The organism is Gilliamella sp. B2911 (genome assembly GCF_026536965.1).
Classification (GTDB): Bacteria; Pseudomonadota; Gammaproteobacteria; order Enterobacterales; family Orbaceae; genus Gilliamella; species Gilliamella apicola_E.
The window spans coordinates 173,015-230,685 of record NZ_JAFNNA010000003.1 but is presented as its reverse complement, the minus strand read 5'-3'; the positions used below and the strand labels follow the sequence as shown (position 1 = coordinate 230,685).

The 57,671-nt window shown below is 36.4% G+C and carries 49 protein-coding genes and 1 pseudogene (2 of these 50 running past the window's edge); 34 read left to right on the top strand and 16 right to left on the bottom strand.

Annotation, left to right across the window (positions count from 1 at the left end; all coding sequences use genetic code 11):
- Together ftsH and folP are read left to right on the top strand one after the other, a co-directional pair.
- Positions 1-23, top strand: a pseudogene (gene ftsH / locus J3U27_RS04705) (ATP-dependent zinc metalloprotease FtsH); its annotated part reaches 1,831 nt to the left of the window's first position; the annotation flags it as partial.
- Between the two features lie 192 nt (positions 24-215).
- A complete protein-coding gene (gene folP, locus J3U27_RS04700) occupies positions 216-1,052 on the top strand; it encodes a dihydropteroate synthase (protein WP_267331113.1) in 837 nt (278 codons plus the stop codon).
- A 132-nt stretch (positions 1,053-1,184) separates the two neighbouring features.
- Here the strand turns inward: folP and ubiA are convergent, their stop codons facing one another.
- From ubiA to J3U27_RS04675, 5 genes are all read right to left on the bottom strand, one after another.
- Complete coding sequence (gene ubiA / locus J3U27_RS04695) at positions 1,185-2,015, bottom strand: 4-hydroxybenzoate octaprenyltransferase (RefSeq protein WP_065733716.1); 831 nt, start codon at positions 2,013-2,015, stop codon at positions 1,185-1,187.
- 180 nt (positions 2,016-2,195) lie between these two features.
- Positions 2,196-2,771, bottom strand: a complete 576-nt coding sequence (locus J3U27_RS04690; protein WP_065733715.1) for a TorD/DmsD family molecular chaperone — start codon at positions 2,769-2,771, stop codon at positions 2,196-2,198.
- A gap of 35 nt (positions 2,772-2,806) precedes the next feature.
- On the bottom strand, positions 2,807-3,646 hold the full coding sequence (locus J3U27_RS04685) for a dimethyl sulfoxide reductase anchor subunit family protein (RefSeq protein ID WP_267331112.1): 840 nt from the start codon (positions 3,644-3,646) through the stop codon (positions 2,807-2,809).
- A 1-nt stretch (position 3,647) separates the two neighbouring features.
- Positions 3,648-4,262 carry a DMSO/selenate family reductase complex B subunit gene (locus J3U27_RS04680; protein ID WP_267343381.1) on the bottom strand — a complete coding sequence of 205 codons (615 nt, stop codon included), beginning with the start codon at positions 4,260-4,262 and terminating at the stop codon, positions 3,648-3,650.
- A 21-nt stretch (positions 4,263-4,283) separates the two neighbouring features.
- Positions 4,284-6,734 carry a DMSO/selenate family reductase complex A subunit gene (locus J3U27_RS04675; protein ID WP_267331110.1) on the bottom strand — a complete coding sequence of 817 codons (2,451 nt, stop codon included), beginning with the start codon at positions 6,732-6,734 and terminating at the stop codon, positions 4,284-4,286.
- A 223-nt stretch (positions 6,735-6,957) separates the two neighbouring features.
- On the opposite strand from J3U27_RS04675, the gene parE reads away from it, so the two are divergent.
- The 11 genes from parE to J3U27_RS04620 all read left to right on the top strand — a co-directional run bounded on the left by parE (position 6,958) and on the right by J3U27_RS04620 (position 24,742).
- The gene (gene parE / locus J3U27_RS04670) at positions 6,958-8,847 is read left to right on the top strand and encodes a DNA topoisomerase IV subunit B (RefSeq protein WP_065733711.1); all 1,890 of its coding nucleotides are present in this window, start codon (positions 6,958-6,960) and stop codon (positions 8,845-8,847) included.
- A gap of 27 nt (positions 8,848-8,874) precedes the next feature.
- Positions 8,875-11,103: a DNA topoisomerase IV subunit A gene (gene parC, locus J3U27_RS04665; protein WP_220225393.1), complete on the top strand. Its 2,229-nt coding sequence runs from the start codon at positions 8,875-8,877 to the stop codon at positions 11,101-11,103.
- A gap of 1 nt (position 11,104) precedes the next feature.
- A complete protein-coding gene (gene djlA / locus J3U27_RS04660) occupies positions 11,105-11,944 on the top strand; it encodes a co-chaperone DjlA (protein ID WP_220225394.1) in 840 nt (279 codons plus the stop codon).
- Between the two features lie 14 nt (positions 11,945-11,958).
- Entirely contained in the window at positions 11,959-13,404 is a 1,446-nt protein-coding gene (locus J3U27_RS04655) for a TrkH family potassium uptake protein (protein WP_065733732.1), read from the top strand.
- A gap of 143 nt (positions 13,405-13,547) precedes the next feature.
- Positions 13,548-15,122 carry a TerC family protein gene (locus tag J3U27_RS04650; protein ID WP_065562799.1) on the top strand — a complete coding sequence of 525 codons (1,575 nt, stop codon included), beginning with the start codon at positions 13,548-13,550 and terminating at the stop codon, positions 15,120-15,122.
- A gap of 276 nt (positions 15,123-15,398) precedes the next feature.
- Positions 15,399-16,709, top strand: coding sequence for an NCS2 family permease (locus J3U27_RS04645; RefSeq protein ID WP_065562798.1), 1,311 nt, complete (start codon positions 15,399-15,401; stop codon positions 16,707-16,709).
- 443 nt (positions 16,710-17,152) lie between these two features.
- On the top strand, positions 17,153-18,595 hold the full coding sequence (gene xylE / locus J3U27_RS04640; RefSeq protein ID WP_065562797.1) for a D-xylose transporter XylE: 1,443 nt from the start codon (positions 17,153-17,155) through the stop codon (positions 18,593-18,595).
- Between the two features lie 39 nt (positions 18,596-18,634).
- Positions 18,635-19,954 carry a xylose isomerase gene (gene xylA, locus J3U27_RS04635; protein ID WP_267331109.1) on the top strand — a complete coding sequence of 440 codons (1,320 nt, stop codon included), beginning with the start codon at positions 18,635-18,637 and terminating at the stop codon, positions 19,952-19,954.
- A gap of 70 nt (positions 19,955-20,024) precedes the next feature.
- On the top strand, positions 20,025-21,482 hold the full coding sequence (gene xylB / locus J3U27_RS04630) for a xylulokinase (protein ID WP_267331108.1): 1,458 nt from the start codon (positions 20,025-20,027) through the stop codon (positions 21,480-21,482).
- A gap of 359 nt (positions 21,483-21,841) precedes the next feature.
- Positions 21,842-23,488 carry a family 43 glycosylhydrolase gene (locus J3U27_RS04625; protein WP_267376943.1) on the top strand — a complete coding sequence of 549 codons (1,647 nt, stop codon included), beginning with the start codon at positions 21,842-21,844 and terminating at the stop codon, positions 23,486-23,488.
- A gap of 18 nt (positions 23,489-23,506) precedes the next feature.
- Entirely contained in the window at positions 23,507-24,742 is a 1,236-nt protein-coding gene (locus tag J3U27_RS04620) for an MFS transporter (RefSeq protein WP_218058422.1), read from the top strand.
- Between the two features lie 69 nt (positions 24,743-24,811).
- On the opposite strand, the gene J3U27_RS04615 is transcribed toward J3U27_RS04620, so the two are convergent.
- Positions 24,812-25,999, bottom strand: a complete 1,188-nt coding sequence (locus J3U27_RS04615) for a XylR family transcriptional regulator (protein WP_416379963.1) — start codon at positions 25,997-25,999, stop codon at positions 24,812-24,814.
- Between the two features lie 428 nt (positions 26,000-26,427).
- Between J3U27_RS04615 and rpsL the strand changes: the two genes are divergently transcribed.
- The 12 genes from rpsL to ispC all read left to right on the top strand — a co-directional run bounded on the left by rpsL (position 26,428) and on the right by ispC (position 38,629).
- Positions 26,428-26,802 carry a 30S ribosomal protein S12 gene (gene rpsL / locus J3U27_RS04610; protein ID WP_034883792.1) on the top strand — a complete coding sequence of 125 codons (375 nt, stop codon included), beginning with the start codon at positions 26,428-26,430 and terminating at the stop codon, positions 26,800-26,802.
- 100 nt (positions 26,803-26,902) lie between these two features.
- Positions 26,903-27,373 carry a 30S ribosomal protein S7 gene (gene rpsG, locus J3U27_RS04605; protein WP_034883788.1) on the top strand — a complete coding sequence of 157 codons (471 nt, stop codon included), beginning with the start codon at positions 26,903-26,905 and terminating at the stop codon, positions 27,371-27,373.
- Between the two features lie 109 nt (positions 27,374-27,482).
- The gene (gene fusA, locus J3U27_RS04600; RefSeq protein WP_065562791.1) at positions 27,483-29,588 is read left to right on the top strand and encodes an elongation factor G; all 2,106 of its coding nucleotides are present in this window, start codon (positions 27,483-27,485) and stop codon (positions 29,586-29,588) included.
- 68 nt (positions 29,589-29,656) lie between these two features.
- On the top strand, positions 29,657-30,841 hold the full coding sequence (gene tuf / locus J3U27_RS04595) for an elongation factor Tu (protein WP_065733704.1): 1,185 nt from the start codon (positions 29,657-29,659) through the stop codon (positions 30,839-30,841).
- Between the two features lie 337 nt (positions 30,842-31,178).
- Positions 31,179-31,514 carry a zinc ribbon domain-containing protein YjdM gene (locus tag J3U27_RS04590; protein WP_065733703.1) on the top strand — a complete coding sequence of 112 codons (336 nt, stop codon included), beginning with the start codon at positions 31,179-31,181 and terminating at the stop codon, positions 31,512-31,514.
- Positions 31,515-32,348: 834 nt separating this feature from the next.
- The gene (gene rpsB, locus J3U27_RS04585) at positions 32,349-33,086 is read left to right on the top strand and encodes a 30S ribosomal protein S2 (protein WP_034882419.1); all 738 of its coding nucleotides are present in this window, start codon (positions 32,349-32,351) and stop codon (positions 33,084-33,086) included.
- 84 nt (positions 33,087-33,170) lie between these two features.
- A complete protein-coding gene (gene tsf, locus J3U27_RS04580) occupies positions 33,171-34,031 on the top strand; it encodes a translation elongation factor Ts (protein WP_267330774.1) in 861 nt (286 codons plus the stop codon).
- Positions 34,032-34,145: 114 nt separating this feature from the next.
- Positions 34,146-34,880: a UMP kinase gene (pyrH, locus tag J3U27_RS04575; protein ID WP_065562695.1), complete on the top strand. Its 735-nt coding sequence runs from the start codon at positions 34,146-34,148 to the stop codon at positions 34,878-34,880.
- 27 nt (positions 34,881-34,907) lie between these two features.
- Complete coding sequence (frr, locus tag J3U27_RS04570) at positions 34,908-35,465, top strand: ribosome recycling factor (RefSeq protein WP_065562696.1); 558 nt, start codon at positions 34,908-34,910, stop codon at positions 35,463-35,465.
- A 495-nt stretch (positions 35,466-35,960) separates the two neighbouring features.
- Positions 35,961-36,626: a deoxyribose-phosphate aldolase gene (deoC, locus tag J3U27_RS04565; RefSeq protein WP_267341059.1), complete on the top strand. Its 666-nt coding sequence runs from the start codon at positions 35,961-35,963 to the stop codon at positions 36,624-36,626.
- A gap of 54 nt (positions 36,627-36,680) precedes the next feature.
- Positions 36,681-37,442, top strand: a complete 762-nt coding sequence (gene deoR, locus J3U27_RS04560) for a DNA-binding transcriptional repressor DeoR (protein ID WP_267376942.1) — start codon at positions 36,681-36,683, stop codon at positions 37,440-37,442.
- Positions 37,443-37,444: 2 nt separating this feature from the next.
- Positions 37,445-38,629, top strand: coding sequence for a 1-deoxy-D-xylulose-5-phosphate reductoisomerase (ispC, locus tag J3U27_RS04555; RefSeq protein ID WP_267376941.1), 1,185 nt, complete (start codon positions 37,445-37,447; stop codon positions 38,627-38,629).
- A gap of 6 nt (positions 38,630-38,635) precedes the next feature.
- Here ispC and J3U27_RS04550 read toward each other — a convergent pair whose 3' ends face one another.
- Complete coding sequence (locus tag J3U27_RS04550) at positions 38,636-39,187, bottom strand: sugar O-acetyltransferase (RefSeq protein WP_267342338.1); 552 nt, start codon at positions 39,185-39,187, stop codon at positions 38,636-38,638.
- A gap of 4 nt (positions 39,188-39,191) precedes the next feature.
- Positions 39,192-40,151, bottom strand: a complete 960-nt coding sequence (locus J3U27_RS04545; RefSeq protein ID WP_267376940.1) for an aminoimidazole riboside kinase — start codon at positions 40,149-40,151, stop codon at positions 39,192-39,194.
- A gap of 273 nt (positions 40,152-40,424) precedes the next feature.
- Here J3U27_RS04545 and J3U27_RS04540 point away from each other — a divergent pair, with 273 nt between their 5' ends.
- Positions 40,425-41,894 (top strand): glycoside hydrolase family 32 protein, encoded by a 1,470-nt coding sequence (locus tag J3U27_RS04540; protein ID WP_267376939.1) that lies wholly within the window; start codon positions 40,425-40,427, stop codon positions 41,892-41,894.
- Between the two features lie 36 nt (positions 41,895-41,930).
- On the opposite strand, the gene J3U27_RS04535 is transcribed toward J3U27_RS04540, so the two are convergent.
- Positions 41,931-42,935 (bottom strand): LacI family DNA-binding transcriptional regulator, encoded by a 1,005-nt coding sequence (locus J3U27_RS04535; protein ID WP_065733694.1) that lies wholly within the window; start codon positions 42,933-42,935, stop codon positions 41,931-41,933.
- Between the two features lie 195 nt (positions 42,936-43,130).
- Here J3U27_RS04535 and J3U27_RS04530 point away from each other — a divergent pair, with 195 nt between their 5' ends.
- Together J3U27_RS04530 and cysE are read left to right on the top strand one after the other, a co-directional pair.
- Positions 43,131-44,372 (top strand): oligosaccharide MFS transporter, encoded by a 1,242-nt coding sequence (locus tag J3U27_RS04530; RefSeq protein WP_218059968.1) that lies wholly within the window; start codon positions 43,131-43,133, stop codon positions 44,370-44,372.
- A 173-nt stretch (positions 44,373-44,545) separates the two neighbouring features.
- Positions 44,546-45,307 carry a serine O-acetyltransferase gene (gene cysE, locus J3U27_RS04525; protein ID WP_065562771.1) on the top strand — a complete coding sequence of 254 codons (762 nt, stop codon included), beginning with the start codon at positions 44,546-44,548 and terminating at the stop codon, positions 45,305-45,307.
- 57 nt (positions 45,308-45,364) lie between these two features.
- Here cysE and J3U27_RS04520 read toward each other — a convergent pair whose 3' ends face one another.
- From J3U27_RS04520 to J3U27_RS04495, 6 genes are all read right to left on the bottom strand, one after another.
- Positions 45,365-46,201, bottom strand: coding sequence for a mechanosensitive ion channel domain-containing protein (locus J3U27_RS04520; RefSeq protein WP_065562705.1), 837 nt, complete (start codon positions 46,199-46,201; stop codon positions 45,365-45,367).
- 60 nt (positions 46,202-46,261) lie between these two features.
- Positions 46,262-46,849, bottom strand: a complete 588-nt coding sequence (slmA, locus tag J3U27_RS04515) for a nucleoid occlusion factor SlmA (RefSeq protein ID WP_267376938.1) — start codon at positions 46,847-46,849, stop codon at positions 46,262-46,264.
- Positions 46,850-46,851: 2 nt separating this feature from the next.
- Positions 46,852-47,310, bottom strand: coding sequence for a dUTP diphosphatase (gene dut / locus J3U27_RS04510; RefSeq protein ID WP_065733692.1), 459 nt, complete (start codon positions 47,308-47,310; stop codon positions 46,852-46,854).
- Positions 47,294-48,520, bottom strand: a complete 1,227-nt coding sequence (coaBC, locus tag J3U27_RS04505) for a bifunctional phosphopantothenoylcysteine decarboxylase/phosphopantothenate--cysteine ligase CoaBC (RefSeq protein ID WP_267376937.1) — start codon at positions 48,518-48,520, stop codon at positions 47,294-47,296. The genes dut and coaBC overlap by 17 nt, the downstream gene beginning before the upstream one ends.
- Positions 48,521-48,572: 52 nt before the next feature.
- Positions 48,573-50,234 (bottom strand): DNA repair protein RecN, encoded by a 1,662-nt coding sequence (gene recN, locus J3U27_RS04500; protein WP_267376936.1) that lies wholly within the window; start codon positions 50,232-50,234, stop codon positions 48,573-48,575.
- Positions 50,235-50,350: 116 nt separating this feature from the next.
- Positions 50,351-50,815, bottom strand: coding sequence for an AraC family transcriptional regulator (locus J3U27_RS04495; protein WP_065733690.1), 465 nt, complete (start codon positions 50,813-50,815; stop codon positions 50,351-50,353).
- Positions 50,816-50,998: 183 nt separating this feature from the next.
- Between J3U27_RS04495 and J3U27_RS04490 the strand changes: the two genes are divergently transcribed.
- The 3 genes from J3U27_RS04490 (at position 50,999) to metF (ending at position 54,982) form a co-directional block, all read left to right on the top strand.
- Positions 50,999-51,550 (top strand): YagU family protein, encoded by a 552-nt coding sequence (locus J3U27_RS04490; protein WP_267376935.1) that lies wholly within the window; start codon positions 50,999-51,001, stop codon positions 51,548-51,550.
- Positions 51,551-51,734: 184 nt separating this feature from the next.
- Positions 51,735-54,008 carry a 5-methyltetrahydropteroyltriglutamate--homocysteine S-methyltransferase gene (metE, locus tag J3U27_RS04485; protein WP_267376934.1) on the top strand — a complete coding sequence of 758 codons (2,274 nt, stop codon included), beginning with the start codon at positions 51,735-51,737 and terminating at the stop codon, positions 54,006-54,008.
- A gap of 98 nt (positions 54,009-54,106) precedes the next feature.
- A complete protein-coding gene (gene metF, locus J3U27_RS04480; RefSeq protein ID WP_267330788.1) occupies positions 54,107-54,982 on the top strand; it encodes a methylenetetrahydrofolate reductase [NAD(P)H] in 876 nt (291 codons plus the stop codon).
- 157 nt (positions 54,983-55,139) lie between these two features.
- Here metF and J3U27_RS04475 read toward each other — a convergent pair whose 3' ends face one another.
- Positions 55,140-55,718 carry an AAA family ATPase gene (locus tag J3U27_RS04475; RefSeq protein WP_267376933.1) on the bottom strand — a complete coding sequence of 193 codons (579 nt, stop codon included), beginning with the start codon at positions 55,716-55,718 and terminating at the stop codon, positions 55,140-55,142.
- Positions 55,719-55,900: 182 nt separating this feature from the next.
- Between J3U27_RS04475 and J3U27_RS04470 the strand changes: the two genes are divergently transcribed.
- The 3 genes from J3U27_RS04470 to J3U27_RS04460 all read left to right on the top strand — a co-directional run.
- A complete protein-coding gene (locus J3U27_RS04470) occupies positions 55,901-56,707 on the top strand; it encodes an IclR family transcriptional regulator (RefSeq protein WP_065733685.1) in 807 nt (268 codons plus the stop codon).
- A gap of 22 nt (positions 56,708-56,729) precedes the next feature.
- Positions 56,730-57,377, top strand: a complete 648-nt coding sequence (gene eda, locus J3U27_RS04465) for a bifunctional 4-hydroxy-2-oxoglutarate aldolase/2-dehydro-3-deoxy-phosphogluconate aldolase (RefSeq protein WP_065733684.1) — start codon at positions 56,730-56,732, stop codon at positions 57,375-57,377.
- Between the two features lie 80 nt (positions 57,378-57,457).
- Positions 57,458-57,671, top strand: the 5' end (the start) of a protein-coding gene (locus J3U27_RS04460) for an MFS transporter (protein WP_065733683.1). It continues 1,037 nt past the right edge of the window; the window shows 214 of its 1,251 coding nt (coding positions 1-214); it begins with the start codon at positions 57,458-57,460; its stop codon lies off the right edge, out of view.

Genomic DNA, 57,671 nt, shown 5'->3' with positions numbered 1-57,671 from the left:
AAGTTCCGAATGAAGGTACACCACCTGAATCTGATGATTAATCTGTTTTAATTTTTATAACGCGCTACGGCGCGTTTTTTATCGGATAATTTAAATAAATCTAAAATAAAAGTGATTTTCAAAACAGGTAATAAACTTGAATGATTTTGCTATCGTTTAGCTTATAACAAAGCTTAGCGATAACAAAAAGCAGATGACTCAAATAAGGCATAATCATGGAAATTCGTTTCAACAATCAAATTATGGATCTCTCTTTTCCACAGGTAATGGGTATCGTAAACATGACGCCAGATTCTTTTTCTGATGGCGGTAATTATAACAATCTTGATGATGCCATGCGTCGAGTTGATAATATGATACAAGCAGGCGCAACATTTATTGATATAGGGGGCGAATCAACTCGTCCTGGTGCAGCCTTTGTCTCAGTTGAAGAAGAATTAGATAGAGTTGTGCCTTTAGTTGAAAAAGTGGCTTGCTATTTTGATGTTTGGATTTCGGTTGATACCTCTAAGCCTCAAGTTATGACTGAATCAGCAAAAGCAGGAGCACATTTAATTAATGATATCCGAGCATTAACAGAATCTGGAGCAGTCGAAGCCGCAGCTCAAACAGGATTACCGGTTTGCATTATGCATATGCAAGGCGATCCCCAAACTATGCAAAATGCTCCGCATTATCAACAAGACATCTATCAAGAAGTTGATCAATTTTTTGCTCATCATATCAATCGTTGCATAAACGCAGGAATTGAACGAGAAAAAATTATTCTTGATCCGGGTTTTGGGTTTGGTAAAACATTGGCACACAATTATCGATTACTAGCAACACTTGAAAAATTTCATCACTTTCATTTACCGCTATTAGTTGGCATGTCTCGCAAATCCATGATTGGACAAGTATTAAATGTTTCGCCTAAAGAACGTATGTTAGGTAGCGTTTCTTGTGCAGTAATTGCAGCCATGAAAGGTGCGCAGATTATTCGAGTTCATGACGTAAAAGAAACCTTTGATGCACTGCGAATTGTGCAAGCCACTTTAGCTGAACAGGAATAAACGGGGTTTAACTTTAACAAAATAAGCCATTATTTTATTAAAAAGGGAATTTTTAGACAAATACTATAAAAATCCCTTTTTGTTTTATGCTTGAGAATTTTCAATTTTTGGCATCACTGTTTCAAATAATTTTTAAACAATAAAAATACTTAGAAACATCATAAAACCAACATAATTATTATTTTGAAAAGCTTTAAAGCATCGAGTTCTATCACGATCATTGATTAACCATTGTTGATAAATAAACAGTAACGACACAACCAATAATCCACAATAATAAATAAAAGATAAATGATTATTGAGACCAATAATTATCAAGCAAATCAATGTTATTATCTGTAGAATGCCTATCCACAATTTATCATAGTAACCAAACAAAACAGCCGTCGATTTAATGCCAATTTTGATATCATCATTTCGATCAACCATGGCATATTCGGTATCATAAGCAACTGTCCAACAAATATTTGCCAAACACAATAACCAACAGGTTAACGGAAACTGTTCAATTGTGGCCGCATAGACCATTGGAATGCTCCAACTAAATGCAATTCCCAACACTATTTGTGGAAAATAAGTATAACGTTTCATAAACGGATAAATCATCGCAGTTAACAATGCAAAGCCAGCAATCAACCACGACAAAGCGTTTAAAAATAATAATAGACAAGCGGCCATTAATAATAATATCAATAATGTCCATTTAGCATTCTTTGCTGTTAATTCACCCTGCACTAACGGACGGCTTTGAGTTCGCTCTACATGCGCATCAAAATGGCGATCAGCATAATCATTCACAACACAACCGGCGGATCGCATAACAATGACACCTAGCGTAAATATCAAAACCAGTTTTTCAGTTGGATAGGGATCAGCAAGCCATATTGCTGACAAAGTCGGCCAAAGTAGCAGTAAAATGCCGATTGGTTTATCTAACCGCATCAGTTTTATATAAGCTAACATATATCTATCCTCAATTATAATGGGCGGATTATACCTGATCTTGTTAAAGCTGCAATGCGGATAAATACCGTTTTTATTTGATGCTGCTACATGTGTAATCAATCAAGTCAATTTACCTAATATCGTGTCATATCCAAAACGGTTAATCTAACTAAATTGATTAATTGTGGTAATAAAGCGTTACAACAAAAGTAAATACTGCTCTGCCATCACGGCTAATGCCCGATAAAATTGGCTAACTTGATTATGTTTTAATTGATCTAGATAAGCTGATGACCAAGTCATTAAGTGTTCATCAATCAGTTGATTCGCCGCTTGCGTTTTTTGTTTTTCCAGCAATATCGCATAAGCCATTAACATTAAACCAAATTGATCTTCCGGCTCATTCATACCGGTATTAAGCGTTAAACCATGCTGCTGTAAAAATTGACGATAGCGCTCTTGCGATTCCCCCATTAATAGTTTTTCTTGATCCAAATAGACAGATCCCCAAGGCGGGGCCGGCATTTTGCCTTGCCCTTCAAACAATAACGAGAATTGATAATCCAGATCGGCATGGCTGATTTGCGTTGCCAATATCTGGCATTGCTGGCTAATGAGCTCTGGATTTTGCCAATCCGCCAGTTGGTCAATATGCAATAGAGCCTCAAGCAACGGTTCAACGGTTTGACTATTAGGCGGATAATAAAAAAAAGCACCCAGTACTTTTGCTAGGGTAGCACAAGTGAGATTATCGAATCTTTTCTCTTTATTCATTGACATTACTTGTTGTCGGTCAGTTATATTGTTAATTATAGCGGTATCATCCATAAATTATAAAAGGCAATACGGCCACAAACTTCAGCAATAAACACACAAGCAAAAGCAGTAAGATAAATTATTGCATGATGTTTGGCGCGGTAAATGTTAAAAGCAACCAATAGTAGTGCCACTATGATTAAAATGCACTCAGCAATCATCCAACTTGCTTGCGCACAAGCCAGCTCCGGGCTTATGGTCGTCATTAAATTATAATAGGGAATTTTTAATAATATAATCAATACACTACCAATGAGAAAAGCTGCGTTGCCTAAACGATATAACCCAAGCATTGCGCTAGCAATTCCACCCAACGCCAGCATCGCTGTATACATTTGAATTGCAGTATAGTTGGTATCCCATGTTTTCACTGTTGGTAGCATGTAAGTTAAAACAATCGTCCACACAAAAACTAAACTCAGTAGGATTAAGATGATGGCTATCAGCTGGTTGATATAGGGAAAGCGATTAATCTTTAAACAAAGCGGTTTAATCAATTTCAGTTTTTGGCTATCCGGATTGAGAGAAAAGTAGTGGATTAATACTGAGGCGAATGTAACGCCAAATACCACACCAAAAGTGAAAATCTCATTACTCATCGGCGAACGTCCAATCCCATAGATCACATTTAACGCCCGCAAAGGATGCCCTAAATGGAATGAGGCAAGCAGCATACCAATAGCCATAAAAACCAGCGCTAACAGATTAATTTTTTGACGAATAATGGGATTAGCTTGTGAACAATTCATTAAGCAAGATAAGCTGCTTAACAGCACCATTCCGGCAGATAATTGCCCAAATACCGTAAAAAAAACCAATGGTAATTCATGCATATTATACCTCCTCCGGATTGAGCACTTTTCCTTGTGTATCGCCTGAGCTTCTAGCCAAAGCATGTGGTTTGATAACAATATTCGGTTTAGTCAACTCTGCATTAGGCAAAGGGGCAATATTACGTTCATCACCATGACGCTCACGTAATTTCCCTATCTCGTCAAAATCTAAAGCACGTTGCGGACAAGATTCGACGCACACAGGCTTTAAGCCTTCGGCTACACGCTCATAACAACCATCGCATTTTGACATAACCCGCTTTTGATGATCAAACTGTGGCGCACCATATGGACAGCGCATTTCGCAATAGCGGCAACCAATACACACATCTTGATTAACAACCACTAAGCCGTCTTGTTGGCGTTTATGCATCGCACCAGTTGGACAACCTTGCACGCAAGTTGGTTGCTCACAATGATTACATGAGATTGACAAATAATAAGTAAAAGTATCATTTTGCCAAATCCCATCCACTTGTTGCCACGATCCACCACCATACTCATAAACTCGGCGAAAATGCACGCCCAGCGCATTATCTTTTTCGTCTTTACAGCTCAACTGACAGGTTTTACACCCGGTACATTTGGAAGAATCAATAAAGAATCCATATTGCATTTTAATCATCTCCCTTTTTAATTATGATGCCGCTGGCATAGTTGATAATGGTTTGATTTCAACCAAATTAGTATGCTGCGAATTTGACTTCGCTAACACTGACGGGCGCAATGAGGTTAAACGATTAATACAACCACCAATATCCACACCAGCAGCATTAGTTTTTGCCCATAGCCCTTGAGGTATAGCGATCACGCCCGGTAATATACGAGGCGTTACTTTAGCCGGAATATAAAGCCGACCACGATCATTAAATACTTCAACTAATTGCCCATGCTTAATTTGTCTTTGTTCAGCATCAATTGGGTTAATCCAAACGCTACTGGCAACAGCTTCTCGTAGTTGGGGAAGATTACTATAAGAGGAGTGACAATGCCCTTTAATATGAAATCCAATCATTTGCAGCGGATATTTATCGCGTTTTTGTTGATCTTCGCTCCCTTCAATAGCAGGCAAATAAGCAGGAATTGGGTAGAGTTTATCGTCCGGCTCAATCTCCCATTCACCCGCTATTTTTGCCAGCGCTTCTGAATAAATTTCAATTTTGCCAGACGGGGTATTTAATGGCTGATTAATCGGATCATCCCGGAATGCTTTTAAGGCAATTTGCGCATCGCTATCCGCTAACTTACGATCGACAATACCCTTACCGTCAGTGTCAGCAAAAGGCGGTAAATCAGGATTTTGCTTGCGCATTCTTTCATAGCTATACGCTATCCACTCATCTTGCGTTCGCCCTTCAGTAAATTTATCTTTAACGCCCATTTTTTCTGATAACTCAGTTAACACATCATAAGACGATCGATTTTCCCAAAGTGGCTTAATAGCCCGTTGCATACGAATAACATAATGGTAAGCACCGGATGCATAAGAATTATTAATTAAATCGTTACTTTCCACAGATGACACATCCGGTAATAACAGATCGGCATACCGTGCTGATGCGGTCATGTGAGTATCCCACACTAAGATAAATTCGCATTTAGATTCATCTTGTAAAATTTGGTGCGTTCGATTGAGATCGGCATGCTGATTACCAATTACATTACTGGCGTAACTCCAGATAAACTTGATACCGACATCCAATTTATCTTTACCAAGTATATAAGCATTCTTTGCGGTCATGCTTTGCGGTGATTCGATTGCTTTAGTCCATAAAAAAAATGGAATACTGGTTTTAATCGGATTTAATAAATTCAGCCCCGGAACCGGATAAGTCACGCTTCCGCCCCAAGTACCAATATTGGTGCCCGGTTTACCAAATTGACCAGTGATAATAGGCAATATCATAATTGCTCTTGTAGTATGCTCACCATTTTGCCAACGTTGTGCTCCCCAGCCTTGCGAAATCCATGCTGCTTTAGCGTTAACAATATCCAAGGCAAGTTTACGAATTTGTTTAGCGGGGATACCGGTTTTTTTTGCTGCCCACTCCGGCGTTTTCGGTGTTCTATCATCACCTAAACCTAAAATATAAGATTTATAATCACTAAAAGGGGGTGCGCTATCCGGCAATGAGTCAGCATTCCAACCCACACAATATTGATTAAGCATTGCCTCATCAATTTTATCTTCTTCCAGTAAAGCATAGCCAATTGCAGCAACTAACGCCGCATCGGTACCGGGAATAATCGGGATCCACTCGGCATTATAGCCAACCACACTTTCGCTACGCCTAGGATCGATAATAATCACTCTGGCTTTACTTTGCGCTAAAGCATGAAACAGTTCCGTTACTTGCCCACCGCCTGACATTCGCGTTTCAGCAACATTATGTCCAAACATAACAACCAAATCTGAATGTTTAATTTGATCAATAAGCGACTCTTTAGCATTGCCATAAATATAAGGCTTAATAGCAGTTATCTGTCCACTTGAGTAATCGCCATGATAATTTAGATAACCACCGATAGTACTTAAAAACCGTCTACAAGCACTGCGTCCGGCGATATTTGCGCCGGTGGTACCTGTTCCATATTGACAATAAATAGCTTCATTGCCATAACGATTAATGGTGTATTTAAGTTTATCTGCCAATAAAGTTATTGCTTCATCCCAGCTAATACGTTTAAATTTACCTTCACCACGCTTACCTATTCGCACCATAGGGTATTTTAAACGCTCCGGATCGTAAGTTCGCCAGCGTACTGCTCGCCCCCGCAAACATGGGCGAATTTGATGTTGACCGAAGATAGGATCATTAATACCGTCTTCGGATGAGATTTTAGTAATAATATCGTTTTTAACATGGACTTTTAGTGGGCAGCGACTACCGCAATTCACTAAACAGGCGCTGTAGAAAATCTTTTCATCATTAGTGGGATTAGGTATCAATGCTTTATCGTGATTTGTTTCAGATGTTGCATAAGCAAAAGGTAATTGCAAATTATTTGCTAGTGCTGCCACACCACCAATTGCTAGTGATTTTTGCAAAAAATCACGCCGAGTTATTTTGTTTTCTGACTTGCTCATCCTATTCCCTTATTTTTTATTTGGGATGTATTTATCATAATACTATAGATAAGATTATAAAACAGAAAAAAGGCTAAAATCGAAATTAACTTAAAATAAATTAATAAAATAAGAATTATTATCAATTAAAAATTTAATTTGATTTTCATTATCAATTTAATTTCATGCATCTTAAAGAAAGATTGGTATAATATGCCCATTTATTCGAATAAATAGAAAACTTATGTCACAATCCACTTATAATGCTGTTGATATTGAAGTCCTAAAAGGACTCGATCCTGTCCGCCATCGACCAGGCATGTATACTGATACTGCTCGCCCAAATCATTTGGGACAAGAGGTTATTGATAATAGTGTAGATGAAGCTATTGCAGGACATGCCCGCCAAGTTAAAGTTACACTCTATGAAGATAATTCACTTGAGGTTATTGATGACGGGCGAGGTATGCCGGTTGATATTCATCCTGAAGAAGGTGTACCAGCTATTGAACTTTTACTTTGCCGTTTACATGCTGGAGGTAAGTTTTCCAACAAAAATTATCAATTTTCAGGCGGTTTGCATGGTGTTGGTATCTCCGTTGTTAATGCATTATCAAAGCGTGTAGAAGTTACTGTAAATCGTGATGGGCAAGTTTATCAAATCGCTTTTGAAAATGGTGATAAAGTTGAGGATTTACATGTAATAGGTACATGTGGTCGTCGAAATACCGGTACAAAAGTACGTTTTTGGCCTGATGAAAAGTATTTTGATTCACCACGATTTTCTGTACCCCGCTTAACTCATTTACTTAAAGCAAAAGCGGTACTCTGCCCAGGGTTAGAAATCATTTTCAAAGATAAAATTAACAATACTGAACAACGCTGGTGTTATCAGGACGGTCTAAAAGATTATTTAATGGAATCTGTTAGTGGTTACACACTATTACCTGAAGAGCCATTTACTGGTAGTCATACCGGCGAAACAGAAGCAGTCGAATGGGCCTTACTCTGGTTACCAGAAGGTGGGGAACTTTTAACTGAAAGTTACGTTAACTTGATTCCAACTGTACAAGGTGGTACTCATGTTAATGGTTTACGTCAAGGTTTACTTGATGCTATGCGCGAATTTTGCGAGTTCCGTAATTTGCTTCCTCGAGGCCTAAAGCTGACCGCCGATGATATTTGGGAACGCTGCGCATATGTGTTATCCGTAAAAATGCAGGAACCTCAATTTGCTGGTCAAACCAAAGAACGCCTTTCATCAAGACAAAGCGCTGCATTCGTTTCGGCAATTGTTAAAGATGCATTCAGTCTTTGGTTAAATCAAAATGTGCAAATTGCAGAATTATTGGCTGAAATGGTCATTTCAAGTGCGCAAAAACGCCTACGAGCATCTAAAAAAGTTATTCGTAAAAAGCTCACAAGTGGTCCTGCTTTACCTGGTAAATTGGCCGATTGTTCTTCACAGGATTTAAGTCGTACTGAACTATTTTTGGTAGAAGGTGATTCTGCAGGTGGTTCAGCCAAACAGGCACGAGATAGAGAATATCAAGCCATAATGCCATTAAAAGGTAAAATTTTAAATACTTGGGAAGTATCATCAGACGAGGTATTAGGCTCACAAGAAATCCACGATATCTCGGTTGCCATAGGTATTGACCCTGATAGTGATGATTTAAGTCAATTGCGCTACGGTAAAATCTGTATTTTAGCTGATGCAGACTCAGATGGATTACATATTGCCACTTTGCTTTGTGCGTTATTTGTTCGTCATTTTCGGGCGATGGTTGAACATGGGCATATCTTTGTTGCTATGCCTCCGCTTTATCGTATTGATTTAGGTAAAGAAGTGCATTATGCCCTTGATGAAGAAGAAAAAGAAGGGATTTTAGATCAGCTTAAACGTAAAAAGGGTAAACCGAATGTACAACGTTTTAAAGGTTTAGGCGAAATGAATCCATTACAACTCCGTGAAACAACGATGGATCCTAATACTCGTAGATTAGTTCAGTTATCACTAGATAATGCAGAGGAAACCATGGCATTAATGGATATGCTGCTGGCTAAGAAACGAGCAGAAGATCGCCGAGAATGGTTACAAGAAAAAGGTGACCAAGTTGAACTTGATGTCTAATATACAGAATAATTTAGAGGAACAATAATGAGTGAGATAACTCATGACGGAGTAGAAGTTCAGTCGCTACGTACTTTTACAGAGAGCGCATATTTAAACTACTCAATGTATGTCATTATGGATCGTGCACTGCCGTTTATTGGTGACGGTTTAAAACCTGTGCAACGCCGTATTGTTTATGCCATGTCAGAATTAGGGCTTAATGCTCAGGCTAAATTTAAAAAATCAGCTCGTACTGTAGGTGACGTGTTAGGTAAATACCATCCTCATGGCGATAGTGCCTGTTATGAAGCAATGGTGTTAATGGCACAACCATTCTCTTACCGTTACCCATTAGTAGATGGTCAAGGAAACTGGGGAGCTCCAGATGATCCTAAATCATTTGCGGCTATGCGTTATACCGAATCTCGTCTATCAAAATATGCAGAATTATTATTAGGCGAATTAGGGCAAGGCACTGTTGACTATACGCCAAATTTCGATGGTACCTTACAAGAACCTAAAATGTTGCCAGCTAGATTACCCAATATTTTATTGAATGGTACAACCGGCATTGCTGTTGGTATGGCAACTGATATTCCACCACATAATATTCGTGAAGTAGCAAATGCTGCTATTATGTTAGCAGATAACCCAAAAGCAACACTTAGTGAAGTGATGGCTCACATACAAGGCCCTGACTTTCCAACAGAAGCCGAGATTATTACTGCGCCAGAAGATATTGCTAAAATTTATCAAACTGGACGAGGATCAATCCGCATGCGTGCAGTTTGGAAAAAAGAAGAGGGTGATATTGTTATTACTGATCTTCCTCATCAAGTTTCAGGTGCTAAAATCTTAGAGCAAATTGCTTCGCAAATGCGGGCGAAAAAATTACCATTAATTGAAGATTTACGCGATGAGTCAGACCATGAAAATCCAACCCGTTTAGTAATTGTCCCAAGATCTAATAGAGTGGATTTAGAGCAAGTTATGAATCATCTATTTGCTACCACGGATCTTGAAAAAAGCTATCGCGTCAATATGAATATGATTGGACTTGATAATCGTCCATCAGTTAAAGGATTAGTTGAAATATTAACTGAATGGTTAGAATATCGACGTTTGACGGTAACACGTCGATTAAATTATCGTTTAGATAAAATCCTAAAAAGATTACATATTTTAGATGGCTTATTAATTGCGTTTCTAAATATTGATGAAGTTATTGAAATAATTCGTCATGAAGATGAACCAAAAGAAGAATTAATTAAGCGATTTGCCTTAAGTGAAATACAAGCAGAAGCTATTTTAGAGTTAAAACTTCGTCATTTAGCTAAATTGGAAGAGATGCGTATTAAAGGCGAACAAGCTGATCTTGCTAAAGAACGGGATCAACTACAAGCTCTACTTGCTTCACCAAGAAAACTCAGTAATTTAATCAAAAAAGAATTGCAAGAAGACGCTGAAAAGTATGGCGATGAACGCCGTTCGCCAATCGTTGAGCGAAGTGAAGCTAAAGCGATCACTGAACAAGAATTAACACCTTCTGAACCCGTCACAATTGTATTATCTGAAATGGGATGGGTAAGAGCGGCTAAAGGTCATGACATTGACCCCGTCGGATTAAGTTATAAAGCAGGCGATAGCTTTAAAGCTGCTGCAAAAGGTAAAAGTAACCAGCCAGTTGTCTTTATCGATTCAACTGGGCGAAGTTATGCTATTGAGCCAAATACTTTACCATCAGCTCGAGGACAAGGCGAGCCAATTACCGGTAAATTAGCATTACCAGCAGGTGCAACTATTGAACATGTTTTAATGTCAAACGATGAAGAACAAAAATTCTTACTTGCTTCTAGTGCCGGATACGGTTTTATTTGTCAATTTAGCGATTTAATTGCGCGTAATCGTAACGGTAAAGCAGTAATTAATTTATCTAATAATTCAAATGTACTTGCACCGATTGAGATAGTATCAGAGGAAAGCTTGCTTTTATCAATTAGTCAAGCGGGTAGAATGCTTATCTTCCCGGTGAAAGATTTACCAGAGTTATCTAAAGGTAAAGGAAATAAAATTATCTCATTATCTGCCAGCGATGATAGCCTAGCTTATATGATGCTGATAACGCCTGAAACCTCACTGACGTTGTATGTTGGTAAACGCAAACTTACGCTTTCTTCTACTGATTTACAAAAATTTAGAGCAGAGCGTGCTCGTAAAGGAACATCACTACCGCGTGGATTACAAAAAATCGATCGAATTGAGGTAAACGAATAATATGTCTTTTATCTGGTCCATTATTCTCGGGTTAATACTGAGCTCAGTTTTCAAATCCGGATGGGGATTTATACTTGGTCTATTAATAGGTCCAATGTTGTATCAAGCATTTGGCAATAGATTAAATGAAAAAAGGACACAATCAAACCCAACTTTGTACTTAATTGTTGCTTTTGAAGTATTGGGGCATCTGAGTAAAGCTAAAGGTGTTGTTACCCAAGATGATATTAATCTTGCTCGGCAATTTATGGATCGGCTACAACTTGATGCAGCCGGTCGCCAATTAGCCCAAGAGTCATTTAATCGTGGTAAAGCAAGTGATTACCCACTTCGATCGCGTTTACGAGAACTCTACTTTCAATATCGTTTTAGAAGAAATGTTTTAAATATATTTTGTGAACAATTAATTCAAGCGGCTTTAGTTGATGGTAATTTAGATGAAAAAGAGTCACAAATTTTGTTTATTGTTGCTGAAGAATTCCATATTCCTCGCCAACAAATGGTTATATATATTCAGATGATGATGGGAAGCTTTCATTTCCGTCAAGAATATTATAATAATCAACAAAATAGTCAATATCAACAAAGCAATAATTATGGCAATTATCAAAACAGTTCTCACCAATCAGATTTGCAAAATGCTTATAGAATTTTAGGGATAGATTCATCTGCTGATATTCCTGAAATCAAAAAAGCTTATCGCAGGTTAATGAATGAACATCATCCAGATAAATTAGCATCAAAAGGCTTACCAAAAGAGATGTTAGAGGCAACCAAAAAGCGAGCACAAGAAATTCAAGCTGCTTACGATCTTATAAAAGCATCTCGTGGATTCAAATAGAGATTATTACTATGATGCATTGGCGCTCAATTATAAGAATTATCGGTTTATTAATATCATTATTGTCGATATTTATGTTAATACCGGCACTAGTCGCATTAATATACCGTGATGGTGCTGGCGCAATTTTTGTCCGTTCTTTCTTCGCTGCATTAATTTTAGGAGTATTGTTGTGGTTCCCTAATCGAAATCAGCGTCATGAGTTGAGTACTCGGGAAGGTTTTTTCATTGTTGTATTATTCTGGGTAGTTTTAGGTACTATTGGTGCATTTCCATTTCTTTTTGATAATCATATCAATCTTAATTTAACCACTGCTTTTTTTGAGTCTTTTTCTGGGTTAACAACAACAGGCGCTACAACTATTGTTAATTTAGATCATTTACCTAAGGCCCTTTTATTTTATCGTCAATTGCTACAATGGCTTGGGGGAATGGGAATTATCGTACTTGCAGTTGCTATTTTACCATTATTAGGTGTTGGTGGAATGCAGCTCTATCGAGCTGAAATCCCAGGTCCTCAAAAAGATAGTAAAATGCGTCCCCGCATTGCTGAAACGGCAAAAACATTGTGGTCTATTTATATTTTACTTACCACGTTATGCGCAATAAGTTTGTGGTTTGCTGGAATGAATATCTTCGATGCTATTTCGCATAGTTTTTCGACGATATCGATGGGAGGATTCTCAACTCATGACAGCAATTTAGCTTATTTTAATAGTCCAGCAATTAACTATATTGTTACTATTTTCCTAATTTTATCTGGTTGTAATTTTGCACTCCATTTTGCCGCATTAAATGGTATTTCACTTAAAGTTTATTGGCGCGATCAAGAGTTCAGAACGTTTATCTTTATCCTTCTTATTTTAATTGTTATTTGTGCCTTTGTTATCTATTTTTATCAACCACAACGAAATCTTGGTATTGATAAAATTGTGTTACAAGTCGTATCGGTTTCTGCAACAGTCGGTTTTACCGTCGATGATATTAATACTTGGCCATCCTCATTACCAATCTTTTTATTATGTGCTTCATTTATTGGGGGCTGTGCTGGTTCTACTGGAGGAGGGTTAAAAGTTGTTCGCGTTCTACTATTATTTATGCAAGGTTCACGTGAATTAAAACGTCTTATACACCCGAATGCAATATATACCTTAAAATTGAATAATCGAGTTGTACCGGAACGAATTATTGAGGCAGTATGGGGATTCTTTTCTGCCTATGCATTAGTTTTTTTAATTAGTCTATTTATCATTATGGCGTCTGGAATTGATGCAACTGACTCATTTTATATTGTTGCCTCATCATTGAACAATTTGGGGGTTGGTCTTGGCAGTGTGAGTGATAATTTTGCGCATGTAAGTGATATGGTTAAATGGGTAATGGTTGTGGACATGTTATTTGGACGACTTGAAATATTTACCTTATTGGTTTTATTTACACCAACCTTCTGGCGAAGCTAATTTTCACTTAACAATTTAGTGTTAAACCTGGATTTTTTAGAAAAATGGCTAAAAATATAAATATTTTATTGATTATTTAGTCAATTGCAGACAGAATTACTAAGCAGCATGTGCTGTGTTCATTAGAGGTAATCACCTGACATATGGAATGGATCATGGATCCTACAATTTGGATTGGTTTATCCACTCTAGTTGTACTTGAAATCGTCCTTGGCATTGATAACATTGTTTTTATTGCCATTCTTGCCGAGAAACTTCCGCCACAAGAACGAGATAAAGCACGCATTACTGGTCTTGCTTTTGCATTAATTACACGAATATTGTTATTAATGTTTACTGGTTGGTTAGTTACACTCACTACCCCTCTATTTTCTATATCCGGAATCAGTTTCAATGCTAGGCAATTGATAATGTTGCTTGGTGGTATATTTTTGCTTTTCAAAGCCACAATGGAACTCAATGAACGCTTAGAAGGCGCTTCACATGAAGATGGTAAACCCAAAAAGACTTCACATTTTTGGACTGTTGTCGCTCAAATCGTTGTACTTGATGCCGTATTTTCACTCGACTCAGTAATTACTGCAGTGGGTATGGTCGAACATATTCCAGTAATGATTATTGCTGTTTGTATTGCTATTTGTATCATGATGGTAGCAAGTAAACCATTGGCCTATTTTGTTAACTCCCATCCAACGATTGTTATTTTATGTTTAAGTTTTTTACTTATGATTGGTTTTAGTTTGGTTGCCGAAGGTTTTGGGTTTATTATTCCAAAAGGCTACCTATATGCCGCTATTGGTTTCTCAATTATGATTGAGTTTTTTAATCAATTAGCTATATTCAATCGCCGAAAAGCATTAAACAAAAAACCATTACGTGAACGCACCGCTGAAGCGATTTTACATTTACTCAAAGGCGATGCAGAAGAAGATCCCGAAACTCACAATATTGATGTTGTTTCTGATAATAATAAGAAAACATCAGTATTTAATCATCAAGAATTAAACATGGTCGAGCGAGTGTTAGGATTGGCTCAACGTTCAGTTAGTAGCATCATGACCTCTCGATTAAATGTTGATATGGTCAATATAAATGATGATCGTGAGGTGATATTAAAAGAGATATTTGATAATCCTCATTCACGTTTAGTCGTAACGGATAATGCTTCAATTGATGAACCATTAGGCATTATTCAAGTTAATGATCTATTGAAAGATGTTTTACAAGATAAACAGCATATTGATATTAACTCTTTAATAAAGCAGCCATTAATTTTCCCTGAAACGGTATCTTTACTTGTCGCACTGGAACAATTCAAAAAAGCGAAAACCCATTTTGCGTTTGTGGTTGATGAATTTGGTTCAATGCAAGGAGTTGTGTCTGTTACTGACATTATTGAAACCATTGCTGGTGATTTCCCAACTGAAGAAGAGGAAATTGATGCCAAACACGATATTCAATGTATTGATGATAACAGTTGGATTGCTAATGGTTACATCCCTGTAGAAGAATTAGTAAGGTATGTTCCTATACCAATAGATGATAAGCGAGAATACCATACTCTTGCTGGATTGTTGATGGAAAAAGCCCAACATTTACTTAATGTCGGTGAAACAATACAAATTGGCGATTATTTATTTGAAGTTGCCGAAATTGAAAGTCACCGTATTTTAAAAGTGAAAATCACTAAGAATAAATTAGATATATTAAAGAACTAGGTTAGTGATATTCTACCCATTGTTTAGCTCATCTCAGATGAGCTAAACAACTATTTTAGAGGTAAGTTATAAAAATTATCTATCAATTACTAAACGATATTCTTAATATGAATAACGCTTGACCAAAATAAATTACAGGCAATAATAGCGCTGTGTTTTTTCGTTTTTTGAGATATGAAGTGATAACTTTGTATCTTTTTTATTTTTACTGCAAAATAAATTAGGTAAAAATAAAGGTTATATCGATTACTATCAAACTAAATTGGGCTTTAACTTATGAATTCACTATTCGAAAAAATTTTTCAACTGAAAGAGAAGAAAACCACAATCAGTACAGAGGTTATAGCAGGCTGTACAACTTTTCTAACCATGGTTTATATTATCTTTGTTAACCCTTCTATCTTATCTGTAACTGGCATGGACAAATCAGCAGTTTTTGTTCTAACGTGCGTCGTAACAGCTTTTGCTACTATTTTAATGGGGCTGTTTGCCAATCTACCGATTGCTTTAGCTCCAGCTATGGGACTCAATGTTTTCTTTGCCTATGGAATATGCGGTGCTATGGGCTATTCTTGGCAAGTGGGTATGGGGGCAATATTTTGGGGCTCATTAATCTTTTTTGCATTATCATTATTTAAAGTTCGCCATTGGTTAATTGAACATATTCCGCAATGTTTGCGAGCAGGAATAAGTGCTGGTATTGGACTATTTATTGCTTTTATGGGATTTCAAAATATGGGAATTGTGGTCGCATCACCAGAAACATTACTAACCTTAGGCAATATCTTATCACTTAAAGTATTATTAGGTTCACTAGGATTTTTTATTATAATAATTCTAGCAACTCGTAATTTCCATGCGGCTGTACTAGTTTCAATTCTTGTTGTTACCTTACTTGCACTTTGGCTTGATCCTAATATTAGTTATCAAGGAATTGCATCAGTTCCACCAAGTGTTAGCAGTGTTGTTGGTCATGTCGATCTAGCTGGTTCACTTAATGTGGGTATTATGGGTGTTATTTTTTCAGTTATGATTGTAAGCCTATTTGATTCTTCCGGTACAATTTTAGCTTTAACCGACAAAGCAGGAATTTCTGACGAAAAAGGGCGTTTCCCTAAAATGCGTCAAGCTTTATTAATCGATAGTTTTAGTTCTTCACTTGGTGGTTTATTTGGAACTTCATCAGTACTAACTTATATTGAAAGTTCTGCTGGTATTTCAGTTGGTGGGCGTACAGGTTTAACTGCAGTTGTAGTTGGATTATTATTTTTATTAATGACCTTTTTATCGCCTTTAGCCCATTTAGTTCCACCTTATGCGACATCTGGTGCTTTAATATTTGTTGGAATCTTAATGGTTTCAAGTTTAATGAAAGTTAATTGGTCTGATTTAACTGATGCAACACCAGCATTTATTACCGCATTAATGATGCCTTTCGCTTTTGCTATTACCGAAGGTGTAGCACTTGGTTTTATCTCTTACGTTGTGTTAAAAACATTAACTGGTAAATTTAAAGAATTAAATCTTTGCGTCATTATTTTTGCCCTTCTATTTGCATTAAAATTTATCTTTATCGATCATCATTAATTTTGATCATCAAATTTCTATCGCTGAAAAGCGATAGAAATAATCCAAGAAATTGAGTTAAAATTCACCACTAATCAAGCAACAAATAACTTTCTAATTTTGTTGATCATCTCTCAATTGCCATCATCTAATAAAGTAAAATAAGCCTTACTGCTTATCTTATAATAACTATCAGCAATAAAATCGATCACCTGAGAATTCACTTTCAGTGATAAGGCCAAAAACTTATTTTCATTAAAAATCAATTGATTAAAAAAATATTTTAAATAATAAAATTTATACAAGTAGTTTATTAAATGGAGTTTGATCTACTTCACAAAAATAAAAAAACATAAAATGCTTACGAAATTTAATAATTGTTGTTAGCTAAATAATTCATGCATATTGAATGAGAAGTTTAGATTATTTTTATCTAAACCTAACTTGATAAGCAGGAATGAAATATGAGTACGCATTACAATTCATTATACGTTTTCAGAATCACTCTAGTTGCAACTTTAGGTGGTTTATTATTTGGTTATGATACAGCAGTTATTTCAGGAACAGTCGGGTCTATTTCAAAAGTCTTTGTTGAACCTCAACATCTAAGTGAAACTGCAGCCAACTCTTTACTAGGCTTTTGTGTGGCAAGTGCTTTAATTGGTTGTATCATCGGCGGTTTAATGGGAGGATATTTAAGTAACCGTTTTGGTCGTCGCAATTCATTATTAATTGCCGCATTTTTATTTTTTATCGCAGCAATTGGATCTGCTTGGCCTGAATTAGGATTTCGTTCAGTAGAATCTCAAGAAATTCCTTACTATTTAGCAGGATATGTTCCTGAATTTGTTTTTTATCGCATCGTTGGTGGTATCGGCGTTGGTTTAGCTTCTATGTTATCTCCGATGTACATTGCCGAAGTCGCCCCAGCTGAAATTAGAGGTAAACTCGTCTCCTTTAACCAATTTGCTATTATTTTTGGACAGCTTCTAGTCTATTGTGTCAATTATGCTATAGCAAGTTCAGGTGATCAAGATTGGTTAAATATTGTCGGCTGGCGATATATGTTCTTATCACTAGCTATTCCAGCCTTACTTTTCTTTGGCTTATTATTTACCGTTCCGGAAAGCCCTCGCTGGTTAACAGCACAAAATAAAATAAGTAAAGCTCAAAATATACTATCACGTATATTGGGAAGTCAAAGAACTGAAGAAGCTCTTAATAGCATAATTAGTTCATTATCTTCTAATTCGACTAAAAAGAGTAGTCCACTTTTAAAATATGGAATTGGTGTTATTGTTATCGGAATTTTATTATCAGCATTCCAACAATTAATGGGCATTAATGTTGTACTTTACTATGCACCAGAAGTATTTAAAAACTTAGGAGCAAGCACCGATTCAGCATTATTACAAACTATTATTGTTGGTGTTATTAACCTTTCGTTTACCACTATTGCAATATTCACTGTTGATAAATTAGGGCGAAAACCATTACAGATCATCGGTGCTATAGGCATGGCGATTGGCATGATCACATTAGGAACAACTTTCTTTCTACAACTACCAGCAATTATTGCGCTTACTTCTATGCTGTTTTACATCGCTTCTTTTGCTATCTCATGGGGGCCTGTATGTTGGGTATTACTATCTGAAATATTCCCTAACTCCATTCGAAGTAAAGCACTTTCAATCGCTGTTGCAGCACAATGGATTACAAATTACTTGGTATCCTGGACCTTTCCTATTATGGATAAAAACACCTACCTTGTCTCACATTTTAACAATGGATTTGCCTATTGGTTATATGGAGTTATCAGTGTAGTGGCTGCAATTTTCATATGGAAATGGTTACCTGAAACGAAAGGAAAATCTTTAGAAGAACTTGAACAGTTCTGGAACAAATAATTACAACATTAATTTCATAACCAAATTTAGGAGAATATTATGAAACAATATTATGACAAAATAGAACGCATCAACTACGAAGGCACTCAAACTGACAACCCTTTTGCATTCAGGCACTATAATCCTAGCCAAATCATTTTGGGTAAAACCATGGCGGAACACCTACGCTTATCGATCTGTTATTGGCACACTTTTTGTTGGGCAGGAACAGATATGTTTGGGTCAAGCTCATTTCAATATCCTTGGCAAACAGGCTCAGATCCTTTAGCTAATGCAAAAGCGAAAGCTGATGTTGCCTTTGAGTTTTTCTATAAAATGAACGTGCCTTTTTATGCTTTTCATGATGTCGATGTAGCACCGGAAGGCAATTCAATCAAAGAATATATCAATAATTTAGCAGTAATGAGCGATATTTTGTTGGAAAAACAACAACAAACAGGCGTTAAATTACTTTGGGGCACAGCCAACTGCTTTACCAATCCTAAATATGCTGCAGGTGCCGCCACGAATCCAGATCCGCAAGTATTTGCCTGTGCTGCCACACAAGTTGTCCATGCAATGAATGCAACACATAAATTAGGTGGGCAAAATTATGTCCTTTGGGGCGGACGTGAAGGATACGAAACACTGTTAAATACTGATCTCAAAAAAGAGCGTGAGCAGCTTGGCAAGTTTATGCAATTGGTGGTTGAAAACAAATATAAAATCGGTTTTAAAGGCGCTTTACTTATTGAACCAAAACCGCAAGAGCCAACCAAACATCAATATGATTATGATGTCGCAACTATTTATGGCTTTTTAAAACAATTTGGCTTAGAAAAAGAAATTAAAGTTAATATCGAAGCTAACCATGCAACACTAGCCGGCCACTCATTCCAACATGAAGTTGCCTCAGCTATCGCACTTGATATCTTTGGCTCACTTGATGCAAACCGAGGCGATCCGCAACTAGGTTGGGATACCGATCAATTTCCAAATAGTGTAGAAGAAAATAGCCTTGTCATGTACGAAATTCTCAAAAGTGGTGGTTTTAAAACCGGTGGACTTAACTTTGATGCCAAAATTCGCCGTCAAAGTGTTGATAAATATGATGTATTTTACGGGCATATTGGCGCAATCGATACCATGGCATTATCATTGAAGTGCGCAGCCAAACTAATTGAAGATAACGTTCTTGAGCAAAAAGTTACACAACGATATGCCGCTTGGGACGAAGAATTAGGTCAACAAATCCTTCACGGCAAAATGACGCTGCAAGATATTGCCCAGTATAGTTTAGCCAATAATCTGCAACCAAAACCTTGCAGTGGTGAGCAAGAGAAGTTAGAAAATCGAGTTAATCAGTTAATTTTTGGCTAAGTTAATTGTTCGAAGCAAACTAATCAGGGTATAGTTTACCCTGATAGTAAGCTGTGAAATGGAGAAGAGTATGTATATTGGTATTGATTTAGGCACTTCGGGTGTCAAAGTGATTTTAATGAATGAAAAACAACATATTATCACAACATTAACCAAACCACTCACCGTGTCCCGCCCACATCCATTATGGTCAGAGCAAGATCCGGAGCAATGGTGGCAAGCAACCGATACAGCAATGTGTGAGCTTAGTAAGCAACATAATTTACAATCGGTAAAAGCCATAGGTTTAAGTGGCCAAATGCATGGTGCGGTATTACTCAATCAACAATCACAAGTATTAAGACCAGCAATACTTTGGAATGACGGGCGCTGTGATGTTCAATGCCACCAACTAGAACAACAGGTACCCACTTCCCGTCAAATTACTGGCAATCTAATGATGGCTGGTTTTACCGCTCCTAAAATTAAATGGGTACAACAGCATGAACCGGAAATCTTTGCTCAGATCGATAAAGTATTGCTCCCCAAAGATTATTTGCGTTTTAAAATAACCAATCAATTTGCTTCAGATATGTCCGATTCAGCCGGGACAATGTGGCTTGATGTAAGAAAACGTGATTGGAATGATGAACTACTAAAAGCCTGTGGCTTAACACGACACCATATGCCAACGCTATTTGAAGGCAATCAGATCACCGGTTATGTGACCGATGAAATCGCTAAACGTTGGGGCATTAATCAGATTGCGGTGATTGCTGGCGGTGGTGATAATGCAGCCGGTGCGGTTGGGGTAGGTTTACATCAATCGGGACAAGCGATGCTCTCACTGGGTACCTCCGGCGTCTATTTTGCCGTGACCGATCAGTTTATTAGCAACCCCGAGCAAGCCATTCACAGTTTTTGCCATGCCTTACCAAACCGCTGGCACCTAATGTCGGTAATGTTGAGCTGTGCTTCTTGCCTCGATTGGGCGTGTCAGTTATTGGACATTGAAGATGTCCCAACCTTACTAACTCTAATTGAGGCGCAACCGATCGATGACAAACCTTCGGTCTATTTTTTACCTTATTTATCCGGCGAAAGAACACCTCACAATAATCCCGAAGCTAAAGGTGTATTTTTTGGCTTAACTTATCAACACAACAAAGTCGATCTGGCAAAAGCGGTATTACTGGGCGTTAGCTATGCCCTTGCTGACGGCATCGATGCAGTTCATCAAACTGGCGTCACACCCGATAAAATTTTGGTAATTGGTGGCGGAGCCCGCAGCCGTTATTGGCGACAATTGCTGAGTGATGTTTCCGGTTATTGCATTGAATATTGTGAAGGTAGCGAAGTGGGTCCAGCATTAGGGGCAGCAAAACTTGCACAAATCGCTTGTCATCCCAATACGGCGATAAGCGAACTACTTGCGCCATTGACAATTGTTCAAACGCATCAACCCGATAGCAATCTCCACCAATATTATCAGCAACAGCGCACTATTTTTAGAGATGTTTATCAGCAACTTAAACCATTGATGTCATAATTATGACTTGCAGAATACCCTGTTAGGGTGTTCTGCACCTGTTATCCTGCCTTTTTTACCTTCTTAAAGATATTGAACAATTTATCACTATTTATCTTTACCAAACTAAAAATAACGCTTATTAACCAATATATTACTTGCTAAGTTAACCCTGTCTTTTTCTAATTATGTTAATTGAATAGGTAAATTTTATTACTCAGAGTGTGACACATATCTCATTAATAAGATTTCATAAATTTGAAACCAAATTTGATAATAACATTATCGGCATAGATAAATTATATTGGGCAAAACAACCTTAAAACTTATTTTTTTGATAAGTATTTTTATCAATAATCTAACATTAAGAGAAAATAAAAATGCCTAAAATAAAAAATCCGGTGATACCGGGCATGTCTCCTGACCCGTCAATCATTCGTGTTAACGATACTTACTATATTGCCACATCCACTTTTCATTGGAATCCAATCATTCAAATTTTTCAATCAAAGGACCTCGCTAATTGGCAACTAATTGATTATGTATTTAAAAATGGTGAAGTCAATTTATCCGGAACAAATACCCCCGCCGGTGTATGGGCGCCACATTTATCTTATGATTCGATAAATAAAAAATTTTGGCTAATATACTCGCATATGATAAACATGGCCGGGCGAGAGTTTAATGCTGACACTTATGCAATTTGCGCTGAGAATATTAAAGGGCCTTGGTCAGCGCCAATTTATCTTACCTCTATCGGTTTCGATCCGGCGCTGTTTCATGATGATGACGGTAAACATTATTTAACTATTTTAGAGTGGGAAACCCGACAAGGTTATCAAGCTCCGGGACATATTGTCATTGCTGAAGTCGATCTTGCTGAAGGAAAACTCGCCAGTCCGTGGCATCGTCTAACGCAAGGTTTTACAACTCGAGGTTGCGCTGAAGCGCCGCAGATTTATAAAAGGCTTGATAACTATTATTTGATAATAGCCGCCGGTGGTACTGGTTATGCGCACGGTATTGAAATCGGTCGAGCTAAAGATATTTATGGTCCTTATCAGCCCCACCCGTCCGGAGAGCCTATTGTCACTTCCTCACCTAATCATCTATTTTCATTGGGCGATCCCGATGCCGGCCATTTTGAAATGTTCAATCCTAATTCACTAATGCAAAAAGCTGGACACGGCTCACTTGTTGAGAGCCAAAACAGCGATTGGTATATTGCCCATCTGATGTCTAGACCAATAAAAGACACACTACTCAATCCACTTGGTCGAGAAACCTCAATCCAAAAAATGCATTGGACTGAGGATGGTTGGCTTATCATGGCAGACGGCTCTAATTTAGCCAAAATGGAATTTGATTCTGCCTTACCACTTGAGGACGAAATAAGCCATGACGTGATTGAAGAGTTCGACCATGGCTATCAATTGTCCTTTATGACGCCTTATCAACATCAATCCCCTCAATGGGTAAACACCCATGAACGCCACAGTCATTTGAGAATTTATGGACAAAACTCGCTATTTTCTCAAGTAAAGCCGTCGATTATGGCAACTCGGGCTACTTCGTTTGATTATTACATTCAAACTAAAGTTGAATTCCACCCGGAACACTACTCACAAACCGCTGGTGTTGGTCTTTATTATGACTCAAATAATTGGCTCTATTTACATTTAACCTATAGTGAACAACTGAAGACCCCGATTTTAACCACACTACAAGCAAAACTGGGTACCAGAATCGAATATGTCAATCACCGTATTGCCATCCCAAACGGAGTTGTGGAACTAAAATTATCCTACCAACACGGCAAGGTTGCACTACTTTACCGACTCGATGAAGCATGGATGCCAATTATGCAAACGATTGATGTCCTTTACTTATCGGATGAAGGCGTCAATGGCGAACCGGGGGAAATAGGTGGATTTACCGGCTTATTTAATTTTATTGCAGCTGTCGATAGCTACCAACATCAATCTTATGCCGATTTTGATTATTACTACGTGATCAACAATGGTTAACATTTTAGGTAAAGTATTATGAAAACAACAATTCCATTAACTCGACTTATTCCCGGGCTAATTATCGGCCCTGCATCGTGGTTAGGTCCATACATTGCCGCATCAAGTCTCTTTTTACCGGCGTTAATTCAACAAATTGATGAAGTAAATAAGATCCACTTATTAGCGCTATTTTCTGCGTGTGGTATGGTGGTTGCGGCAATATCGAATATGCTTGCAGGTTATTTATCAGATCGAACACGTTCAAAATTCGGTAATCGCTCACCTTGGATTGTAGTGGGCGCTATCGCCTTTATGTTATCCATGATATTAGCCTCAACAGCTAACAGTATCCCTTTTTTGTTGTGTTGCTGGTTACTCGGTCAAGTTGCTTTAAACTTTATTGTTGCCCCTATGGTAGCTTGGATAGACTTTGCCGCTGAAGATAGAAAAGGCTCGGCCTCTAGCGCTTATGGTGGTTTAGGTATGGCATTAGGTAACAACGGTTTTACGATACTTGCTGCGATGTTTTTAGGCAGCTTTCGATTTGGCTTTATCGTTTTTGGTATCATTACATTCATTGGCGTATTCCTAGCGGTATTGATTGTAAAAGAGCCGTCAAACCTTAACCAAACGAAGGAAAACAAATTACTCAAAAGCGATAAAACATTAAAAAACGCATTGGCTATATTTCCCAAATGGTCAATCGGTCGGGACTACTATTTGGCGTTAATTGGTAAGCTTTTTCAAGGCATCAGTAACTTTACTATTACCGGTTACCTACTTTTTATTTTGACCGATTTTATGCAGAGCAATTCTTCCGATACACAAAATGCTATCCAACTCATTAATTTAATTATGTTAATTTTCGGCATTTTAATGGGATTTATTGCCGGTCCGATCTGCGATAAATTAAAAGTGCTTAAACTACCAGTTGGTTTATCTACGCTCTTTTTAGGCATTGGTGCATTGGGTTTATCGCTATGTCCAAATCAAACAGGCGTATTAATTTATGCATTTTTTGCGGGAATCGGCATGGGAATATGGAATTCACTCGACAATTTACTAAATTTGCAAGTCATACCTGATCGGCAGCAAGTAGCCTTTTTTTTAGGGATCTATAATCTTGGCAACACCATTACCCAAGCGCTCGCACCAATTATTGCCGCTTGTGTGATAACGTTATTTGGCTTTTCCGCTATTTTTATAGTCTCTTTTGTGTTTGCTATTGTTGGCGGTACTGCCATATTTTTAATTCGTTCAGTTGACAAATAAACCCATCAAAAAGGAAAAAGCAACAGAAATATTTGAGCTTTTTCCTTATTATTACGGTTACTATTGATATTAAAGCGTCGCCGAATTTAGTGTGGTAAATTGGCACCTAAAATCTTTAGGGGTCATGCCATAACGCTTCTTAAACAGGAAATAGAAATACTGAACTGACGGATAACCACATTGCTGAGAAATGGTTTGAATGGGTAATGATGACTCAAGCAGAAGATATTTAGCCTGATTAAATTTTTCTTCATGAATTACCGCATGAATGGTTTTACCTAATGATGATTTAAATCGAATTTCCAAATTAGATCGTGATATCTGCATCTGAGAGATCACTTGCTCAACCTTAATTCCTTTACAGGCGTGATCACGAATATAGTGAATGGCTTGGATGACATAGGGATCGTGAATAGAGCGATAATCTGTTGAACGTCTGGCAATAACTTTTTTAGGTGCTATAAGTAAAGGACATACCGGCACATTACCTTTAATAAAGTGTTTTTGGAGTAAGTTTGCGGCATTAAATCCCATCTCTTCAGTGCCTTGCTTAACGGTTGATAACGATACCATTGACAAATCATTGATGACTTCCTCATTATCAATACCAATTAGGCATAACTCTTCCGGTATTTTTATGCCTGCTCTATCACACGCTTGTAAAATATGGTGTGCCCTAGCATCATTAACCGCAATAATGCCAGTATTCATTGGCAAAGATAGCAACCATTTAGAAAGTTTATCTAAGCCTTCTTGCCAATTATCAAGCGAGGTAGACAAACCTTGATAAATAAACCCTTCATATCCTTTCTGCGCCAAGATTTGCTTAAAAATTTCTTCTCGCACACCTGCCCATCGGCAATATCGGTTTGACGGTAAACCATAAAAAGCAAATTGACTAATTCCCTTAGCACACAAATGATTAAATGCACTTTCAATAATGGAAAAATTATCAGCAGCAACATAAGGCACATTTGGATAGCTCGACTTACCATGATATGAGCTACCCACACCAATTATTGGTATTTGAACATGTTTAAGCAAATCGGCAATATCAGGATCATCAAAATTAGCAATAATTCCATCGCAGTCAAAACGAAAAGAGGTGGTCGTGTCATAACGCAGCGTTTCAGAGATATAAATATTCCAGTGAATATTATGTGACTTCAAAAAATCACCAATACCTTTTAAAATTTGACGATCGTAAATATTATTAGCATTAAATAGTAATACAACTTTGTAAGGTTCATTGTTTATATTCATCATTGTTACACACGACATTTATTCAATACTCAGTATCATATTACCGTTTTTTTAGGCAAAAATTTAGCTTAAATTTATACAGTTTGTCTTTTACTATCTTAATGGCCATATACCTATTGTCACACTGCCATTAAATATTTACGCCACATTAAATAGTTATTGTGATAAGAAATAATGCATAAAATCTCACCAACAACTTACGAATGAAAAAGATAAACTTTGTTTAACTATCTGATGCTTAACAATCTAAAATAGTTTAATTAAATAACATAATAAACTTGTGGTAATACTTGACATTATGCCTGTTGAGGTCTAGAATCTTGCGACCCAAAACTTATATACATAGGCTTTGGGCTACAGTTATTAATTACGTATCTAAAAAGCAATTTTTAAATTTATTTTAATTAATCAGGAGCTTATTAATGGCAACAATTAATCAGCTGGTACGCAAACCAAGAGCGCTAAAGGAAGCGAAAAGTAACGTTCCTGCCCTTGAAGCATGCCCGCAAAAACGTGGTGTTTGTACACGTGTTTACACCACTACACCTAAAAAACCAAACTCAGCATTACGTAAAGTATGCCGTGTACGTTTAACCAACGGTTTTGAAGTGACTTCTTATATCGGTGGTGAAGGTCATAACTTGCAAGAACATAGCGTGATTTTAATCCGCGGTGGTCGTGTTAAAGATTTACCTGGTGTTCGTTATCACACTGTTCGTGGTGCATTAGACTGCGCAGGTGTTAAGGATCGCAAACAAAGCCGTTCTAAATACGGTGTAAAACGACCTAAAGCTTAATGGAACTCCGTTAAGTAAGGCCAAACTATAATAATTCCATTTAACTCATTTGAGTTTTGGGTAAACCTGAAAATTTATAACATATAAACGGAGTATTCCAATGCCACGTCGTCATGTTGTCGGTCAAAGAAAAATTTTACCTGATCCGAAATTCGGTTCAGATTTGCTGGCGAAATTTGTAAATATTTTAATGATAGATGGTAAAAAATCTATCGCAGAATCAATCGTATATTCAGCTCTTGATAAATTAGCTGAGCGTAGTGGAAAAGACCACTTAGCAGCTTTTGAAGTTGCATTAGATAACGTAAGACCAACTGTAGAAGTTAAGTCTCGTCGCGTTGGTGGTTCTACATACCAAGTTCCTGTTGAAGTGCGTCCAGTTCGTCGTAATGCACTTGCAATGCGTTGGATTGTAGATGCTGCACGTAAACGTGGCGATAAATCAATGGCGTTACGCCTAGCGAATGAACTTATGGATGCTTTTGAAAACAAAGGCACTGCTGTGAAAAAACGCGAAGATGTTCATCGTATGGCTGAAGCTAATAGAGCGTTTGCACACTATCGTTGGTAATCTTTCCACTGATATTAAGTGGCTTGAAATTAGACTGGCAGCACATATCTACTGTCAGTCAACCTAAATGATATTTTATTAAGCAAACGATTCTAAATAGAGGATTAATATGGCTCGTACAACCCCTATAGCACGCTACCGTAATATCGGTATCAGTGCACATATTGACGCAGGTAAAACAACAACTACCGAACGTATTTTGTTTTATACTGGTGTAAGTCACAAAATTGGTGAGGTTCATGATGGCGCAGCTACCATGGACTGGATGGAACAAGAACAAGAACGTGGTATTACTATCACTTCAGCAGCGACAACTGCATTCTGGTCAGGTATGGGACAACAATTTGAACCACACCGTATCAATATCATCGACACCCCGGGACACGTTGACTTCACAATCGAAGTTGAACGTTCTATGCGTGTTCTTGATGGTGCAGTAATGGTTTACTGTGCGGTTGGTGGTGTTCAACCTCAATCAGAAACAGTATGGCGCCAAGCTAACAAATATAAAGTTCCTCGTATCGCATTTGTAAACAAAATGGACCGTATGGGTGCTAACTTCTTACGTGTAGTTGAACAAATCAAAACACGTTTAGCGGCAGTGCCTGTTCCATTAGTATTACCAATCGGTGCTGAAGAAGGCTTTACTGGTGTTGTTGATTTACTTAAACGTAAAGCAATTAACTGGAATGATGCAGACCAAGGTACAACCTTTACTTATGAAGATGTGCCAGCTGACATGGTTGAGCAAGTTGAAGAATGGCGTGCAAACTTAATCGAAGCTGCAGCAGAAGCTAACGAAGAGTTAATGGAAAAATACCTAGGTGGTGATGAGTTAACTGAAGAAGAAGTTAAAAAAGCACTACGTGAACGCGTACTTGCTAACGAAATCATCTTGGTAACATGTGGTAGTGCATTTAAAAATAAAGGCGTTCAGTTCATGCTTGACGCAGTTATTGAGTATCTACCTGCTCCAACTGATGTCCCTGCGATTAAAGGTGAATTACAAAATGGTGAACCAGCAGAACGTCATTCAAGTGATGATGAACCATTTGCTGCACTTGCATTTAAAATTGCAACTGACCCATTTGTTGGTAACTTAACCTTCTTCCGCGTTTACTCTGGTGTAGTTAACTCTGGTGACTCAGTTCTTAACTCAGTTAAAGATCGTAAAGAACGCTTTGGTCGTATCGTACAGATGCATGCGAACAAACGTGAAGAAATCAAAGAAGTTCGTGCGGGTGACATTGCAGCAGCAATCGGTCTTAAAGATGTCACAACTGGTGATACGCTTTGTGCTGAAAATTCACCAATTATTCTTGAAAGAATGGAATTCCCTGAGCCGGTTATCTCGGTTGCAGTAGAACCTAAAACTAAAGCTGACCAAGAAAAAATGGGTATTGCTTTAGGTCGTTTGGCAAAAGAAGATCCATCATTCCGTGTATGGACTGATGAAGAATCAAACCAAACTATCATTGCTGGTATGGGTGAATTACATCTTGAAATCATCGTAGACCGTATGAAACGTGAATTTAACGTTGAAGCGAATGTCGGTAAACCACAAGTTGCTTACCGTGAAACAATTCGTACAACAGTTAAAGATATCGAAGGTAAACATGCAAAACAATCTGGTGGTCGTGGTCAATACGGTCATGTTGTTATCGACTTGTATCCATTAGAAGCGGGTGGTGCTGGTTACGAATTTGTTAACGAAATCAAAGGTGGGGTAATTCCTGGTGAATTTATTCCTGCTGTTGATAAAGGTATCCAAGAGCAATTGAAATCAGGTCCTTTAGCTGGCTATCCGGTAGTGGATCTTGGTGTGCGTTTACATTTTGGTTCTTACCATGATGTCGACTCATCCGAAATTGCCTTTAAACTTGCCGCATCAATGGCATTTAAAGAAGGCTTCATGAAAGCTAAACCTGTGCTTTTAGAACCAATTATGAAAGTAGAAGTTGAAACCCCTGAAGATTATATGGGTGACGTTATCGGTGACTTAAACCGTCGTCGTGGTATGATCGAAGGTATGGAAGATACTGCAACTGGTAAAACAGTTAAAGCACAAGTTCCACTTTCTGAAATGTTTGGTTATGCGACAGACCTTCGTTCACAAACACAAGGTCGTGCTTCTTACTCTATGGAGTTCTTGAAGTATAACGAAGCACCTTCAAACATCGTAACAGCAATTATTGAAGCTCGTAAAGCGAAATAATTATTTATATAAATAAAGTAACACTTCCCTACAAAATTAGGGAAGTGATTTAATAAAGGAACATTAAGATGTCTAAAGAAAAATTTGAACGTACAAAACCCCACGTTAACGTTGGTACAATCGGCCACGTTGACCATGGTAAAACAACTTTAACAGCAGCTATTACTTCTGTACTTTCTAAAAAATACGGCGGTCAAGCTCGCGCATTCGATCAAATCGATAATGCACCAGAAGAAAAAGCACGTGGTATCACCATCAATACTTCACACGTTGAATACGATACACCAACTCGTCACTACGCACACGTAGACTGTCCGGGCCATGCTGACTATGTTAAAAACATGATCACTGGTGCAGCACAAATGGACGGTGCTATTTTAGTAGTAGCAGCAACTGATGGTCCTATGCCACAAACTCGTGAACACATCCTTTTAGGTCGTCAAGTAGGTGTTCCTTACATCATCGTATTCTTAAATAAATGCGATATGGTTGATGATGAAGAATTATTAGAATTAGTTGAAATGGAAGTACGTGAACTTCTATCTCAATACGATTTCCCAGGTGATGACACTCCAGTAATTCGTGGTTCAGCGTTAAAAGCGTTAGAAGGCGATGCAGCATGGGAAGAAAAAATTGTTGAATTAGCTGAAGCTTTAGACAGCTACATTCCGGAACCAGAGCGTGATATCGATAAACCATTCCTACTTCCAATTGAAGACGTGTTCTCAATTTCAGGACGTGGTACAGTGGTAACAGGTCGTGTAGAACGTGGTGTAATCAAAGTTGGTGAAGAAGTTGAAATCGTTGGTATCAAACCAACCACAAAAACAACTTGTACTGGCGTTGAAATGTTCCGTAAATTACTAGACGAAGGTCGTGCTGGTGAGAACGTAGGTGTATTACTACGTGGTACAAAACGTGAAGAAATCGAACGTGGTCAAGTATTAGCAAAACCAGGTTCAATCACACCACATACAGATTTTGAATCAGAAGTATATATCTTAAGCAAAGATGAAGGTGGTCGTCATACTCCATTCTTCAAAGGCTACCGTCCACAGTTCTACTTCCGTACAACTGACGTAACTGGTACTATTGAATTACCAGAAGGCGTAGAAATGGTAATGCCAGGTGATAACATCAAAATGACAGTATCATTAATTCACCCAATCGCAATGGCAGACGGCTTACGTTTCGCTATCCGTGAAGGTGGTCGTACTGTTGGTGCTGGTGTTGTTGCTAAAGTTATTAAATAATTTAAGCTTAATCAGCTCAAGAAAAGAAGGTGCACTATGTGCACCTTTTTTTATTGTTCTCAATGTTAATTAAATAAGTTATAGTCGTTGACCACTTTTTTATCCAAACTGCATTTTATTTATTTTTGTCATATTATCGGCATAGATATGGATAAAAATACACTAAAAAAAGCCAAACAAAATGTTATAAAAAATGACCTCAATTATATTGCAGTGTGCAATTGAAAAAAATAATAAATTTGGCATAACCACCTCTTAAAAAGAGAATACAATGACTAAACAGCCTTTTTTTGCTATAGTAATCACTATTTTATTTAACGTGGAATAATGAAAAGCTATGGAATCGATACCTAATTGCCCTGTTTGCCAATCAGAACATACTTACCATGATGGCACATTTTATGTTTGCCCTGAATGTGCACATGAATGGGATCCAAATCAAGAAACCTCAACCAATGATGAATTACAAGTTAAAGATAGTAATGGCAATACACTTGTTGATGGTGATGATATTATTTTAATAAAAGATCTAAAATTAAAAGGTTCATCAACTGTTCTCAAAAAAGGAGCTAAAGCTAAAGGCATTCGTCTTGTAGACGGCGATCACGAAATCGATTGTAAGGTTGATGGAATGAAAGTAATGCTGAAAGCTTGTTTTGTTAAAAAAGCGTAATTGTATTAATCAATATTCAACTTTTTATATAAACTAATGAAAAAACATCTTTAGTTAAACCTTTGTTAAAACCATTTAATAACAAAAAATTATTTAATGGTTTTACAATATAAATCAATTCACACACAAATAAAAACATCTACGTTCGTTTAATACTTTTTGAGTATCTTTTAGTAGACAAAATACCTTATATATAATTTACACAATAATGTTGAGTTTTATCTTGATCGAAAATTTTAGCTTGTTTATTACTTATAGCTTTTAACGAAATAGATAATTAATATTTTTCAATCACTTTGGGGAATAGAAAAGTTTTACGATGGGAAGCTGTATAAACATTTACCATATGTAAAGCATTAAAATGCTGCGTAGCAACATTTGAATTGTCCATACTTCACACCTATTTTACATTAGGTGATAAATCATTTTTTGAAGTTTATTTATTATTTCCTCTACAGGTTCAAACGATATATCTAATTCATCAATAAGAACAACAATTGCCTTATTGATAATCTTTAAAACCACTCTGCACGGTTATTGATTTTATAAAGTTTTTATTCTTCACTAATATTATTTTTTTCTAAAAAATATGCATTATTCTTTTTACGTAAGAAAAAACTAGCAATTCTCAGTTAAATATGGTATAAAACGCGCGCTACTTTTCACATTCATTTTTCAAAAATATTTGTGAAATAAAGCACAAATTTAAAACTTAATTAACGTTATAACACACACATATCATTACTCTTTTCCGGGGTGCCTTTTACTTTGTGTATAAAGGTCGGATAAAGCGGATATGTGGAGGCATAACCCCAACGTCAAAATGAGGAAATCATGACTACAGTATCAATGCGCGATATGTTACAAGCAGGTGTACACTTTGGACACCAAACTCGTTATTGGAATCCAAAAATGAAACCATTTATTTTTGGTGCACGCAACAAAGTACACATCATCAATCTTGAAAAAACAGTACCTATGTTCAATGAAGCATTAGCTGAATTAAACAAGATTGCTGCGCGTAAAGGTAAAATTTTATTTGTTGGTACAAAACGTGCTGCAAGTGAAGCAATTAAACAAGCAGCTGAAAGCTGTGGACAATATTACGTTAATCACCGCTGGTTAGGTGGTATGTTGACTAACTGGAAAACAGTACGTCAATCAATCAAACGTCTTAAAGATTTAGAAACACAAGCTAATGATGGTACATTTGATAAATTAACCAAAAAAGAAGCACTTATGCGTGCTCGTGAAATGGCTAAATTAGAAAATAGCTTGGGTGGAATTAAAAATATGGGTGGCTTACCCGATGTGATTTTTGTAATTGGTGCAGACCATGAACATATCGCAATCAAAGAAGCTAACAATTTAGGTATTCCAGTCATTGCTGTTGTTGATACTAATTCAGATCCAGATGGTATTGATTACATCGTTCCTGGTAATGATGATGCGATCCGTGCAATACAATTATATGCAAATGCGGTTGCTGAAGCAGTTCGTTCTGGTCGTGAACAAAATCAATCTCCAGTATCTGAAGAAAGCTTTGTTGAAGAAGCTCCAGCAGCAGAGTAATAAACTCAAATATTTTCAGGGTCGATAATATCATCGACCCATTCTAATGAAAATCATCAAAATGGTTAAATAGAGGATTTAAAAATGGCTGAAGTTACCGCTTCTATGGTAAAAGAACTGCGTGAAAGAACTGGCGCAGGTATGATGGAATGTAAGAAAGCATTAGTTGAAGCAAATGGTGATATCGATCTTGCTATCGACAACATGCGTAAATCAGGTCAAGCAAAAGCAGCTAAAAAAGCTGGTCGTGTTGCAGCTGAAGGTGTAATCATTTCAAAAATTTCTGCTGATAAAAAAGTAGGTGTTATTTTAGAAATCAACTGTGAAACTGACTTCGTAGCTAAAGATGCTGGATTCTTAGCATTTAGTGAAAAAGTAGCAACAGCAGCTTTAAATGATCGAATCACTGATCTTGCAACGCTACAAGCAAAATTTGAAGAAGAACGTACTGCACTAGTAGCTAAAATTGGTGAGAATATTGGCATCCGTCGTATTAAAGAAATTGCTGGTGATGTAGTTGGTAGTTATCAACACGGCGCGCGCATTGGCGTTTTAGTTGCAGCTAATAATGGTTGTGATGAGGAATTAGTTAAACACATTGCAATGCACATTGCAGCAAGCAAACCAGAATATGTTGACCCAAGTGATGTACCTGCTGATGTGGTTGAACATGAACGTAATATTCAAATCGATATTGCAATGCAATCAGGTAAACCTCGTGAAATCGCAGAAAAAATGGTTGAAGGCCGTATGCGTAAATTCACAGGTGAAGTATCACTTACTGGTCAACCATTTGTAATGGATCCAAGTAAAACAGTTGGTGATTTACTTGCTGAGAAAAAAGCAACAATTGCAACATTTATCCGCTTCGAAGTGGGTGAAGGTATCGAAAAAGTCGAAGTTGACTTTGCAGCCGAGGTTGCTGCGATATCAAAACAATCTTAATTGTTTTTATCGAAACCGCCGTAATGGCGGTTTTGTTTATCTGCAAAATATTTTAAAATGATTGCCAGCTAGTTATTCTAGATTTTTAAGTAATAAAATATAGTGAGATTTCATATGGTAACCCCTTTCTATAAACGTATCCTTCTTAAACTCAGTGGTGAAGCATTACAAGGTGATGAAGGTTTTGGTATTGATCCAACCGTTCTTGATCGTATGGCACAAGAAATTAAAGAACTTATCGACATGGAAGTTCAGGTTGCTGTTGTTATCGGAGGTGGTAACCTATTTCGTGGTGCAGGACTTGCTAAAGCGGGTATGAACCGTGTTGTTGGTGACCATATGGGGATGCTAGCAACAGTTATGAATGGCCTTGCCATGCGTGATGCTTTGCACCGAATTGAAGTTAATGCACGTTTGATGTCGGCAATCCCATTAAACGGAGTTTGCGACGATTATCGCTGGACTGAAGCAATTAGCTTGCTTAAACATGGCAAAGTCGTTATTCTTTCTGCAGGAACAGGCAACCCATTTTTCACAACTGACTCTGCGGCTTGTTTACGTGGTATTGAAATTGAAGCAGATGTCGTTTTAAAAGCAACCAAAGTTGATGGTGTTTATTCTGCCGATCCAGTAAAAAATCCCAATGCTACACTATATAAAACACTTAACTATGAGAAAGTGTTGGACGATGAATTAAAAGTCATGGATTTAGCCGCATTTACATTAGCACGAGATCATAATCTACCAATTTGTGTTTTTAATATGAATAAACCTGGTGCATTACGTCGTGTCATTTTAGGCGAGCAAGAGGGAACATTAATCAATAATCAGACTACAGTGAGCTGTTAGTCTTAATTATTTAAAAAGGTTTTTATTATGCTAAATGAGATTCAAAAAGAAGCGCAAACGCGCATGGAAAAAAGTATTGAAGCGTTTCAAAATCATATTTCTAAAGTCAGAACTGGACGTGCTTCACCAAGCTTATTAGACGGTATTATGGTTGAATACTACGGTAGTCCTACACCACTGCGTCAGCTAGCTAACGTTGTTGCTGAAGATGCAAGAACTCTAGCCATTACGGTATTTGATAAATCATTAACGCCAATGATTGAAAAGGCAGTTTTAACCTCTGATTTAGGACTTAATCCTGCTTCAGCAGGGACAGTTATTCGAGTACCTCTACCACCATTAACTGAAGAACGTCGTCGTGATTTAACTAAAATAGTACGTAATGAAGCAGAACAAGGTCGTGTGTCAATTCGAAATATTCGTCGTGATGCTAACGATCAAATCAAAGCTTTGTTAAAAGATAAAGAAATCTCAGAAGATGATGAACGTAAATCACAAGATTTAATTCAAAAAGCAACAGATGCAGCTATCAAAAAATTAGATGCAGTGCTTGCAGATAAAGAAAAAGAGTTAATGGAATTTTAATCTCTTGGCTAAAAAGCCTAGTTGATAAAACTAGGTTTTTTTGATTTTTACCAATCAACTATCAATCATTTAATTACCTCTGAAAAATACAAAATATTAGTTTTATCAGTAAGCGAATAGATCAAAAATAAAAAATCACTCAATAAAATAAACAGCTATCCTTCTATTTAAGCGATATAAAGTCTAACTGAGTTTATCTACAGTTGCTCAATGAAGATAATGCGCTTATGCAAAATTAAAGGGTAAACAATGTGTCCGTATTAGCGCATTATTAGCCACTAAAAATAATCAAGTTTGTCAAAATCATGGTTTCCAGTCTGGTTTGATTCAATTGTTTAAGTTTATTAAATAGTTTAGTTTTTAATTATCAAAATTTAAGTATATAATGTTACGGAAATAACATTATAGGGCTATATATGTTATTTTTATAACATCATTTACTTAATACTAAAATCATTTACTAGACATTACTAACAAAAATTAAAGGACATCATTATGGATTATGCAAAGTATATTGATCATACTTTACTGGCGATGAATGCCACAGAAGATCAAATACGTAAACTTTGTGAAGAAGCAAAGCAGTATCATTTCTATTCTGTATGTGTTAATTCAGGCTATGTGCCTTTAGTCGCTAGCTTGCTTAAAGGTAGCGATGTAAAGGTTTGTTCAGTCGTTGGCTTTCCTTTAGGTGCTATGCTGACTTCAGCTAAAGCATTTGAGACTGAAATGGCAGTCAAAGCTGGTGCAGAAGAGATCGATATGGTTATCAATGTCGGCTGGCTAAAAAGCAATGATTTAACGGCCGTTAAAGAAGATATTCAAGCGGTATTTAATGCTTGTGGTTCAGTGCCGTTAAAAGTTATTTTAGAAACTTGCTTATTAACTAAAGAAGAAATCGTTACAGTTTGTACAATTTGTAAAGAAATTGGCGTTGCTTTTGTTAAAACTTCAACTGGATTTAGCTTATCAGGAGCAACAGTTGAAGATGTTAAATTGATGCGCGAAACAGTCGGTGATAAAATGGGTGTCAAAGCATCAGGTGGCATTAGAGATCGTCAAACTGCTGAAAAAATGGTTCAAGCTGGTGCAACACGGTTAGGCGCTAGTGCTGGTATTGCAATTGTATCAGGCGATAACGCATCATCTAGCGGCTATTAATTCATCCTTTTATAAGCTACTGTATAGTAGCTTATTGCTATTTATGGAATGGCAATGGAAACGCAACCGCAAAAAAGAATTAATGTACTTATTGAGCAATTAAAAATTACCGATAAAATTCATTTAAAGCAAGCAGCGCAAATGCTTGCTGTTTCTGAAATGACAATTCGTCGAGATCTTAGCAATCAATCATCATGTTTAGCTGTTTTAGGCGGTTATATTGTTAACCAAGCACGCCATACCATATCGCAATATTTTGTTTCAGATCAAAAAGATAAACATGTAGATGAAAAGCGTTATATCGGCAAACTAGTTAGCCAATTTGTTGATGAGAACGATACTATTTTTTTTGATTGCGGTACAACCATGCAATTTATCATTGATGAAATTAGTGATGATATTGCTTTTACTGCAATCTGCTATTCACTCAATGCTTTTCTAGCGTTACAAAACAAACCAAAATGTAAAATCATTTTATGCGGTGGGCAATATCAGCTTAATAATGCAATTTTTACCAATATTAGTTCCCATAATCCGATCGATTTTATCTGTCCAAATAAAGCTTTTATTTCGGCAGCGGGTATTGATCTCACTCAAGGTGCAACTTGTTATCATTTTGATGAACTGAATATGAAGCATCAGGCGATGAAAAAATCTAATCAAAATATTTTAATTGCCGATCATACTAAGTTTAATCAAGTTAAACCGGCTTTTATTTGTAACCTTGATCAGTTTAATTTGGTGATGACCGATAGAGCACCGGATTTAGGCTACGTCGCTTACTTTGAAGAAAATAACATTGGTTTAATTTATTAATTATGAAAAATATCGCAATTTTAGGTTCAACAGGATCGATCGGCTGTAGCACGTTAGCCGTCATTCGGCAAAATCCAACTTTATACAAAGCTTATGTGCTAGTAGGTGGCGCTAATGTTGCAAAAATGACAGAGCAGTGTCAGGAGTTTAAACCAAAATATGTTGCTATGGCGAGCAAACAAGCAGCGCAGCAGCTTAAAGCAAATTTAGCCAATCTAAAATTGAATATAGAAGTACTGAGTGGTGAGCAAGCAATGTGTGATTTAGCACAGCTTCCCGAAGTTAACCAAGTTATGGCTGCAATTGTTGGTGCTGCGGGATTAAGGCCGACTCTTGCTGCAATTAAAAAAGGTAAACGCATTTTACTAGCTAATAAAGAGTCATTAGTCACTTGTGGGCATTTATTTATGCAAGCGGTGAAGCAATATGGCGCCGAGCTACTGCCGGTCGATAGTGAACATAATGCGATCTTTCAAAGTTTACCTACCGCAGTGCAGCATGATCTTGGATTTGCTAATCTGACTGATCATGGTATCGCCAAAATTGTGTTAACCGGATCTGGCGGACCTTTTCGGGAGCTACAGTTAAATCAATTAACTTCAGTCACGCCTGCGCAAGCGACTTTACATCCTAACTGGTCAATGGGTAAAAAGATTTCTGTTGATTCGGCAACGATGATGAATAAAGGCTTGGAATATATTGAAGCTCGTTGGTTGTTTAATGCAAGTTCTGAACAAATGGAGATTATTGTACATCCTCAATCGATTATTCACTCGATGGTACGTTATCTAGATGGCAGTATTATTGCAGAATTAGGCGTGCCAGATATGTGTACGCCAATTGCTTATTCAATGTCTTATCCATTACGTATTTCATCCGGTGTACCTGCTTTAGATTTTACTCAAATCTCATCATTAACCTTCAATCAACCCGATTTTATTCGCTATCCATGCTTAAAATTAGCCATTGAGGCTTCTGGTGAAGGGCAAGCGGCAACAACAGCGCTTAACGCTGCCAACGAAGTGGCAGTTGAAGCATTTTTACAACATAAAATTGGTTTTATGGATATTGCCAAACAGGTTGCAACCACGTTAGATCAACTTAATTTTCCGGAACCTGCCACTATTGATGATGTGTTCACCATTGATGCATGGGCTAGAGCACAATGTAGCAAACAGATAGTTTAAATGGCATTAAAGTGTTTTATACACTCGGCATGGCGTACCCATGGCAACGACATTTGAAGGAATATCTCGATCTACAATACTGCCAGCTGCAATAACCGTATTATCGCCGATAGTCACATTGGGTAGTACAATTACGTTACCACCAATCCAAACGTTATTACCGATCGTAATCGGTTTGGCAAACTCAAGCCCACTGTTGCGTATTTGGCTATCAAGTGGGTGACCTGAGGTATAAAAACCACAATTGGGTGCAACAAGGACATTATCTCCGAATGTAATTTTGGCCGCATCAAGCATGATGCAGTTAAAATTAGCAAAAAAATTCTCTCCAATTTCAACATTGTAGCCATAATCACATTGAAAACCGGGCATAATTGTAAATTGCTTCGGTGTTTTACCTAATAGCTTTCTAAAAAGTTGTTGCCGTTTATCCACTGCTGAAGGTGATAGTTGGTTTAACTGAAAGCAGAGATCTTGTGCATAAATTCGCTCTTTTTCAAGCTCATTAATACAAGGATTATAAAGTAAACCTGTTAACATTTTCTCCTTTTCAGTCATTTTACTATCCCATCTGTTTCGCTATTAGTGCAGGATTATCACTAATAAATGATTGTAAAAAACCACTGTCTGGTAATGCCGTTAATGCACCTTTTTTAGTGGTAGCTAGTGCTCCGCATGCGCTGGCTATAGTCATCATACTTTCTAACATTAATTTATCCTCAGGCATACCTGATGAAGCAATACTGCTAAGTAATCCTGCAACAAATGCATCTCCAGCTCCAGTTGTATCAATGCTATTGACATGAAATGAGTCAAAAGTAAAAGTTTTACCTTGCCATAACACAATACTACCATCTCGACCTTTGGTAACTAACTTAAGTGGTGCATTATAATGTTGTTGCAATTTATCGAGTGCTACATGCCAATCTTGGCTCTCAGTTAACCAAAACAACTCTTCATCAGAGAGTTTAAGAATGTCAGCATCATGACAGAATTGAGTGATAATTGTGCGCATTTCATTTTTATCTTGCCACATTTGTTCACGTAAATTGATATCAAAACTAATTAAACCATTTTTATCACTGAGTTTCTCAATAGCTTGTTTGAGCGTTTGTCGACAAGTTGTTCCAACTAATGCTAAAGAACAAAAATGAAGAACATCTTGATTAAAATCAGGAAGTGCTTGTTCTGACAAAAATTGATCGGCCGAAGGTGAAACAAGAAAGGTAAAACTTCGTTCACCATTTTCACCTAAATCAACAACAACAGTGCTTGTTCTATGCTCCTCATCCTTTTCAAGACTTTGGCAATCAACATGATGCTCACAAAAAGTCTTTTCCATGAAGTGACCAAATGGATCATTACCAACTCTACCAATAAAACCAGAGGGCAGTCCTAACTTAGCAATACCAATAGCAACATTTGCAGGAGCGCCTCCAGCACAGGCTCGGTAGTTCATTTCACCAAATGGTAATAAATCAATAACAGCATCACCAAGAGACCATACTTTTGTATTATTCATTTTGTCACTCATATTATTAATAGGTTAAATTTGTGTGTCATTACTATCTCAGCATACTCAAATTAATTCATTAAGCATTGATTAGCTGATGTGTTGATAATCAATATTAACTATAAACTAAATCATTTATAAAAAAAATCATTGTTAACGTTAAAAATATGTGACTATCATCACATATTTTAACGTTTATTTCACTATAAGTTAACGTTAACAAAAAAATTAATGTAGTATGTAATCGTATTAACCTAACTCATGATAAAAGAAGGGAATGTTATGACAAATGCAATTGATAAAGCTAACCAAGCTATAAAAAAATTAGAAAAAGAAATGAATAAGCAATATTATCCTCATTTCCATTTATCACCTCAAGCTGGTTGGATGAATGATCCAAATGGCTTAGTCTATTATAAAGGACAATATCATGCTTTCTATCAACACCATCCTTATAATGAGAATTGGGGACCAATGCACTGGGGACATGCAGTAAGTGATGATCTTATTACATGGCGAAGATTACCAATTGCAATTGCGCCAGATCATGATTATGACAAGAGTGGGTGTTTTTCAGGTTCAGCTGTAGATAATAATGGCGAATTGAGCTTAATTTACACAGGCCATATATGGTTAAATGGTCAAGGTAATGATGAACATATCCGAGAAACTCAATGTCTTGCCACAAGTAAAGATGGTATTAATTTTAAAAAACATGGAACTGTACTTACACCAAAAGAAGGGATTATGCATTTTCGTGATCCTAAAGTGTTTAAACAAAATGGTAAATGGTGGATGGTAGTTGGTCAGCGAGAAACCAATGATGTTGGTCAAGTGTTACTTTATCGTTCAACTGATTTAAAAGATTGGAAGTTTGAACAAGTTCTTATCAGTGATATCGATTCGAATGTTTATATGCTTGAATGTCCAGACTTTTTCCCATTAGGAGATAAATGGATATTAATGTTCTCACCACAAGGTATGCAAGCAAAAGGTTATCAATATCGAAATCGATTCCAATCTGGCTATATCGTTGGAGATTGGCAGCCAGGTAAGCCATTTTCAATAATCAAATCATTCCAAGAGATGGACTTTGGTCACGATTTTTATGCGCCACAATCATTCCTCGCAGCAGATGGTCGTCGTATTATGTTTGGTTGGATGGATATGTGGGAATCAAAAATGCCAAGTAAACATGATAAATGGATGGGAGCATTTACTTTACCACGCGAATTAATCCTAGATCGACAAAATAGAGTTCGTAATCGACCAATTAAAGAACTTGTGGCACTTCGCGAAAAACCACAATCATTAACTAATATTGAATTAAATAGTGAATTAAAAAATACCAAAATTGAATCAATTAGTTGTGAAATTAATGTTGAAATTGATTTAGTCAATAGTAATGCTGAACGTTTTGGATTACAACTTGCTGCGACACCAGATGGTAAGCAAGCAACCTTATTGCACATTGATCGGCAAGCTAACCGCATCATTCTAGACCGAAGTCTTTCTGGAATTGACTTAAAAGGTTATCGAAGTGTGCCATTACCAAAAACCAAAAAACTAACATTACATATTTTTGTTGATGCATCATCAGTCGAAGTTTTCATAAATAAAGATTTATATAGCCTCTCAAGTCGTATTTATCCTAAATTACCAGCAAAAAGGTTAATTAACTTATTTGCCGAAAATGGACAAGCAAAAATTACCAAATTAGATAGCTGGCAATTAAAATCAATTTATGAATAATTTATAAAAAAACCACCAACTAAGGTGGTTTTTTTGTTATAAAGATTCTCGTTCTAAATATGGTGATGGTATGTGAGTGATAGTTTTTTTACTTTCACTATTGATTATATGCAGAGCTGCTTTTTGACCTATTTCATAATGTGGTAATTGTACAGTAGTCAGTGAAGGATAAAAAAGTTCACCAGTACCAACCATATTGTCATAACCAAGAACCGCAACATCGTTGGGAATATGAAATCCTTTACCAAGTAAAAATTGATAAGCAACAAAAGCAATTCTATCGTTACCACAAATTAATACATCAAAATCTGGTTTTTTAACACAATGTTTTGCCAAAATTTCTATCGTCATCATATATTCTAGGGAAAGGTTTGCAGGTGACATTAAAGTATGATAACTCTTGATATCGTTTAAATCGTTGCCAGCATCTAACCATGCTTGCTCAGCAGCTTTACGCCTAATTTTACCCGCTAAAGTATTTTCTGATAAATAGATACATAATGGTTTTTTATATCCCTTATTTATTACATTCTGCATCGCTTGATATTGACCAGAATAATCATCAGGGATGTAACAAGCAAGCTGCTCAGAATCACTAATGCAGTTTGCTAATACCACATTTTTACCGAGCAATTTATCTGGCAGTTGAACTTTTCTTAACCCCATTGTTGTATAAATAATACCATTAGGTCGATAAGATAAAAGAGTATTAATCGCATGATCAGCATCTTTATCATCAAATAAATTAACAATAAACGTATTCCAACCATGTTGTTGAGCTGTTTTTTCTATTGCTTGAAGTAATTCAACTGAGAATGGCGTTGTCGCCGTTTCTAATGCCAGCACACCAATAGCATAAGGGCCAGAATTATCTCCTCGAATCTTTCGTGCAGATAAATCCGGCACATAATTAAGCTCCTCAATAGCTTTCTTCACTTTTTTATATGTTTCTTTATTGAGTTTGTCAGGATTATTGATTGCTCGAGAAACCGTCATCAATGAAACTGATGCCAATCTAGCAACATCCTTGAGTGAAGCCATAGTTGAATCCTTTTGCTCACATTAAAAATAATAATAAATTTTAGCTTTGTATGATGATACCACAAATAAAAATGATAAAAAGTGTGAGGAAAGTAACATTTATGATAATTGGTTGTTTCTATTTTATTCCAATTATGACAATAATGTTAACATTAACATGTTAACGTTAAACTTCAACATAAAAAGAGAATGAAAATGAATATAGATATAATACAAAATAGAAATTATTGGTTCTCGTCAGGCTATCTTGTTACCTTTTATGCAGCATGGTCACTTTGGTGGTCTTTTTATGCCATTTGGCTCAAAAGCCAAATTGGTTTATCTGGTGAACAATTAGGGGTTGTTTATTCTGCTAACTCTGCTGCAGCCATGTTTTTTATGATTTTTTATGGCATTATCCAAGATAAATTGCAGATAGGTAAAGCGGTAATTACCTTCCAAAGTATTATCATGTTACTTATTGGCCCGTTTTTAATTTATGTCTATGAGCCTTTACTTCGAAATGATTTTATTTTGGGTGTCTGTATTGGTGCCCCAGTATTAAGTGCTGGTTTTATTTCTGGATGTGCTTTGATTGACTCTTTTATCGAGCGAATTAGTCGTCTATTTGGTTTTGAATTTGGGCCAGCAAGATTCTGGGGATCATTTGGTTATGCTGCTGCAACTTTTGTTGCTGGTATTTTATTTGGCATTAACCCCCACATTAACTTCTGGATGGCATCTGGCGTTGCAGCTATCTATTTCACCATCAATTTAGTTTTCAAACCTAAACAAGAGTCTTTGGCAAACGGTAAAACACAAGCCGTCATGGAAAAACCATCTATCCCTACCATGAGTGAAATTTTTTCACTATTTGGTATGAAAAAGTTTTGGTTATTTGTCTTTTTTATAATCGGTACTAATAGCTTTTATACCATATATGATCAGCAACTATTCCCAAATTTCTATACCAGCTTCTTTGATAAACCAGAAAGTGGCTATCAAGTTTATGGATATTTAAATTCTTTCCAAGTTTTTTTAGAAGCAGCTTGTATGATTTTAGTACCCTATTTTATTAATAAAATTGGTGCAAAAAAAGCTTTACTAGCAGCAGCGTTAGTAATGGTATGCCGAATCTCGTTATCTGCAACGTTAGATAATGTTTATCTAATTTCATTAGTTAAACTTTTCCACGCAATTGAAACACCACTATTTATTCTAGCGGTATTTAAATACGCTGTAGCCAACTTTGATGCGAGACTATCATCCACACTATACTTAGTTGGATTTAACATCTCATCAAATGTAGGTGTTATTGTATTGTCATGGATTGTAGGTAAGTTATTTGATAAAACAGGATATTCAACTACTTTCTATGTGCTAGCAGCAATAGTATTTGTCATTTTATTTATTGCAACATTTACTTTAAGTGACAATAAACAAAAAACAGAAAAATAACCATCATTCTTAAATGTTATAAAATGGGAACAATTTGTTCCCATTTTATAATATATATAGAGAAAGCTTGCTTCTATTCTTAGTTTGCGAAACAATATAAATTGTTGAGACTGACGTTTAAATCTATATAGGTACTTGGTGTGAATACAAGCAAAAAAGTGGTTAAACCGGACATGTTATGGCAGACAATCCGAGAAGAAGCATCAAAGCTCGTTGAAAGTGAGCCAATGTTAGCAAGCTATTTCCATGCAACTTTACTTAATCATGAAAATTTAGGTAGTGCATTAAGTTATATTTTAGCTAACAAGCTTGCAACCCAAGTTGTACCGGCAATTGAGATTCGAGAAATTGCTAGACAAGCTTATCAAGCAGATAACAACATAATCAATGCCGCGATTACCGATATACTTGCTGTTTACATTCGAGATCCAGCAACCAATTACTATTCCACACCGCTACTTTATTATAAAGGTTTTCTTTCACTACAAGCTTATCGAATTGCACACTGGCTTTGGAAACAAAACCGTAAATCACTAGCAACTTTTTTACAGAGTCAAATTGCTATTGTATTTGGCGTTGATATCCATCCAGCAGCTAAAATTGGCTGTGGTGTTATGTTTGACCATGCAACAGGGATAGTCATTGGTGAAACCGTAGTTATTGAAAATGATGTTTCTATTTTACAATCAGTGACATTAGGTGGAACCGGAAAAGAAAATGGCGATCGTCATCCTAAAATTCGTGAAGGAGTAATGATTGGTGCGCACTCAACGATTTTAGGAAATATAGAAATAGGTAAAGGAGCAAAAATTGGAGCTGGTTCAGTCGTTTTAGAGCCTGTTCCTGAGCATACAACAGTAGCTGGTGTTCCTGCTAAAATTGTTGGTTGTCCTGATTGTGATAAACCAGCTTTAAACATGGATCAAGATATCTAATTTTTGAAAAATGATTCCGTTGTTCAATGACAACGGAATACATAATGTAGTTGAAAATTACGACGGAGAACTAAGATTTACATCCATAGTTGGGTAAGGAATATTAATGCCATTTTCAGTTAGCCCATTTTTAATATTCTCAAGTAATACAGCTTTTACTGGTCCATAATTAGCATTTAACGTCCAGACTAAAACATTAAAATTCATGGATGAAGCATCCAGCAAATCCAAACGTATAATCGGTTCTTTACTCGTTAAAATATTATCAGTTTTATTTACAGCTTCTCTTAATACTTTATAAACTTTCTGAATATCAGAATCATATCCCACATTAACAACTATATCTAAACGTCTTTCTGGCAAACGAGTATAGTTAATAATATTTGCACTAACCACTTGTCCATTTGGAATGACGACCATTTCATTCGTTGGCGTGACAATAGTTGTTGAAAAAATTTGAATCGAATCAATAACACCTTGCTGATTATTAATAATGACTGTTTCACCAACTCTAAATGGGCGAAAGATAATTAAAATGACACCGGCTGCAAAATTAGACAACGAACCTTGCAGAGCTAAACCTACGGCTAAGCCGGCGGCACCAATTACCGCAACAATTGATGCGGTTTGCACACCAAGTTGACCTAACACGGCAACTAGCGTCATAACAATAATGGCATAATAAGATAAAGAACTAACAAATTTAACTACAGTCGGATCGACATGGCGATTAGTTAAAATTCTTCTTAATTGACGAGCAACAAATTTAGCAATTGTTCGACCAATTAAAAAAATAAGAATGGCAAAACAAAAATGAGCAATATAACTGATTACTACGCCATCATATTTCTCAATAAACAACCAAATCTGGTTTACTATATTTTCAAAACTCATGAAATTATCCTCTGTAAAAATAACAGAAATAGTTAATTGAATAATTGCGATTAAATTGGTTTAAACTAACTGTTTTGCTAATAAAGCCCAACGGATTTCAAAGTTTGTTGTTGGTAGATATTTAAAACCAGAACGGGAATAACGAGCCATCATTCCTTCGCAAAAAGCAAGTAACTGACTAGATAAAATACGTTCATCAGTGGTAAAGGCCACACCTTCACGGATTTTTCTTTCTCGTATAACTTGCTTTATCTGCGTTTCGATACGTTCAAATAATTGACTGATTCGTTCTTGCAATTGGTCTTGCTCAAACATTAACGCATGCCCAGTCATAATCCGAGTCAACCCAGGATTCTTTTCAGAAAAACCAAGGATTAAAGCCAAAATAAGTTGAAGCCGCGTAAATGTTTTTGGTTCATCTTGCAATATCACATTGATGCGAGAAAGCAAAATGTCTTCAATATAAACGATCAAACTTTCAAACATTTTAGTTTTACTTGGAAAATGCCTATACAATGCCGCTTCAGAAACACCAACAGTTGCAGCTAATTTAGCAGTAGTTATTCGTTGTGTTCCCTCATTGGATTCAAGCATTGTTGCTAATGCTTGAAGTATATCTTCTTTACGATTTTTATTTTTGCTACTCACGATTATTTCTTACCTGAATGCCCAAATCCACCTTCGCCACGCGCTGATTCGATAAAATCATCAACAATATTAAATTCTGCTTGCACGACTGGCACAATAATTAATTGAGCAATACGATCACCTGGCTCAATAACAAATGGGTTTTGACTTCGGTTCCAAAGGGGAACAAACAACTGTCCTTGATAATCGGAATCAATTAAACCGACTAAATTACCAAGGACAATACCATTTTTTGAACCAAGGCCTGAACGAGGTAATACTAATGCAGCTAAACTAGGGTCAGCAATATGCATTGATAATCCGGTTGGGGTTAAGATTGTTTCGCCTGCTTTGATTTCGGTTGTTTTATCAAACATCGCTCTTAAATCAATACCTGCGGAACCTTCAGTTGCGTAAGTTGGCAGTGGAAACTCGTTACCTAAACGTTTATCTAATACTTTTATATCAATTTTTCTTTTCATCATGACTCGCTTTATATCGTGTTATAACTGCTTGAAGTAATTCTTTTGCTAATTCTTGCTTATTGCTTAATGGTAACGTTTGTTCACCATTTTGCCAATAAAGGGTTAATGCGTTTTGATCAGAATTAAAGCCTATTTTCTTGTCAGACACATCATTAGCACAAATCAAATCTAAGTTCTTTGTGGTTAATTTTTTAAGGGCATAAGCCTTTATGTTATTGGTTTCAGCGGCAAAGCCTACAACAAACGGACGTCCTTTCTTTAATGAAGCAATGTTGGCAACAATATCAGGATTTTTAACTAATTTAATAACAAGTTCATTACTATCATCGGTTTTTTTAATTTTTTTCGTGGCAATAGTTTCAGCTCTATAATCAGCAACAGCAGCACAAGAAATAAAAATTGATGATTTTTTAGCAAACTTTAATGCCACATCATACATCTCATTAGCACTTTTTACATTAATGCGATTCACATTATTTGGAGTTGCTAAATTAACTGGGCCACTGATTAAGTTTACTGTTGCTCCAATTTCAGCCGCTGCCTGAGCAATAGCATAACCCATTTTACCTGAACTGTAATTACTGATATAGCGTACCGGATCAAGCTCTTCAATGGTTGGGCCTGCAGTAATGGTAATCTCGGTTCCAGCAAGTGTTGACGTTGCTGAAAAATACTTCTCAACATGCTTAACAATGGTTGCAGGTTCAACCATTCGTCCTGGGCCAAAATCACCACAAGCTTGAAAACCATCATCAGGCCCCCAAATTAAGGTATTTCGCGAAGCTAATGTCGCTAAGTTCTGTTGAGTTGCAGCAGCTTTATACATCTGTTTGTTCATAGCTGGCGCTATGGCAATTTTAGCTGGTGTTGCAAGACACACTGTTGATAAAAGATCATCAGCAATACCATTTGCCATTTTCGCAATGATATTCGCCGTAGCGGGAGCGATTAATACCAAATCAGCCCATTTAGCTAATTCAATATGACTCATCGATAGTTCAGCAGAAGGGTCAAATAAATCACTTGATACCGTATTACCAGACAATGCTTGCAATGTCATTGGCGTGACAAAATGGCTCGCTGACTCAGTTAATACCACATGTACCTGCGCACCTGCTTTTTTTAGATGGCGGACAAGATCAGGGCATTTGTAAGCAGCAATGCCACCAGTTATCCCTAATAAAATATGTTTACCAGATAGACTCATGATCTCGTTATTCTCCGATCCCAATTAAAGGCGATATATTACCATAATTAAATTAGATAATAAGTAACTCTTTCGCATTGGCAAGCGTTGCATCTGTAATTTTATCCCCACCTAACAACCGAGCTAGTTCATTTAAACGTCCATTTTCATCTAATCTTTGCATATCTGTCGATGTTTGTTTACCATTCGTTTGCTTACTGACAAAATAGTGCTGATTAGCTTGACCTGCTACCTGTGGTAAATGCGTTACCGTAATGACTTGTGTTGACTCACCAAGTTGCCTTAACAGTTGCCCAACCTTAGCTGCTGTTGGTCCACTAATACCGACATCAATTTCATCAAAAATCAACGCTGGGGTATCCATTTTTTGCGCGGTCAAAACCTGTATGGCTAGTGCGATACGAGACAATTCACCACCAGATGCAACTTTGGCTAATGGCTGCACGACTTGCCCAGCATTAGTACTCACTAAAAAAGAAACTTGGTCTGCGCCATCTTCACTTAATCGATTTTCATCAAATATAACATCTATACTGAATTGACCGTTTGGCATAGATAAATCGTGCATAATAGCCATTACTTTTTTAGCCAACGTTTTACTCACTGTTAATCGTTTTTGATGCAATTTTGCAGCCAGTTCTATCGCAATTTGTTGATACTTTTTGATCTCTTCTTTTAACTGTTCACCTTGTTCATCTTGTTGATTAATCTGCTTAAATTCATTAAGTAAATTTTGATGTAACTCAGGTAATGCTTCAGGAGAAACATGATGTTTTCGCGCTAAAGCAATTTGTTTAGACAAGCGTTGTTCAAGTTGCATCACTCTTGCCGGATCGAGCTCTAAGCTCTCACTATAATGGCGTAATTCATAGCTAGCTTCTTTAATTTGAATAGCGGCATCTTCTAACATAGCTAAAACATCATTTAGTGAAGGATCTAATGCGACCAACTCATGAATACTTTGTTTAACACTATTAAGCATGTTGCTGACATTATATTCGTCTGCTTCATCTAATAGCATGATAGATTGTTGGCTAAGATTAATTAGCTGTTCGCTATTGGATAATTTTTTATATTCTTCATCGATTTGTTGATATTCACCTTCAATTGGTGAAAATTCATTTAACTCTTTTAATTGATATTGTAATAACTGAACATGAGCATCACGCTCTTGTTTGGAAGAAAGATATTGTTGATAAGCTTGGCTTGCAGATTTCCATTGTTTATAAGCTTGTTGCATATTCGACAATAGTGTCGGCTCATTCATATAATGATTAAGTAAAATTTGTTGATAATCACTTCGTAATAAACGCTGATGTTCATGTTGGCCATGAATTTGTATTAACATTTGTCCTAAATCTTTTAATTGTGAGATAGGAACAGCACGCCCATTAATAAATGCTTTCGAACGCCCATCTTGATTGATAACTCTTCTTAAAATACATTCATTACCTTCATCAAGTTGATTTTCGGTTAACCAGGAGTATGCTGCTGGAGTATCATCAAGAACAAAACTGGCTGAAATATCAACCCGTTCAGCTCCATTACGAATAGCTGAAGCATCAGAACGATTTCCTAAACAAAGCCCTAATGCATCGATCGCAATCGATTTACCTGCGCCTGTTTCACCCGTAATTGCGGTCATCCCTGTTGTAAAATCAACTAACAACTGATCGACGATAGCAAAATTATTAATAGTCAATTGCGTTATCATAATAAATTAATACATAAGGTTGGTTACCATATTGGCAGTATAACAGCAAAAACACTGTAAATAAATACAGTTAATTATTTTTATAAGCGTTAATTTTTAAAAAGATGATAATTAATTTACGCTAATGGCAAATAAACATCAGTGATCATCTCTTGTGGTTGAATGTTTAAACCAACATTTACATAATGGAAAATTGGAGGAAAGTTCCCTATTCGCTCGCCACTTTGTGGAAGCCATGTTTCAAGTAAGTAAATAATGGCTTGATTATTTTCTCTAGAGCCAATATCCCTTGCCTTGGCACAACGAAGTTGTGGTATTTTTTTATTGATGATTCCGTAATCATTTGGGGGAATTGTGCAATTTATCGATATTGCAAAATCGACATGATGCTCATTGAGAGGCGTCGTGTTGGGATTGGTATAATGAATACCATAACTTTGATACTTTTGACTATCTAAAAAATTGTTTTCTTGTCGCCATTTAATGAATTTATTTAGAGTGTTATTCTCTAATAAAGGTGAACCATAATGTTCAATGACGGCTAATTGTGTAGCAGGAAATTGTACAATTTCGACATTCATAACCTAAATCCATGGATAATTTATTTGCTACCTTTTAGGATGCTATTAAAAGACGCTTAATAAATAATTTTTACCAATTATAACAATAACTTTTACACTCGGTCAATTCAGCTTATTCCCCTTTCTTCCACGGTTGCTTACGGATATAATTTACAAGCTTTTAAACTATAAAGGTATTATTAAATGTTTGGAAATAAAATAAATCGACAAATTATTGTTTGGACTACTCTGATTGGTGGATTCATTAGCGCACTGGTTAAATGGGGTTCTGAAGTTAATATGCCTCCTCGTGTTCCTGGGGAAATTTCACCACCTGCGGCACACATTGATGCATGGCTTGGTTGGTTAGGCATTAATTCTCATTCACTTGATTATGTTTACCAAACGGCAATCGTTTCGGGCGCAGTAACACTTTATCACTGGTTATTTAGTTTTGCCTTTGCCTTCGTTTATGTATTTATTGCCTACTTTTGGAATAATATTCGATTATGGTATGGTGCATTTTATGGCATTATCATTACCGTTATGATGCACGGTTTTTTAATTCCGCTATTAGGTTTTCGTCATCCCGCTTATGATCCGGAAGGCACCGTTGGTTGGTTATGGAACTTAAATGGTTATGAACTTTGGAGTGAAATTTTAGGGCATATCTATTGGGGTGTATCGATTGAAATCTGTATGATCGCTGTGCTTGCTCATTTTTCAAAACCAATTCGTGGCGAATGGCGCCAGTAGTTAATTTATTAATTTTCATCTATTTCAATCCTTCTGTTGAAAAACAGAGGGATTTTTTTATACCTTTTGATATAGTTAAAAACTATATCTTTTGATAAAAAACTAGAATTATTCAATAACATTTTTTTTTGCTATCTTTTTAACCACTAAAGAAAAGTGCTAAATGCTAAATAAGGAAAAGAAAATGAATACTGCAGTTATTGGATATCCTCGTGTTGGTAAACTTCGTGAGCTTAAATTTGCAACCGAAGCTTATTTTAAAGGTAACAAAACCCAAGCTGAATTATTAAATGAAGCAAAAGCCCTACGTGCTGAACATCTACAACAACAAGCATCACATAAAATTGCTTTAATCTCATCTAATGACTTTTCATTTTATGATGCAGTATTAGATACGGCCTGTTTACTGAATGTTATCCCGAAACGTTATCAAGATTTAGGCTTACCTGAACTCGATCGTTATTTTGCCATGGCGCGTGGTTATCAAGGTGAAAAAGGTGATGTGCGAGCGCTGGCAATGAAAAAATGGTTTAACACTAATTACCACTATTTAGTGCCAGAAATTGAAGATTCACTACAAATAAAACTAGCCAGTACCAAACCTTTTGACGAATATCAAGAAGCCAAAGCATTAGGTATTCAAACCAAACCGGTTGTGATTGGCGCATTAACCTTTTTCAAATTAGCGCAGTATTTAGGTAATAAACAGCTAGTTGATTTTAAAGCCGATATTATTAAAGCCTATCAAGAAATTATTCAGAAATTTACTGCACTTGGTGCGCAGTGGATACAAATTGATGAGCCAATTTTAGTGACTGATTTAACTCATGAAGATATCGCTTTATTCAATGAGCTTTATCAGTCAATTTTATCCGTTAAAGGTACAACCAAAGTGGTTTTACAAACTTACTTTGGCGATGTGCGTGATTGTTACCAACAATTAGTGGCGTTACCATTTGACGGTATCGGACTTGATTTTGTTGAAGGTAAACAATCCTTAGCATTACTTGAAAGTTATGGTTTCCCGGCTGATAAAGTGTTATTTGCTGGTGTGGTAAATGGTAAAAATATTTGGAAAAATAATTATAAAAAAACATTGGAATTAGTCGCAAAAATTAAGCAAAAAGCGGCAAATATTGTGATTAATACTTCGTGTTCTTTACTCCACGTACCTTATACATTACAAAACGAAACTAAATTAACGATTCAACAACGAGCTTATTTTGCTTTTGCTCAAGAAAAGCTACAAGAGTTAGCTGAACTGGGTGAATTAGTCAAAGATTCAAATTTTGAAAATAGTCCGGCTTACAAAGCAAATCAAACCCTATTTACGCGTGAGCGTGAAGGAGCAAATCAAGCGGTACGTCAAAAAGTTTCGGCTTTAAAAGCGTCTGATTTTACCCGTCTACCGGAATTTTCAGTACGTGAAGCAGCACAGAAAAAAGCCTTTAATTTGCCATTATTACCTACAACAACGATTGGTTCATTTCCGCAAACACCTGATGTACGTTTAAACCGTGCAAAATTCAAGAAAGGCGAAATTTGCTTAAATGAATATACCGAGTTTAACAAACAAAAAATTGCAGAATGTATCAAGCTTCAAGAACAGATTGGTATTGATGTGTTAGTTCACGGCGAATTTGAACGTAATGACATGGTTGAGTATTTTGGTGAAAGCTTAAATGGTTTTGTCTTTACTGAAAAAGCATGGGTGCAATCTTATGGTACTCGTTGTGTTAAGCCGCCAATTGTATGGGGTGATATTTCACGCTCTAAACCAATTACCGTTGAATATTCACAATATGCACAAAGCCTAACTGACAAACCAGTTAAAGGCATGTTAACTGGCCCAGTGACGATCCTTAACTGGTCGTTCCCTCGTGAAGATATTTCACAAAAAGAGTCTGTATTCCAAATTGGTTTAGCAATCAGTGATGAAGTGTTAGATCTTGAAGCGGCCGGCATTAAAGTCATCCAAATTGATGAAGCGGCGTTAAAAGAGAAATTACCATTACGTAAAGCTGATTGGAATAGTGAATATCTGGATTGGGCTATTCCGGCATTTAGACTAGTGCACAGCAAAGTACAAGCTGATACACAAATTCATACACATATGTGTTATAGCGAATTTGCTGACATTATCAAAGATATCGATGCTATGGATGCTGATGTGATTTCATTTGAAGCATCACGTTCTAATCTACAATTGATTGATGTGCTTAAAGCCAATAACTTTAAAACTGAAGTTGGACCGGGTGTTTATGATATCCATTCACCACGTGTACCACCGGTTGCTGAAATCAAAGCAACAATTGAGAAGTTACTGGCAAAAATTGACAAGCAAAAACTTTGGATTAATCCGGATTGTGGTTTAAAAACTCGTGGTGAGAAAGAAGTTGTTGCAAGTTTAGAACATTTAGTTCAAGCAACATTAGAAGTTCGAAAAACACTTAATTAACAGCGTTAATTAATTTGCTTTACCTTAATTTCCGCCGCCGATTTTGGCGGCGGAAATGTCAGTAAGGATAATAGTAATCACACCAATGGATGATACAGATGAAAACAAATTTACTCTTTAATAAAAAAACCGTGTTCTCTTTTGAAGTTTTTCCCCCTAAAAAAACGTCACCTTTAGAGACAATCTATAGCACATTGCGTGAACTTGGTTACTTCAAACCTGATTTTATCAGTGTTACTTATGGCGCTGGTGGTAGTTTGAATGGTCAAACGACAATTGATATCGCCCACGCTGTCAAACATACTTATGGCATTGAAAGTGTTGCTCATTTGCCGGGAATTAATTTCGATAAAGCAGAAATGCAAAAAATTCTTCATGATCTTAAATGTGCCGGTATCGATAATGTGCTTGCTTTGCGAGGCGATATTAGCCCAACAGTTACACCTAAAGATGATTTTCGCTATGCCAGCGAGCTGGTTTCATTTATTAAAGAAAATGGTGATTTTAATGTGATTGGGGCCTGTTATCCTGAAGGACATCTTGAAGCATCAACGCTAAAACAAGATTTAATACATTTAAAAGAAAAGGTGAGTGCAGGAACAGATCAACTCATATCACAGCTATTTTTTGATAATGACTATTTTTATACTTTCTTAGACAAAGCCCGTGATATGGGGATTAATGTACCAATTGAAGCAGGGATTATGCCGGTAACGAACAAAAACCAAATTGAACGTATGGTATCGATGTGTGGCGTAAATCTACCGAAGAAATTCAAACAGATGATGGAGAAATACGAACATCACCCTGATGCGTTCCGTGACGCAGGTATTGCTTATGCTATCGATCAGATTGTTGATTTAGTTTCACAAAATGTTGACGGTATCCATTTGTACACCATGAATAATAGCTATATCGCTAGAAGAATTAGTGAAGCGGTATCAACGTTACTTGCAGTACCAAAATCAGTATAAACAATAAAATTTTAAGTAAGAAAAGCTATAATAAATATAAAAAAATTAATGCAGGAGCAGAATTTGAACCAGTGATCTTATGATCCCAACGTACTACCAAGCTGCTCCCCTGCGTCAAAGACAAAAGTATATAATAATTATATATTAATCTCATAATCTAATTAAAGTGTTTTAAAAGAGTATATTCATCTATTTCCGGTGCACTATTATCATAACGGATATAATTTACATCTTTCCATAGACATCGTTTTTGATTTAAACTTTCAATAAATGTATCCCAATTATCTAATTTCCAGGTATCACGAGCATTATTACGTTCTAATATTCTTTGCTTCAAAACATCAGCTGGTACAAAGACTTCTAAAACATAGCATTCCATTTGGCTACAATTAAATCGTTGCTTAACTTGATTAATATAGTTTTCATCAGAAAAATAACTTAAAAAAGGAGCATCAAGTATTACTGAATTACCCAGTTTCAAATTTTCACTTGCAATATTCAGTAATGTATCATATTCAATATCCATAACTTCTTTTTTATAAAATTCGCATCCATCTCTTGCTGTAGGTTCATATCCTTTTGACATAAGTAATTCGCCAGTAAAGCGGTTAGCTACAATGTCTTTATCCAAATAACAATAGTGGAGCTTTGAAGATAAAAATTTTCCTACGGTTGACTTCCCTGAACCAGCAGCTCCAATAAGAAAAATAGCCTTTGTACTTGTATTAACTTTCATAATCATTCCCTTTTCGCATTTGCGAACCGTCATTCATAAACGCGAACCATTAATGTGAACTAAATAATAAATTGAATAATATAATATAAAATGGAAATGCAATAATAATATGACATGCTATATTAAATACAGAAATATAGTTTAATTATTGAACCTACTTCACAGTTCACATTTGCGAAATTATGAAACAAGATAATAGACCACTAAAATTAAATAAATCGGCAGCAAGAACAATAGATTTACTTTTACTATTTGTAAGTAGTGATAAATATTTAACACTCAATAATATTTGCGAAATGTTGCAATTGCCTAAGAGTAGTGCTTTTGAACTAATACAAACTTTAGTGTATAAGGAAATTATCGAGATAAAAGATATTAAACAAAAAACTTATGGTTTGAGTTTATTAGCATTTGAAATCGGTAGTTCAGTTATTACTAATATGGGTGTAGCCGATGCAGCAAGGCCATTTATTCAGGAACTCAATCGACAAACAGGTAGTACCGTATTTCTTGGTGTAAAAGATAAAGGCAAAATAGTTTATATTGATAAGGCTGAAAATCATTCAACCATAAAACCAACAGCTAAATTGGGTTCTAGGCGTTATTTACATACAACAGGGTTAGGAAAAGGGTTGCTTCACGCATTTTCAAATCAGCAAATTATTGATATTTTAGGAAAAGAACCTTATCCAAGCAAAACACCACTATCGCATACAAATCATCAAGAAGTTCTAAAAGATGCCGATAAAACAAGAGAGCGTGGTTACGCTATCGATGATCGCGAAGATAATTTAGAAATGTATTGCATCAGTTCTGCTATCTATAACCACGAAAATGAGCCGATTGCGTCATTTAGCGTTGCCAGTTTATATAGTGGAATGACTAAAGATAAAGAACAACTTATTGCCAAATCAGTTAAAGAAACAGCTTTGCAAATTTCAAGAAAATTAGGATTTACTGGAAATAAGTTATATCAATTAAAAGATTAAGACAGACTATTGGAGATAATGAATGTATCGTAAATTAGATAATCTGAATAAAATTATTAATTCAGGAATTGTATTGATTGTGAGATTAGCAACAGAAGAAGAATCAATAAAAGTTGCTGAAGCAGCAATTAAAGGTGGTATTACCGTTATTGAAATTCCAATGGCAGTACCTAATGCTCTTGGCGTAGTGAAATATTTATCAGATAAATATAAAAAGAAAGGTATTTTAATTGGCGCTGGAACAGTTCTAGATGGTGAAACAGCCCGAGCTGCAATATTAGCAGGAGCGGAATTATTAGTTAGCCCTAACTTAAATCCAGAAATGATTAAAGTTGCGAATCGTTATCAAGCTATAACGATGAGCGGTGCCTTTACTCCCACTGAGATTCAAAATACTTTAGAAGCTGGAGCTGATATTGTGAAACTCTTTCCAGCTGAGTTTGTTAATCCAAATTATGTCAAATCTGTTTTAGCACCCTTAGAGCATGCTCCAATCTCTCCAACAGGTGGTGTAACACCTGAAAACGTTCATGAATGGTTTGCTGCTGGAGCTGTTTGTGTGGGGGTCGCTAGTTATATTACCAAAGCAGCTATGAAGGATAATGATTATAGTAAAGTAACTCAAGCAGCTAAAAAATTTGTAGCAGCAGTAAATAAAGCTAAAAAATAAACAATAATTAATATTAATAAAGTAAAGGCATATCTTTGATATGTCTATAGGATCGTTTTGTCTAAAATAAAGGTGTGGATATGACAATACAACAAAAACCAAAACTAAGATGGGGATTCATCATTCTTCTTGTAATCGGGGCTATCGTCAATTACTTAGATAGATCAAATTTAAGTATTGCAAATACAACAATAGCTCAGGAGTTTGGGTTATCTCAAACCCAAATGGGATTTTTATTATCGGCATTCCTCTGGCCATACGCGCTAGCTAACTTACCTGCAGGTTGGTTGGTGG

Excerpts from the sequence above, each read along its gene's own strand:
- J3U27_RS04655 (WP_065733732.1), top strand. The coding sequence starts at position 11,959 with ATGCATTGGCGCTCAATTATAAGAATTATCGGTTTATTAATATCATTA.
- xylB (WP_267331108.1), top strand. The coding sequence starts at position 20,025 with ATGTATATTGGTATTGATTTAGGCACTTCGGGTGTCAAAGTGATTTTA.
- rpsL (WP_034883792.1), top strand. The coding sequence starts at position 26,428 with ATGGCAACAATTAATCAGCTGGTACGCAAACCAAGAGCGCTAAAGGAA.
- J3U27_RS04545 (WP_267376940.1), bottom strand. The coding sequence starts at position 40,151 with ATGAATAATACAAAAGTATGGTCTCTTGGTGATGCTGTTATTGATTTA.
- J3U27_RS04620 (WP_218058422.1), top strand. The coding sequence starts at position 23,507 with ATGAAAACAACAATTCCATTAACTCGACTTATTCCCGGGCTAATTATC.
- J3U27_RS04685 (WP_267331112.1), bottom strand. The coding sequence starts at position 3,646 with ATGCATGAATTACCATTGGTTTTTTTTACGGTATTTGGGCAATTATCT.
- metE (WP_267376934.1), top strand. The coding sequence starts at position 51,735 with ATGAATACTGCAGTTATTGGATATCCTCGTGTTGGTAAACTTCGTGAG.
- J3U27_RS04680 (WP_267343381.1), bottom strand. The coding sequence starts at position 4,262 with ATGCAATATGGATTCTTTATTGATTCTTCCAAATGTACCGGGTGTAAA.
- rpsG (WP_034883788.1), top strand. The coding sequence starts at position 26,903 with ATGCCACGTCGTCATGTTGTCGGTCAAAGAAAAATTTTACCTGATCCG.
- J3U27_RS04625 (WP_267376943.1), top strand. The coding sequence starts at position 21,842 with ATGCCTAAAATAAAAAATCCGGTGATACCGGGCATGTCTCCTGACCCG.
- J3U27_RS04550 (WP_267342338.1), bottom strand. The coding sequence starts at position 39,187 with ATGACTGAAAAGGAGAAAATGTTAACAGGTTTACTTTATAATCCTTGT.
- tsf (WP_267330774.1), top strand. The coding sequence starts at position 33,171 with ATGGCTGAAGTTACCGCTTCTATGGTAAAAGAACTGCGTGAAAGAACT.
- J3U27_RS04650 (WP_065562799.1), top strand. The coding sequence starts at position 13,548 with ATGGAATGGATCATGGATCCTACAATTTGGATTGGTTTATCCACTCTA.
- eda (WP_065733684.1), top strand. The coding sequence starts at position 56,730 with ATGTATCGTAAATTAGATAATCTGAATAAAATTATTAATTCAGGAATT.
- xylE (WP_065562797.1), top strand. The coding sequence starts at position 17,153 with ATGAGTACGCATTACAATTCATTATACGTTTTCAGAATCACTCTAGTT.
- ubiA (WP_065733716.1), bottom strand. The coding sequence starts at position 2,015 with ATGTTAGCTTATATAAAACTGATGCGGTTAGATAAACCAATCGGCATT.
- J3U27_RS04690 (WP_065733715.1), bottom strand. The coding sequence starts at position 2,771 with ATGAATAAAGAGAAAAGATTCGATAATCTCACTTGTGCTACCCTAGCA.
- parC (WP_220225393.1), top strand. The coding sequence starts at position 8,875 with ATGAGTGAGATAACTCATGACGGAGTAGAAGTTCAGTCGCTACGTACT.
- deoC (WP_267341059.1), top strand. The coding sequence starts at position 35,961 with ATGGATTATGCAAAGTATATTGATCATACTTTACTGGCGATGAATGCC.
- coaBC (WP_267376937.1), bottom strand. The coding sequence starts at position 48,520 with ATGAGTCTATCTGGTAAACATATTTTATTAGGGATAACTGGTGGCATT.
- J3U27_RS04490 (WP_267376935.1), top strand. The coding sequence starts at position 50,999 with ATGTTTGGAAATAAAATAAATCGACAAATTATTGTTTGGACTACTCTG.
- rpsB (WP_034882419.1), top strand. The coding sequence starts at position 32,349 with ATGACTACAGTATCAATGCGCGATATGTTACAAGCAGGTGTACACTTT.
- folP (WP_267331113.1), top strand. The coding sequence starts at position 216 with ATGGAAATTCGTTTCAACAATCAAATTATGGATCTCTCTTTTCCACAG.
- J3U27_RS04535 (WP_065733694.1), bottom strand. The coding sequence starts at position 42,935 with ATGGCTTCACTCAAGGATGTTGCTAGATTGGCATCAGTTTCATTGATG.
- J3U27_RS04470 (WP_065733685.1), top strand. The coding sequence starts at position 55,901 with ATGAAACAAGATAATAGACCACTAAAATTAAATAAATCGGCAGCAAGA.
- dut (WP_065733692.1), bottom strand. The coding sequence starts at position 47,310 with ATGAAAAGAAAAATTGATATAAAAGTATTAGATAAACGTTTAGGTAAC.
- J3U27_RS04520 (WP_065562705.1), bottom strand. The coding sequence starts at position 46,201 with ATGAGTTTTGAAAATATAGTAAACCAGATTTGGTTGTTTATTGAGAAA.
- ispC (WP_267376941.1), top strand. The coding sequence starts at position 37,445 with ATGAAAAATATCGCAATTTTAGGTTCAACAGGATCGATCGGCTGTAGC.
- J3U27_RS04495 (WP_065733690.1), bottom strand. The coding sequence starts at position 50,815 with ATGAATGTCGAAATTGTACAATTTCCTGCTACACAATTAGCCGTCATT.
- xylA (WP_267331109.1), top strand. The coding sequence starts at position 18,635 with ATGAAACAATATTATGACAAAATAGAACGCATCAACTACGAAGGCACT.
- cysE (WP_065562771.1), top strand. The coding sequence starts at position 44,546 with ATGTTATGGCAGACAATCCGAGAAGAAGCATCAAAGCTCGTTGAAAGT.
- J3U27_RS04530 (WP_218059968.1), top strand. The coding sequence starts at position 43,131 with ATGAATATAGATATAATACAAAATAGAAATTATTGGTTCTCGTCAGGC.
- metF (WP_267330788.1), top strand. The coding sequence starts at position 54,107 with ATGAAAACAAATTTACTCTTTAATAAAAAAACCGTGTTCTCTTTTGAA.
- J3U27_RS04475 (WP_267376933.1), bottom strand. The coding sequence starts at position 55,718 with ATGAAAGTTAATACAAGTACAAAGGCTATTTTTCTTATTGGAGCTGCT.
- fusA (WP_065562791.1), top strand. The coding sequence starts at position 27,483 with ATGGCTCGTACAACCCCTATAGCACGCTACCGTAATATCGGTATCAGT.
- J3U27_RS04540 (WP_267376939.1), top strand. The coding sequence starts at position 40,425 with ATGACAAATGCAATTGATAAAGCTAACCAAGCTATAAAAAAATTAGAA.
- frr (WP_065562696.1), top strand. The coding sequence starts at position 34,908 with ATGCTAAATGAGATTCAAAAAGAAGCGCAAACGCGCATGGAAAAAAGT.
- parE (WP_065733711.1), top strand. The coding sequence starts at position 6,958 with ATGTCACAATCCACTTATAATGCTGTTGATATTGAAGTCCTAAAAGGA.
- J3U27_RS04675 (WP_267331110.1), bottom strand. The coding sequence starts at position 6,734 with ATGAGCAAGTCAGAAAACAAAATAACTCGGCGTGATTTTTTGCAAAAA.
- recN (WP_267376936.1), bottom strand. The coding sequence starts at position 50,234 with ATGATAACGCAATTGACTATTAATAATTTTGCTATCGTCGATCAGTTG.
- pyrH (WP_065562695.1), top strand. The coding sequence starts at position 34,146 with ATGGTAACCCCTTTCTATAAACGTATCCTTCTTAAACTCAGTGGTGAA.
- J3U27_RS04645 (WP_065562798.1), top strand. The coding sequence starts at position 15,399 with ATGAATTCACTATTCGAAAAAATTTTTCAACTGAAAGAGAAGAAAACC.
- deoR (WP_267376942.1), top strand. The coding sequence starts at position 36,681 with ATGGAAACGCAACCGCAAAAAAGAATTAATGTACTTATTGAGCAATTA.
- J3U27_RS04590 (WP_065733703.1), top strand. The coding sequence starts at position 31,179 with ATGGAATCGATACCTAATTGCCCTGTTTGCCAATCAGAACATACTTAC.
- tuf (WP_065733704.1), top strand. The coding sequence starts at position 29,657 with ATGTCTAAAGAAAAATTTGAACGTACAAAACCCCACGTTAACGTTGGT.
- djlA (WP_220225394.1), top strand. The coding sequence starts at position 11,105 with ATGTCTTTTATCTGGTCCATTATTCTCGGGTTAATACTGAGCTCAGTT.